Origin of the sequence: Staphylococcus sp. HMSC069D12, from assembly GCF_001810405.1 — a bacterium.
Lineage (GTDB): Bacteria > Bacillota > Bacilli > Staphylococcales > Staphylococcaceae > Staphylococcus > Staphylococcus haemolyticus.
Genome location: NZ_KV801102.1, coordinates 78,610 through 136,280 on the forward strand (window position 1 = coordinate 78,610; position 57,671 = coordinate 136,280).

Here is a 57,671-nt window from a genome sequence, read left to right on the forward strand (position 1 = left end):
TTAGATGCGATAAGAGATAGACTCGATAAAAAGATTCTAGGTTATACCAACATATTTGGCACAGATTATTATGAGGCTTTTGTGTCATGGACAGAACGACGATTTGGTTATACATTTCCACAAGATCACCTTGTATTTTCTCATGGGATTGTTGCAGGTTTAATTGAACTTGTAAGCTATATTTGTGACAACGACGATAAAGCGTTGATTTTAACACCGAGCTACGGTCCTTTTAAAATGGTTTGTGATAAAAATAATATTAAGACGGTATATTCTCCGATGATAAATCATAATGGATACTATGAAATCGACTTTGAAGATGTTCGTCAAAAAGTAGAAACAGAAAATATTAAATTATGTATTTTTGCTAATCCGCATAATCCAACAGGTCGTGTATGGTCAGAAGCGGAATTAAAGCAATTGGGACAAATTATGGTCGATAATGACGTATGGATCATATCAGATGAAATTCACTGCGACATTAAACGTGACGGTCAAACACATGTACCTTTTGCTAAAGCAGTGCCAGATTACGATAAGATTGTTACCGCAATGTCGCAAAGTAAGGCATTTAATATAGCAGGCTTAATGTTCTCAAACATCATTATTCCGAATAGAAGATTATTAAAGACATGGAAGTTACATCACTTTAGTTCTGAGAATCCATTAAGTACCGTTGCGACACAGGCAGCTTATGAAAAGGGCGAAGACTGGTTAGCTGCTATGAATGATTATCTAGACGATAACTTTAAATACCTAGCACAATTTTTAGAACAAGAACTGCCACATGCAGAATTTAAAATTCCAGAAGCAACCTACCTCGCATGGGTTGATCTAAGCTATTACATTAAAGCAAAACACATAGATGAACCAATCGCTAAATATTTCATCAAACACGCCGGCGTTATCATTGAAGGACAAGAACAATTCGTTCATAACGCAGAAGGACATATCAGAATAAACATCGCTGTTCCACGTGAAATCATGATAAAAGGACTGCAAAAGATTAAAGACGCATTAGTTTAAAAAGGAGATAACAAATGTCGATTATAGAGTCTTCGAACAATGGTAATACACCCTTTCAAAAATTATTAGGTCATCAAGAAGAATTAATGCAATTATGGACACAACTAAGTGATGTGTTAGAAAGTGACAGCGCACTTAGCAAAGAATTAAAAGAAGAGTTAAGAAGAATGTTAGCGCAAAAGAACGGTTGTCAGTACTGTAAAGCTAAAGGTCAACCTACCGGCAGTCTTAAAGATGAAAAATCGTCCGTTTGCATAGGATTCACAGAAGTTTTTATTAAGATGGGTGATCAAATTCCGACAATATTATAAAAGTACTTAAAGACAGTTTAGCAACAGAAGAAATTGTTGAACTCATTGCATTTATTACATTCACAAACGCACAACAAAACTTTGGTGCAATAATGAAATTGCAACCGTAATACAACCCTCTATCCAACGTGGTTAGAGGGTTTTTTATTTGAGTGAGTAGCAAGATAATCTTCCAAATCTTATAAAACTTATATGAAATGATAGAAATAAGTATATAAAAATTTAATTTTACAATTATTTGAAAATTCAGAATCATGAGTATAGAATGTAATTAAAGGAATGAGAAAACGTTTACATTAAGAATATGCTATATCTCATTTCTATGTTTTTACAGAATATTTTGGGATGCACAACGATACGATCTTACGGAAGTGGGTGATAGTGATGACGGACTCATATGATTTGATTGTGATTGGTGCAGGACCTGGTGGATATGTTGCCGCTATTCGCGCTGCACAATTAGGTCAAAAGGTTGCAATTGTAGAGAAAACAAACGCAGGGGGGACTTGTTTAAACGTAGGTTGCATACCTTCTAAAACACTACTCGAACATGGAACGAAAGCACATGATATACGTAAGGCCAATGATTGGGGAATTGAGACACAAGGGATGAAAGTAAACTTCTCTAAATTAGTACAACGGAAACAACACATTGTTAGCACGCTCACAGGTGGTGTGAAGCAATTATTAAAGAAAAACAAAGTTAATTTCATTAAAGGTGAAGCTACTGTAACGAAAGATTTAGAAGTTAAAGTTGGTAATCAATCATATCAAGCGAAAGATATTATTCTAGCAACTGGTAGTAAACCTTTTATTCCACCTATTGAAGGATTAAATGACATAAAGTATGAAACGACAGACACATTTTTTGATATAGAAACGTTGCCTAAACAACTCGCAATTATTGGTGGCGGTGTTATAGCTACTGAGTTAGCATCTTCAATGGCTGATTTAGGAGTCGAGGTTACGATGATTGAAGTTAATGAAGATATTCTTCTCACCGAGATTGAAGAAGTACGTGAACTGTTAAAGGACCATTTGAAGAATCAAAGTATAAGAATTTTAACAGGCGCAAAGATATCTAAAGTAACAACCTCTAAAGTGATTTTGGATAATCATGAAGATGTGTCATTTGATACTTTATTAGTGGCAACTGGTCGACAACCGAACATCAAGGTAGCTGAAGATCTAGATATCGATATGGATGGTAAATTTGTACAAGTCGATGAACACTATCAAACAACAATTAATCATGTATATGCTATTGGAGACCTTGTTAAGGGTTATCAACTTGCACATTCAGCGAGTTCACATGGATTACATGTTGTTGAAACTTTGGCTGGATTAAAACCACCGCCAGTATCTCCAAACAATATTACACGTTGTATTTATACTCGTCTTGAAGTAGCATCAGTTGGTTTATCTGAGTCTCAAGCTAAAGAAGCGGGTTATGACGTATCTGTTACACAATCTTCTTTTCAAGGAAATGCAAAGGCGCTCGTAAAAGGAGAAGTACAAGGCTTTATCAAAATTGTAAGTGATAAAGCATATGGAGAGGTCTTAGGTGCTTTTATTGTTGGTCCACATGCTACAGATTTAATCAGTGAAGTATTAGGTGTCAAAGCTTCAGAAGGTACAATGAATGAGTTATCTAACATCATTCAACCACATCCTTCTCTATCCGAAGCAATTGGCGAGAGCGCGGATGCATACTTTGGAAAAGCCATTCATATGTGATAACAGAACAAATCAATGAATGATAGGAGGAACTAACGATGGAAAAAGAACAAGCACGTTGGATTTATAAAACGATGAATGAAATTCGATATTTTGAAGAAAAGGTGCATAAAATCTTTAGTGACGGTAAGATTCCTGGTTTTGTTCACTTATACGTAGGCGAAGAAGCTGTAGCAACTGGTGTAATGTCACAACTTGAAGACGACGACTATATTACAAGTACACACCGAGGACACGGACATGCAATTGCCAAAGGATGTGACCTTAATGGCATGATGGCGGAGATAATGGGTAAACGTGATGGACTTGGTCATGGTAAAGGTGGTTCCATGCATGTTGCAGAAATAGATAAAGGAATGCTCGGTGCCAATGGTATCGTAAGTGGTGGCTTCGGACTTGCTACTGGTGCAGGTATTTCTATTCGAAATCAAGGTAAAAAGAATGTTGCTGTATGTTTCTTTGGTGATGGTGCAGCCAATGAAGGTAATTTCCATGAGGGCCTTAACTTTGCCTCAATCTTAAACCTTCCAGTTATTTTTGTTTGTGAAAACAACCAATTCGGTGAAGGTACAACACATGATTATGCCAGTGCTTCAGAAACAATTGCAGAGCGTGCTTCAGCTTATAACATGCCAGGTGTCAGAGTGGATGGCATGGATGTCGTTGAAGTTTATAAAGCAGCGCAAGAAGCTGTAGAACGAGCAAAAAATGGTGAAGGCCCTACGCTAATTGAGTGTGACACGTATCGTAAATATGGTCATTTTGAAGGGGACGAACAAAAAGTTAAATCACCAAATGATCGTAATGCGGACAAAAACGCAACAGAAGACTTTAAACGTCAAGCACTTGAAGAAGGTTGGTTAACAGAAGAAGAATTAAATGAAATTGAACGAGCAGCTGAACAAGCAGTAGAAGATGCAGTGAAATATGCAGAGGAAAGTGAATTACCAGATGTAGATTCATTACACGAAGATGTATTTGCCTAAAAGGAGGTCATAACTATGAGTGAAGAACGCAAGTTAACATTTATGGGTGCAATTAACGAAGCAATCGATCAATCAATGGAACAAGATGATAATGTTATTCTCATTGGTACGGACGTTTCAGGTGGTGCAGGTGTAGAACATATTAAAGATGACGATACATTTGGTGGCGTTTTTGGTGTAACTAAAGGGCTTGCGAAAAAATATAGTCGAGATCGTGTTATTGACACACCAATCGCAGAGCATATTACACTCAGCTCTGCTGTAGGTGCAGCAGCTACCGGTATGCGTCCTATTGCAGAATTAATGTTCAATGACTTTATTGGATTCGGTTTAGATCCTATTTTGAACCAAGGTGCAAAAATGCGTTACATGTTTGGTGGTAAAGCTAAAATTCCATTAGTTGTACGTACAGTTCATGGCGCTGGTGCAGGCGCAGCGGCACAACATTCTCAATCATTGTATAACATGTTTGCAACAATACCTGGTGTAAAAGTAGTCGTTCCTTCTAATCCTTATGATGCTAAAGGTTTATTAATGGCAGCAGTACAAGATGATAACTTAGTAGTCTTTTCAGAAGATAAAACATTATTAGGACAAAAAGGTGATGTGCCTGAAGAACCTTACACAATAGAAATTGGAAAAGCGAAAGTGACGCGTGAAGGTGATGATTTAACAATTGTTGCAATCGGTAAAATGGTGGCAGTAGCTGAACAAACAGCAGACAAATTAGAAGAAGATAACGTTTCAGTTGAAGTTATTGATTTACGTTCTGTGTCACCATGGGATAAAGAAACAGTTCTAGAATCAGTGAAGAAAACAGGTCGTTTAATTGTGATTGATGAATCAAATCCACAATGTAATGTAGCGGGAGATGTTGCATCTGTTATTGGTGATATTGGTTTTGATTATTTAGACGGACCAATCAAGAAAGTCACTGCACCGGATACACCAGTTCCATTCGCAGCAAACCTTGAACAAGCCTATATACCAAATGTAGATAAAGTATTAGATGTCGCATCTGAACTAATTGAAGACTTGAAAAAAGTTAATTCATAGGCAAGGAGGTGTTGAACGATGAGCGAAAATATTATTATGCCAAAACTCGGTATGACAATGAAAGAAGGAACAGTCGAAGAGTGGTTTAAAGCAGAGGGAGATGTGGTTGAACAAGGTGAAAGTGTATGTACGATTAGTTCTGAGAAATTGACTCAAGACGTTGAAGCGCCAGCTAGTGGTATATTACTCGAAATTAAAGTTCAAGCCGGAGAAGAAACTGAAGTTAAATCTGTACTTGGTATTATAGGTGATGAAGGGGAAAGTACTGAATCAAGTAGTACGACTGAATATGATAATGAAGAATCCAATAACTCACAATCAGACGATGAAGAGCAACAAACCAACGATACAACTTCTGATAATGAAGATGATAGTAATCATGATGAAGATACAAATAAGTCTAATAATGTTGAACCCCAAAATGGTAAACGTATCTTTATATCACCACTTGCACGCAAGATGGCAGAGGATAAAAACTTTGATATCACTAGAATTCAAGGTACAGGCGGTAATAATCGTATAACAAAATTAGATATTCAACGTGTAGAAGAGCAAGGATATGATATTGAAGCAAAAAATGAGGATATGCAATCTAAAGAGGATAAGAACACTAAATTTAACAGTGCTAATGTCGGTGAAGGACTAAATCCAATGCGTAAGCGTATAGCACAGAATATGCGTCAAAGCTTGGCCGAAACAGCACAACTTACGTTACATCGTAAAGTGGATGCTGACCGTTTGTTAGATTTCAAAAACAAACTATCAGCTAAACTTGAAAATGCAAATCAAGATACTAAATTGACTGTCACAGCATTGCTAGCTAAAGCCATCGTCTTAGCACTTAAAGATTATGGTGCAATGAATGCTCGATATGAAAATGGTCAACTTACAGAATATGATGATGTTCATTTAGGTGTAGCAACGTCACTCGACGAAGGGTTAATGGTACCAGTTATAAATAATGCAGACACTAAAAGTATTGGTGCTTTAGCTAAAGAGATTAAATCTTCAGCAGAAGCGGTACGTGATGGTAATACAAATGATGTTAAACTGGCAGGTGCTACTTTTACAATTACTAACATGGGTACTAGTGGCATCGAATATTTCACACCAATTCTTAACCTGGGTGAAACAGGAATTCTAGGTGTAGGTGCACTTTCTAAAGAAGTTGTACTTGAAGGAGATAGTGTTAAACAAGTATCACGTATTCCATTAAGTTTAACGTTTGATCATCAAATTCTTGATGGTGCGAGCGCTGCCGATTTCTTAAAAGTATTAGCTAAATATATTGAAAATCCATATCTCTTAATTCTTTAATAACAAATATATTTAATTTGATTAAGATCCTCAGTACACAAACAATGCTGGGGGTCTTTTCATGTCTCGAACCACACTTCCAATCCTTTCGCACAACACAAAGCCCTTTATTGAAAAAGTAAAAATTCTGTCACTTACGTTTATTTGAAATTATAAAAATATAACTCTAATATAAAATTGAAAGGATGTAAAAGCGCTTACATATTAGACAAGTGGTTATGTTCATAACTAAGGGTATTAAGGGACGAAAACAACTTCAAAGGTGAAAGGGGTACAAATGATGTCTAAATCGTATGATTTAATCGTTATTGGAGCAGGACCTGGAGGTTATGTTGCAGCAATTCGAGCAGCGCAACTAGGCAAAGATGTAGCGATTGTTGAGAAACAGCACGTTGGTGGTGTATGTCTCAATGTAGGTTGTATACCGTCGAAGATATTTTTAGAATATGGTGCTAAAGTGAGAGATATTCATTCTGCAAACAATTGGGGAATTAAAACGAATCACATAGACATTGATGTAACTAGTCTCGTACAACGTAAAGATCAAGTGGTTAAGACAGTGACTGATGATGTTCGAGACGCATTAAGACAACACAACGTTGATTTTATTGAAGGGGAAGCAGAAGTATTAGAAGGATTAAAAGTTCAAGTCGATCAAACTATTTATACCGCGAAAGATATTATCTTAGCGACAGGAACAAAGCCATTCGTACCACCAATCGAAGGGCTAGACCAAGTGCACTTTGAAACAGCTGATACATTTTTCGATATGGAACAGCTGCCGAAACAACTTGTGATTATTGGCGGCGGCGTTATTGCCTCGGAAATAGCCTCATCAATGGCTGATTTAGACGTAGATGTTACGATTTTGGAAAAGGGCGATAGCATCCTATCTAGTGAAATTAAAGAAATACGCGACCATCTATCAACCTATTTGAAACAACAAGGTGTTAACATCATCACCAATTCAGAAACTAAGAAAGTAAATGCCAAGACTTTGGAAATTGATGGAAAAGATGGCCCTAAAGAAATACCATATGAAACATTACTCTTTGCGACAGGGAGACAACCTAATGTTCAAGTTGCTAAGGCGCTTAATTTAGAACAAAATGGCAAATGTTTACAAGTTAATGAACATTATGAAACTAGTTACGAGCACGTCTATGCGATTGGTGATTTAGTGCCGGGCTATCAGTTAGCACATACTGCAAGTGCACATGGTAAATATGTGGCAGAATATATTGCAGGCAAACAACCAGAACCGATAAATCAAGAGGATATACCAAGATGTATTTATACAAGATTGGAATCTGCGTCAGTAGGTTTATCAGAATTACAAGCACAAGAAGCGGGTTATGAGGTTGAAGTGACGACTGCGCCTTTTCAGAAGAATCCTAAAGCAATCTTAAAAGGTGAAACACAAGGAATGGTTAAAATAGTAGCGAATAAGCAGGATGGTAAAATTTTAGGTGGATTTATCGTTGGACCTCATGCGACAGATTTAATTAGTGAAATCTTGGGAATTAAGGTTTCGGGCGGTACATTAAATGATATTTCTCGAATTATACAACCACATCCTTCACTATCGGAAGTGATTGGTGAAAGTGCAGATGTATCTTTTGCAAAAGCGATATATCATTAAGGAAGATCGATTATTATCTTTTCTTAGTAAAATACATTGGTAATCTATACTTTTTAACACATTAGCGATTTGATTATAAATTATACAAAAGAATTATATATACGTAACTAGCATTATTAGCATGAAAAATCCCCCAGGCTCGTCAAAGTTGCTGGGAGTTTTAATGTGTTATTTATGTAACTTATTAATTAGCGTAGCGATTAAACCATTAAAATAAATATATTAATAAAGGTATAAACCTCATTTGTTAAAAATACTAAGTATTGGCTGCGAGATGCTACTAGGAATAGCATTAGCACTGAGACAAAAACTAAATAAAAAAAGAGTTAAATCACAACCTACAAGACTTTGAAAAAGGTTTATAAAGTGATTTAACTCTTTTCAATTATAAACAACTTGTCTCAGGCTATACCTAGAGCAAGCGAGTAGCAACAATACGCAGTATTGTGTAAACTGCACACATTAAATTACTATCAAACATTTAAGTAACTTAATTTACCTGTTAAGGTAATTAAATTGTTAAAGTAATGAATTACAATTCTTCATAAACAGCTACAATTTCATTTGCTAAACGGTCATTGATTTTCGCATATTCTTGTAAGAATGCTTTTACACTGTGTGCATCAATGTATTCACGCATTTCAACTGTTTCTTTATCGTTCATATCATCATATTTTAATAATAACGCTGATGCTTTTAATAAGCCTTTGCGACGTAAATTATTTTCATATAAATAAGATAAAGGTTTGATAATACGATCTTTAGGACCGATTTTACGAATTGTTCCACGACCTACACGTGTTACTTCGTCAGAAAGGTATGGATTCTCGAAACGACCAATAATCTTCTCAACATAAGCCGCTTGTTCTTCTTTAGTGAAACTGAAGTTATCAACGATGTACTCGCTTGTTTCACCTAATACTTGACGTAAATCTGCAACGATAGCTTCATCTTTAACAGCATCTAATACAGTATCTCTACCATAGAAGCGACCAGCATATGCTAATAAAGCATGACCAGTGTTAACTGTTAATAATTTACGTTCGATGTAAGGTGTTAAATCATCAACATATTTAATATGTTCTAACTCTTCACCGTACCAAGCGTCTTTTTCAACAACCCATTCAAAGAAAGGTTCAACCATAACGTCTAAGATATTGTCATTCTTTTGAAGTGGGACAATACGGTCAACTGCAGAGTTCGCGAAGTGAATGTTATCACCTAATGGACCAGTGATGTCTAAGATTGCTTCTTTAAGCGTATCAGTCGCCATAATCGCATTTTCACACGCTACGATATTAACGTGATTTTCCTTCTCTTTTAAGACTGGTGCAAATGATTTCGCAATGATAGGAAGGATGTTCACACCAACTGCAGTTGTAATAATGTCAGCTTCAAGAATTGCTTGTTTCAATTCATCTGAAGGTTGACCACTGTTAATCGCACTAACGCCAGTAACGCGTGTTGTTGTTTTTTCTTCATTAGCAAGAATAACGTTATACGCGCCTTCATTATCTAATGCATTAATAATTTCCTCATTAACGTCTGCAAATGTTACATCAATGTTGTTATCTGAAAGAATATAGCCGATGAATCCACGGCCAATATTTCCAGCTCCGAAGTGTACAGCTTTCATTATGCGTCAGCCTCCTCGAAGACTTGTTTAATTTCTTCAGCAGATTTAGCGTTGACGATGCGATCAACATTTTCTTCTTCACTGAATGTAATTGCGATTTTAGATAACAAGTCTAAATGTTCGCCATCTTTACCAGCGATGCCAACAACAACTTTAACTGTTTCGCCGTTCCAATCTACGCCTTCAGGAATTTGTAGTAATGTTAAACCTGATGCTAATACATCACCTTTAGCTTCGTCAGTACCGTGAGGAATTGCTAAACCATTACCCATGAATGTTGAAACAAGTTGTTCACGTTCTTTCATTGCTTGGGTATACGCTTCGTTTACAGAACCGTTATCTACTAAAGCACGACCAGCTTTTTCAATTGCTTCGTCTTGGCTTCCTACAGATACGTTTAAAAAGATATTGTCATTACTAAATAATTCAGTCATTTTATACACTCCTAAGTTAATTGGTTGTGAATTCGTTTTAAAAAGCTATCTCTCAATATGTGTTTCATAGCGTCAGGGTCTTGCATGAAGTCATCAATTTGCTCGAGATGATGTCCTAATTCAGCAGATAATTCCCCAACAAGTTGTGCCATTTCATCATTATTTGGGATGAATAGGCTAACCATATATTTAATTTTGAAAAGGTCATTTTGAGTACTTTGCATGCCCAAACTTTCATTTAATATCGTGATTAAAATGAGGGGGCGTAATATTAAATCATTCTTCATATGTGGAATCGCAACGGGATAGGGTTGCAATATCCAACCAGGATTCTGATTTAATTTATCTTGCAACAGCTCAGCGAATGACGTCTGACTATTCGGCGCAATGACGCCATGTTCCTCAAGATAGTCAGCTAAATAATGATTCCAAATAGTTACATCTTTGTATTCAAATTGCATAGAGTTCAACAATGATAAGCCGTGTTCGATGTTCATGACCACTTGATCAGGGTCTTGAATCGAATGCTTCATTTCGTTCTCTTCATGTTGTTTCGCTATATGCTCGGTTGTCTTTAAGAATGATGCTACATACGCTACATCGGATTCTGGTAGCAATGGATTGACGGTAATAAATGGCGTTGTGATATCCAATTTAACCGTTGAAATAATGCCATCGTAATCCTCTAGATTTAACATTTTCAAATCACTGACGGACGCTTGTGTAATCTTCTCTATTTCATTAAAAGATTGTTGTAATCGTGTTGTCAACAATCGACTTGTTCCAATACCACTACTGCAGACAACTAAAACATGTAGTAGTTGGGTGGACTGACTTTTCAAGGAGCCACCAAAATGCAAAACGATGAAGGCAATCTCACTATCCGGGAAGACTAACTCTGGCCATGTCTGATCGATGGCCTTGTGTACAATATCGAAGAGACGAGGATACTTGTACTTAATCATCTCGGTGAGTGGATTGTACGTTTCAATGTTTGCTTCCAAACGATTAATCGCTGGATTAATGTGCAATGATAATCCATGAACAAGCGTTGCATAGTCTTCGAATGATTGGCCTGATAAGCGCTCTACACGATTTACAAATGCTTGTATTTTACGGTCGTCAAATTCATTATTCTCAAACATCTTGGAGGTTGTTCGACGGTTTGCACCACGTAAATGAATTGTTATAAAAGTGACTTCCGCTTGGTTAAAGTCGATGTCGTATAGTGTCTCTATACGTTTCGCAATTTCTGTGGCAATTTGATGTTCAAATGTGTCTTTTACAGAATTATGAATATCTTCATTAATCGATACATATTCACCATTTTGAATACGTGCAATACTTAACACGATATGGACGGTTAAGGTCAGATAACTCGATTCTGTTAAGGTATAAGGTAATTGGCCTAGGTAATCCATTAAAATACGTTCAATCTTAAATATGCTATCAAGGTCGACTAAAGCTTGTTGTGATTGATTAATCGATTGATAGACGAAGTGGTTCTCGATAACCGAGTAAACACTTGTACTATTCAAGTTGTTGACCATCAATTGACTTAAGAACTCACGTTTCTTTGATTCGGGGCCATCAAGATATACCCCTTCACCACGCTTGCGGTAAAGGATAAGTTGATAGCTAGCGAGATCATTCTCTAGGTCATCAAGCAATTTGGTTAATGACTGAACAGATACGCCAATTTCTTGAGCCAAGCTGTATTGCTTAACAGCATGTTTTGATTGAATGAGCGCATATAGAATAATTGCCTTTTGTTCTTCAACAGACAAGTCAATGGTATCGTGTTGTGCCATTTCTTGTTTTAACAGTCGGATCTGGTCATAATCACAAGATAACTTAATCCCTTTTTTATTTGCCCGTTCAAGTGTCATATTGAAGCCTTGGAGGTAGGTTTCAATCCCTTTTAATTCACGATGAATAGTACGAGAGGACACGCCAAGTTGTTGAGCAATTTCATAAATCGTGACGTATTGACCGTAATACTTAATTAGCAGTTCAATGATTTCCTTTTCACGTGTACTCATTAACATGGTGTGTCCCCCCTTGAAAGGAGTCTTAACATAAGTGATAGAAATAATATGTTCGACTCCCAAACTATTTAATTATGCTTTGTCTTGATCTTTCTTCAAGTTGTTTAATAACTCTTCATAACGTGGAGAATTTAAGAAGTTATCCACTGAGATATGAATTGCGTTTGGAACTTGTTTGATTGCACGGTCTGTTAATGTTTTTTGTGTAATAACAAGTTGTGCATTATTTGGTAATTGGTTAATAGCAGTATTTGTAACATTAACGTCTGAAATGCCTGCTTTTTTGAATTTATTACGTAACATACTTGCACCCATTGCACTAGAACCCATACCCGCATCACATGCGAAAATAACATGGTCTACGTTGCTATAGTCGTGAGCGTCTACGTCTTCAGTGTTGTAGTTATCAAGTAAGTCTTCTTCTTCATCCTCTGATGAAGTATCTTTTTTATCTTCATCATCAGCTTTGTTAGCAACTACGCCAGCTGCGCCAGTACCAGTTGTCGCACCAGTTAATTTAGAAGACACGCTAGATTTTTTACCTTTAGTAGATTCCATTTTAGCTGTTGCTGCTTCTAAATCTTGTTTAGGTTCTTTAGTAAATTTCATAATTAATGCTGCAACTACGAATGAAACAAGTGCTGCTAAGAATACGCCTAATACCATGTGTAAGAATTCACCTTTAGGTGCATTTAAACAATACACGATGAATGAACCTGGTGAAGCTGGACTCTTGAATCCGAAACCAGTTGCTTGGTAAGTTGCTACGCCAGTCATACCACCTAAAATAACAGCGATGAATAATAATGGACGCATTAATACATATGGGAAGTAAATTTCATGAATACCACCGAAGAAGTGGATGATACCTGCACCATATGAAGTTGCTTTCGCTGTGCCTTTACCGAAGATCATGTACGCTAATAAGATACCGATACCTGGTCCAGGGTTTGATTCGATTGCGAATAAAATTGATTGACCTGCACTTGCAGCTTGGTCAGTACCAAGAGGTGTGAATACACCGTGGTTAATCGCGTTGTTAAGGAATAAAATTTTAGCTGGTTCTACGATGATACTTACGATTGGTAATAAGTGTAAGTGTACTAAGAATTCAACTGCTACAGATAAGATGTGCATGATGAATTGCATAATTGGCGCCAATAATTTGAAGCCAAGGATTGTCATAATGAATGCTAGAATACCTGCTGAGAAGTTATTGAATAACATTTCAAAGCCTTGTGGTGTTCTAGGTTGTAAGAATTGGTCAACTTTCTTCATTAACCAACCAACAAGTGGTCCCATAATCATTGCACCAAGTAACATTGGTGTTTCTGGTAATGCAACAATAACACCCATAGTTGCTGTTGCTGCAACGATACCGCCACGTAAGTCGTGAATTAAACGACCACCACTAAATGCGATAAGTAATGGAATTAAGTATGTGATCATTGGTCCTGCTAATTGAGATAATTCTTTGTTAGGGAACCAACCATTATCAATGAAAATCGCAGCAATAAAGCCCCATGCGATAAACGCACCGATGTTTGGCATAATCATACTACTAAGGAATGAACCAAACGCTTGAACTTTACGGCCGAGACCTTTTTTCTCTTGTGTCTCTGTTTGAGCCATAACTACACCTCTTTTTTTTTCTGATTTGATAATTCAATTGTAATGGCACAGGAAAGCGTATACAACACAAAGAAAATGCGACTTTGTCACAGTAATTGTGACAAGGTCATGGTGAGAGTCTCACAACTATATTTAAGTCCAATGTAAGAAACTTCTACTTATGATAATTATGTGAGAAATTCCATTGAAAATGTTTGAATATGGCAATGAAAAAATGTCATTAATTACATTTTAAATGCGCAATAAGTTATTACTTATTTAAAGATTAAATGATAGGAAACAGGTTATATAACAAGTTAGAAACAATATAAGGAATGTTGTTTATGACTGGAAACACAGGGAACGGATGTGTGAAATGTCGACATACAGAAGTGGAAGAAGGAACATTATCAGCAACAGGATCTGGACTATCTAAGATGTTTGATGTGCAGCATAACAACTTTAAAACAATAACTTGTAAAAATTGTGGTTATACAGAATTTTATAAAACAAATAATAATAGAACGAGTGATATTGTCGATTTATTCTTTGGTGGATAATTGAATATCAATATTTATGTCAGAATCAGCAACTTTCTAGGCGCTGATTCTTTTTTGTTTGGCGAAAAGGTAGACTTCGGGTTGTGTGATGTTAGAGGTGCGGGTGTCTAAATTTAAATAAATTCAACCTAAATTACTAAGAATTTGAATAATTTGAGCAGTTTATATACGTAACTTTCTTAACTATTGGTACCATAGTTTTATTAATTAAAACATATTTCCAGGGTTATACCGTAAGGAGGGTTAGGATGAATTCCGATACTGAATTTAAAAAAGGGATTCTATATGCGTTAGGTGCTTATGTATTATGGGGTATCTTGCCAATTTATTGGAAATTAATTGGTGGCGTTAGTGCATTTGAAATCTTAGCTTGCCGCATTGTATTATCTATGATCTTTATGATACTAATGATCGTAGTTTTAAAGAAATCACAAACGTTCAAACGTGATTTAAAACATTTATTCTCACATCCAATTGAACTAATCGTCATTATTATTGCTGGTTATGTGATCACAATCAACTGGGGAACGTTCATCTGGGCTGTGTCAAATGGACACGTACTTCAATCTAGTTTAGGTTATTATATTAACCCATTAGTAAGTATATTATTGGCGTTCATTTTCCTAAAAGAGAGATTCAATAAATTTGAAACGCTAGCAATCATCTTTGCGACAATCGGAGTTCTGTATATGACGATTCGCGTTGGAGAATTCCCAGTCATCTCATTAATGTTAGCATTCTCATTCGGTATTTATGGCTTGTTGAAGAAGATTGTTAAAATTGAAGCCATTAGCAGTATTGCAATTGAATGTATCGTTACAGCGCCAGCCGGATTAATATATATGATTTATTTATGGAATAGTGGAACATCATCAGTAGGTTTGAATATGGACACATTCTGGTTAATGTTCTCAGGTGCAGTAACTGCCATTCCATTAATCTTATTCTCAGCGGGTGCCAAACGTATTCCGTTATCTCTAACAGGATTCATACAATACGTTGGTCCAACAATCATGTTCTTCTTAGGTATCTTCGCCTTTAAAGAACATTTTGATGCACAACAATTAGTTACGTTCGCACTCATTTGGTTCGGTATCGTATTGTACAGTATTTCTCAATACGTAAAAATGAAACGTAACCCTAGACCTGAATAAATTACAATAAGGCTTGGGAATAAAAAATATATTGGTGCTATTTTACAAATTCGCAGTAGCTGAATGGACTGAGAAGTCACTTAAATTAAACTTTTCTCAGTTCTAGTCATCCTTGCGGGGGTTGAACAACGAATTCAATATGAATTCTGTTCAACTCCCTTTTTTATTGGAATAAAAGTTAATAATCTTCAAAACTTAGTTATGTATAAGTGAGATTAATTAAACTGTTTGATTCATTCAATTGCCTCTTCTATTGGATAAATATTTCCATCTTTATCTTTATACATGCCCATTTCATTCAATTTATCATCTTCAGATTCAATGTTTGTTAAGTAAAAATGGTGATCTTTCTTAAGTTGTCTATATTTAATTAAAAACATTAAACATAAGACACTGTTGAAAATTAAAATTAACTTTTTCACTTTACTAACCCCTTTAAATTGTACTACATATAAAAAAATATATTTATAAAAACATTAAAAGCAATTACATGCATTGCAATATAATAAATAACGATTTATATATATTTTAGTTACTATTAAATATTACATTTATATTGTAAAGTATATTACCGTTCGAAAGTAGATGTATTTATAAATAATTAAAAAAATAATAAAAAAAAACACTGTAATATTATAGGAATTTGATTTTAGCTGAAAGAAGGGGTTTAATTGCAAACTATTAAACATGATGGATCAATACTACATATCTATTTTGAGAATCCTATTAATAAGATTGAAAAGCTCTACATAAAAAACGAATTTAATTCAATAGATGTGGAAGACACTAATGGGGATTTACATTTATCATTGGATGAGGTTGATTTAAAAAAATATTTTTCAAGAAGACATATTGATAATATTAAAATAAACAACACTGCAGCGTGTATAAAAGGTCAGTTTGCGATACTGAATTTCACATTAGAAACTGTGCAACTATCAATAAAAACGAGGCTGACTGACAGAGAAACATTCGTAAATATCAATCATGAAGAAATTGGAAAGACGAAAAATGCATCTACTTATAATTTTTCGATAGAAATCTATAAAGATTTGATAGAATTCATGAAGTATGAATACAAAAATGAGGATATTATAGATATTTACTTAAGTATTAAAGTACTAGAATCATCGGAGAATTTAAGAATAAAAATCGGAAATCCTAGAATAATGGCGGAAAAGCTATTAAAAGGTGAAATTATTACTGAGTTTAACGGTAATATAGTGTCACTTACACCTTATTTCACGATGAAAGGTTGTAATTTATCTTTTAGAATTAATACGTATGACATCGATAGTTACTTAACATATGTGGATGAGTTAAAAAGATCAAAATGTCCCAACTTCTTAAAAAAGGAAAATCAAAAAGTGTGGGTAATTGGTGAAAAATCATATAAAGCTCAACTAGGTATTGAAAGTAATAAAAAAATCATTTTATACACACCGACATTTAGAGATGATGAAATTAATAAAGCCAAAAAACACATCATCAATCTAAAACTTGACTTACAAAGATTGAAGGAAAGTATTGGGGATGAATATATTCTCATTTTACGCCCACATATTATTATTAGTAACGCGTTAAATTTAAGTGAATCACTAAATGATTTTGTCGTCGATGGTACCAAATATCCTGAAATCAGTGATCTATACTTAATTACAGATATATGCATCACAGACTATTCGTCAGTCATGTTTGATTTTGCAAATACAAAGAAACCATTATTATTCTTCACCTATGATTTAGAATTTTATAAGAACAGATTACGTGGCTTTTATTTTAATTTTGAAAAAGAAGCACTAGGTCCACAAATTAAAACAAATGATGGCTTAATCGAAGCAATAAAAAATATTGATGACATACAAGAAGAATATAGAGAGAAATATAAAGCCTTTTACAATCGTTTCTGTACCTTTGAAAAGGGCATAGCGTCTAAAACGATAGTAGAAAAATTCTTTAAATAAGACTGCTAAATATATTTTGACTCCTTTGCTAGAAATAGTTATAGGGGGAGTGGGACAGAATTCTTTTTAAATTCGTCGTCCCACCCCCCGCAAGGATGACTAAAACTGGAAAAAGCTTGATTTAAGCACCTTTTCAGTTTAGTCAGCTACTGCGAATTTGCAAAATAGCATCATCCTATTATTTATGTCCCAGGCTCATGTTATGTTTGTTAGTATAAGAGATAAAAGAGAGGTTGCTTATGCTAAAATCATTCGATTTGGAAATTATTAAACGTGCCGTGAAAATCTTTGTAGTTGCTACCATTTGTTTAATCATTACTACGATATTCTGTTATTTTGTTCATCCATCTTTCAATGACTTGAAAAATATGGGAAATGCGAGTGAAAAAATTGGCAACACTAAAGGACTTGAAAAAGTTTGGAAGTATATCGTTAATAATGGTTTCCGAGTTCCACTACAAATGTTTATCTTAGCCTTACTACCTATACCTTATCTTTATTTGATTAATCTAGTGGTTACCATTATTATGCCCGGAATTCTATTAGGCTTTCTTCTGAGCTTTGATTTACATAAAGGGTTGATAGGGAGTATAGCATTTATCCCACATTATACATTTGAAATCATGGGCTTTTGTATTTTAACAAGTGCGTTGTATATGCTAAACAAAGCCATCACACGTCGGTTTACCAATCTCTTTAGGAAAAGTAAAAAAGAAAACTACGCGATAAAAGTTAACTTAATCAATGTAATCAAATCCTATGTATTGATCGCATTACCATTAATCATTATTGCAGCTTTTCTAGAAACCTATGTATCAAACTTTTTATTTAATCTTATGAGTTGATCCTCATACATAAAGCTAAATGAAGCTCACGCTTTCAGTATAATTTAAAATATAATGTTAAGTTCATTAAACTTAATTGAATAGTAGTTGAGATTTTTACTTAGTGTAGAAATCTCTTTTTCTTTTGAATTTCGGTTTGTATATATAAAATTTGGTGAAAACTTGATAAAATTAGTCCGAAAATTGATAAAATGGGATTATCAGACGATATGCTATATAGGTGATGAGATGGGACAATTATTAAAAATTGAAAATATAAAATATTCAATAGACAAACTAAATGAATCAGTGCAAAAATGGGAAACATCTAAAGATGGAAAGTTTTTACTAAGATATCCAACAGTTTACATAATAAATGATAAAAAAGAGAAAAATGATTTTGAAGTTTATGTTGGTGAGACTGGAGATATTAAAAGTAGGACAAGACAGCATCTTAATGCGGATACAAAAGTCAAAGCATTTTGGGAAGAATTTTCAGAATCAGATAATTCTTCAATGTATGTCATTGGTCATGAATTATTTAATAAGTCATTAACGCTAGATATTGAAAATAGACTCATGCAATATTTGCTCAGTGTAGATAATATTTCAATGGTGCATAACAGTAGGACTAATCAACAAAATGAATATTATACTTCTGAAAAATTAGATGAAATTTTCTCAAATATTTGGCAATCACTACATAAAAAGAATGGGGCTTTATTCCCAATTGAAAGTATAATAAAAGATTCTGCTATATTTAAAGCTTCTCCATTTCACAAATTAACTCAAGAACAAATAAATGCAAAAGAGGAGATATTAAATAAAATTAAAGCAGCAATTTTATCAAATGAAGAGAGTCAATTGATAATTGTTGAAGGTGAAGCAGGGTCAGGTAAAACTGTACTAATGAGTACATTATTATACGAACTAGGTAAGTATAACTTAGATTTAAATCAGAATTTAGATATAAATCTTTTAGTAAATCACAATGAACATGTAACTATTTATGATCAAATAGCTAAAAAACTAGGGATTTCTAGTAAATTTAATAAAATAGTACGAAAACCAACTAGCTTTATCAATAGCCATAATCCAGAGAATAAAGTAGATGTAGTAATAGTTGATGAAGCACATTTGCTACTAACGCAAGGACAGCAGAGTTATCAAGGAAAAAATCATTTAGATGATTTATTACAAAGAGCTAAAGTCGTAGTTATTGTATTAGATTTAAAGCAAGTATTAACAACTGGACAAATATGGGAAGAAGAACAGTTAGAAAAATACTATAATCAATCGGAAAATATAAATAATCGAGTTATATTAAGAAATCAAATGCGTATCAATAGTGATGAAACTACTTTCAATTGGATAAGAAATTTAATTGATAATCAAACTATAAACAAACTTCCAAAAGACAGTAAAGGCTATGAAATTAAAGTATTTGATTCACCTAATGAGTTAGAGGTTGCGATAAAAAATAAAGCTCAAAATACAGATAGTGGTATATCAAGAATGCTTGCTACATTTGATTGGAAATATAATAGTAAACCGCCTAAAGATGAAGATTATTGGAGAGTAAAAGTTGATAATTGGTCAATGCCTTGGAACTATCAAATAAAACCTAAAAGAAAAGTTAAAGATTTACCTTGGGTTGAGCAGGAACAGACAATAGATGAAATAGGTTCAACTTTCTCTATTCAAGGATTGGATTTGAATTATGCAGGAGTTATTATTGGTCCTTCAGTTAAATATAGGGATGGACAAATTGTATTTGACAAATCTTGCAGTGCTAATAAGAAAGTAACTCAAAGAAGAACATTGCAAGACGGTTCGAAAGAATATTATTCAGATATGCTTTTGAGAAATGAATTAAACGTTCTATTAACTCGAGGGGTAAATGGACTATATATTTATGCTGTAGACGACCAATTGAGAGAGGCACTTAAAAAAGCTTCACGAGGTGAGAATGATGAATGAAATACATGAAGTATTAAAAGAAATAAATCAATTTAGAGATGAACGTAATTGGAGACAATTTCATAATGAAAAGGATTTATCTTTATCTATCAGTTTAGAAGCTGCTGAATTATTAGAATTATTTCAATGGAAAACACCAGAAGAAGTAGTAGAAAATAAACAAGGAAGACTAGCTGAGGAATTAGCAGATGTATTGATTTATAGTTATATGTTAGCAGACAACTTAGATTTTGATATTAATGACATTATTCGAAAAAAACTAGTGAAAAATGCTGAGAAATATCCTGTTGAAAAAAGTAAAAATAATAATAGTAAATACGATGAGTTATAAAAAGAGTTAATAATCAATATTGAAATTAATCCCCTTGTAAGATAAAAGTCGATAAACTTTTATCTTACAAGGGGATTTTATTACGTATGATTAGAAGCTCATTCCACAATTGAATAATTTATATAATGAACACTGAAGTTTAAGTATATTACTATTATCAAATCTGGAATATAAAATTATATTAAAATGATCAAGCACAAGGAGAATGTTAAGGAGGTGTGAGGATGATTGAAAGACATAAGAAGTTAATCAAATTATTTTTAAGCAATCCTTATACATATTTAAGCGCTAATGAAATTGTTGAGTATCTAAATGTGTCCAATAGAACAGTTAGAAACGATATAAAAATTTTGAATGACAAATTTGAAAATACAATAATCAAGAGTGCTAAATCTAAGGGATATGTATTAAACAATCAAGAATACGATATTAAATATATTCAGGCTATGCTAAATCCTATTATAGAAAAAGATAGTAAGGCTATTATTAATTTAGCTTACAAACTTCTAATGAATGATAAAGAGTTTACCTTTTAGCAGAACATATTTAAGAATCGTTAAAAAAGTGTATTTAAATAACCCATTAGCAGGCAATATTAAAAAGCTTTATCCTTTTATTTTTAATATTTTATTTGAAGTTATTGAAAGTCTTTCTGAAGAGTCAGGTATCATGATTCTAGAGACACAACAGTCCTCGGATACTACGTATAGAATTTATGATTATGATAGAAAAGATAAAGATGGAAATACGCGTGACCTACATTTAGAACAAAGTAAAGATGTTATTGATATTTCGAATCAAGACCCTAACACAGAACCTATTGAGAAACATAGAAACGGTCAGAAATTTACTCAATTTGTATCTAATGAATTCTTTACTGTGGAAAAATGGGATATACAAGGTGTTTTAGATTATGAGAAACCACATGACTATTGCTTAATAACAGTAATAGAAGGTAATGGTAAAATTAATATTGATGGTGAAAATTTTGAAATAGAAAAAGGTAAACATTTTATTTTGACAACTGAAGATAATGAAATTAAATTTGAAGGTGAGTTAAGTATTATAGTGAGTTATTCTAGTGTAGAATAATTGTATTAAATTGTTGTGAGTGTGATTATTTGCACTTTACCATTTCTTTACTCACTCCAAATAATCCATAAATATTCCTCTTGTAAGATGGTGGTGTATACACTTTTATCTTACAGGGGGATTTTTTATGGATAAGAAGCAGTTAGGGAATAAGCGTGAGTCGTTTTCAATTCGTAAATACTCTATCGGAGCGGCATCTATATTAGTTGGGAGTTTATTATTTTTAGGTGGGGGCCAAGCGTCTGCTACCGAAAGTAATGAGACTAACACTTCTGAAAAGGTATCAATGGAACAAGCGCAATCAACTGAAGATCAACCGAGTCATGAAGCCTCAACGCAACGTGTTGAACAACCACAAAACAAGACGATAGCTACACAAGAGACAAAGACTAACGAGGATTCTTCTACTGAGGAAACGCAGTCAAACGAATCGGATACTGAGTCAAACGAAGTTATACATAATGATACTCAAAGTAATGAAGCATCAGAACATTCTAAAGAAGAACAAAAAACACAACAAAATAAAGCATCTGATGATGTAATGAAACAAGAAAAAATTTCGACTGAACAACCTACACAGGAAAAGACACAACCCATCTCTAAACAAGAAGTAATGACACAAGAGACATCAACTACTGAAGTTCAATCTAAAAAAGAACAATCACAAACTGAAGTACAGCCTCAACATGAAACTAAAGAAACATCTTCACAAAGCAACACGCAAAAAGCAACTACACAAGAAACTAAAAATTCAACCCAATCAACTACTGAAAACAAACAATCAGAAAAAAGTAATACGACACAACAAACTGACCAAAAAGCAAATTCTGAGGTATCTCAATCCAACGTAACGTCATCTGAAGAAGTTTCAAATATTAATGCGACACGTACTAACGCTCAACCTTTTTCAAAAGAAGAAATGAATAAAGTAACTGCTGCAGAAGAGAGTGATGTAGCAGTTTCGGACTTACCTCAAACACAAATGAAGCACATGTCTCCAAAACAAAAACAAGTGCTCTTTAATGCGTTACAACGTGATGCGAACATGCAAGACCGACAACCAAAAGCGATTCTATCTACAACGCCTGAATGGACGTCAGCACAACGTACAAAGAATGCATCTCGAACTGGTCAAGATCAGTTAAATATTACGCATAAAGGTCGTTATACAAGTGGCGCGGATTTCGGGAATGGTGGCACAGAAATTGTGAAGTACAATCCGAAGAATGGCTATGCGTATTCGGTAAATGGCGATAAAGAAGCATTGGATATTATTGATGTGAAACATCCTGGAAAAGATGGCGCAATTAATTTAGTGAAGCGTATTTATCTACAAGATAATGGAATTGAAGCGGGTGATTTAACAAGTGTAACGGTACATCCGAGTGGAGACTATGTAGCCGTGTCTGCGCCAGCAGTGGATAAGACGAATCCAGGACATGTTGTATTCTATGGTTCAAATGGTGATTACATCAATAATGTGACGGTAGGCAGTCTTCCTGATATGGTCACTTTTTCTAAAGATGGTAAATATTTATTAGTAGCTAATGAAGGGGAACCGAGCGACGATTACACTGTTAACCCACCAGGATCTGTGTCAGTCATTGATGTGACAGGTGGCCCAGCTAATGTGACTGACAATAATGTGCGTACAGCAATGTTCACGAAAGAACATCAAGAAGGTATTCGTGCGTTAGGTCATAATTCGGAAGATGCTTACTTGAATATTGAACCAGAATATATTGCGGTAGATAGTCAAAGTAAATATGCCTATGTAACATTACAGGAAGTCAGTGCCATTGCAAAGGTTGATATCGCAAAAGGACAAATCGTTCAAGTGAAAGGGTTACCTTACAAAGATCATTCACTAGCACAAAATGCAATGGATGCATCAGATGAAGATGGTAAATCTGAGTTGCGCCGTGTGCCAGTATTAGGACTGTTACAACCAGATGGCATCGATACGTATGACTACAATGGCGAAACCTATTTATTGATTGCGAATGAAGGCGATTCTCAAGATTATGAGGGTTATTCTGAAGAAAAACGTGTGAAGAAATTGAAAGATGATATTCAATTGGATGCACGTTATTATCAAGGTTACACGCAAGCAGAACTAGATGATATGGTGGAGAATGGCTTGTTTGATGACGAACAATTGGGTCGTTTGAAAGTTACAACATCGCATGCGTTTAAAGATGCAAATGGTAAATACAATGCGCTTGTATCTTATGGTGGTCGTTCATTCTCTATTTTAAGAGCTTCTGATTTAGAAATGATTTATGACAGTGGCAGCGATATTGAGCAACGCGTTTTAGACGTGTTACCTGAACGCTTTAATGCTAATTATGAATCAGCCGATGACATTAAAGTAGATGACCGAAGTGATGATAAAGGTCCAGAAGCTGAAAATGTGGTCGTTGGTAAAGTAGGTAGTCATTCATATGCCTTTGTCGGTTTAGAACGTGTTGGTGGTATTATGATTTATGATATTACAAATCCTAATGAACCGTATTTTGTGAAATATTTATACGACCCAGATAATAAAGATATTTCACCTGAGGGCATTACTTTTGAAAGTGCTGAAGGGAGTCCTAACGGCAAACCAATGTTGATCGCGTCATTCGAATTGTCTGGCACAACATCTGCTTGGGAATTAGAAGATTTAACAGGTGGTCAGAATGAGGACGACGGTCAATCTAATGATAACCCGGGAAATACTAATGGGGAGTCTAATAATGACGATACAACTCCTAATCCACCTTCTGAAAATGATGGTTCAAATACAGATTATGATGTAGATAATGGAGAACAACCTGATAACGGTGACGATACTTCAAATAATGATGAAGACAACCATACTTCTGATGACACTATTGGAAATGATGAAGGCTTAGAACCACTTTATGAAATCGACGGAGACATTTTTGAAGATGGTAGCGACGAGGTTATCTCAGATCAAGAAGATAACAATGATACAAAAGCACAGTCACATGAAGATGTAGAGAGTAAAGATGCTTCACACAATATGAATCATGGTGCCCATGTAAATCATCAAGAAGAAAGCCATGATAAGCAAACAATAAATTCTAACACTCATAACTTGAGTGTGGTAAGCACAAAATCTTTAAGTCATCACGTAGGGGCAACTAACCATGGAAGTGTAGTATCTGAGAATGCAAACCATTCAAATACTTCGACTGATAACGTAAAAAAAGAACTGCCAAAATCAGGTCAAACTGAAACAAACACAACGCTATGGTCAGTGTTACTTGGCGGTTTAGGCTTAGCATTTATTAGAAAACGCAAAGCTTCGAAATCTGAGAAATAATATATAAATTAAGAGCACGCTAATCTGAAATCTAGTGTGCTCTTATCATTATTATTTAGAAGTTCTGTTAAATAATAAATGGTTATTAAAGTATTCGCTAGCATCTATAGTTGTTTCAATTTTGCCATTTTCCTTAAGCCATAATTGTAAGTCATCATAAAATTCTGGGCTCATAGATAAATCATTAGTAAAACATTTGGTAGTTGCAATGATTGTGTCTTTATTTAATTGATTACTTATATCCGTTTGAATAAATGTAGCATAAACATCGACTACCTCTTCGAGATGAGTATTAATGTATTGAATTGCTTTTTTTATGACTTTAAGGAATTTATTGATTTTTTCTTTATCCGCTTTTAATTTATTAGGACTTGTAATAAAAATTAATTGGCAAAAGTCTGGCACGTTATAATCTTTTAATGCAAAATAATCTACATTTAAGCCTTTACTTTTTGCTTCAAGAATCTCAAAGTTTTCAAATATAAGTGTGGCAGCATCTGCTTTATCATTTAATAGTGCGTCAGTATGATAAAAACTATTATTAACTGGTGTTATATCTCCTTCTTTGTATGTTACACTATCAGCTTCAATCATTGTTTTAGCAATAGCAATACCTCCTAGGCCAGGGGCTCCAGGATATTGAAGACGTTTACCAACTAAATCTTTAGGTGTCTTTATTCCTTTATCTTTGTTATACATAACACCGCCATTAGTGTGTAGATATCTAGCGAAACCTATTGGTCAACTGATAAGTGGAATTATATTTACCGTTGGGACATTGATAACATTAAAGTACATTCACTCAAAGAACCCAGACATTTTAAAAGAAATTAAATTAAAAGGGTATAGTAATAAGCGAGATTTAATCATAGCATTGGCACTACCATTTTTAATTACATTTATCGTATTAGTAATAGGTATTAGTACAGGTCTAATGCAAAATGTGAGCGTAAGTACGGATATACATATTTGGGTAATGTTTTTATTTAATTGTCTTTTCGCAGTATTATATGAGGCTTTTCCAGAAGAAGTGTTGATTCGTGGATTGATATTAAATGAGTTACGAAAAAAGTTTAAATTTATTCCATCATTATTTATCCAACCGGTATTATTTGCGATTATTGGCGGTTCAGTACATATTATTTCAAACTTAATACATTTAGGTAATCCAGAACTATTGTCAGTTGTAGGTTTAATGATTCAGTTTTTTATATTTGGCATCACGTTACAACTATATAGAGAATTTGCAGGTTCCTTATGGGCGAATATGCTGTTTCATTTAGTTTGTCTAGAAACGACTAGATTTATCTTTATGAGTTCAAGCCAATCTATCATTAAATTTCATGAAACACAACAAGGCGTTTTTGGCACATTAGGATTATTGATTGGATTATACATAGGAAGTGCGATTATTTTAGCTATTCTACTTTGGTTCAGAAAAAGAAAGTACCAAAAACTAAATCAACAATAAGGAGGTACCAAATCAACGATGCGTCGTTCATTACTTACATATATTATTTTAGTGTTCGTTTTAACCTATAGTATTGAAGGTCTTGTTTATTTAATCGGCGGACTTCAAGCTTTCTCAATAATTGCGAGTTTAACGATGTTGTTTCCTGCTATTACGGCAATCATTGTATGGGCAATTTATTATCGTGACAAAAAATTTTGGAAGTTCTTCGGACTTAGATTAGGTAAAATTAAAAATTGGTTTATACATCCATTGATGATGCTATTGGCTTTGATAATTATATACTTAGTTTCTTATATGTTGAATCCCAATCAATTTCTAAATAGCACAGAACAACAAGATAGAATGAAAGATATTTTTATTTTCCTACCAGATGTACCACTATTTATCAACTTATTGATTCCAATAATACTTAATCTATCAATAGGTATACTATTTAGTATGATTGCTTATCTAGGTGAAGAGTTAGGTTGGCGAGCTTTCATGTACCCTAAATTGACCAATATTGGAGTAACAAAAGGATTAATTTTAGGCGGCTTTATATGGGGATTATGGCATCTCCCTCTTATCTTAATGGGACATAATTATCCTAATCATCCAATTCTAGGAAATATAATGATGATATTAGTGTGTATTCCGTTTGGCATTATTCTATTTTATTCATATATCAAATCTGGAAATATCTTTGTCCCAGCGATAATGCACGGAATTTTAAATCAATTTTCAAGTACTGTAACTACTTTCTCTATAAAAGAATCACAATTCAATCCATTACTTTATGGTTCAACTGGACTTGTTGGAATAGTGATTTTTAGTTTAATTGCTTTATTTTTAATTAAAACTATCAAGAAATCAAACCATATTTATAATTTTTAATTTTAGACTGACCCTCTATTCCGGAAGGTCTTAAATTACAAAATTAATTGCATATCGCAAAATTTCTACAAAAATAACGTATTTGTTCACAATTTTCGCTAGAATAAACAAGATTTTAACCATATGATGGCAACGTAAAGGAGCGGATCAATTTGAAAACCAAGAGTGTAGGAGAACGTATTAGAAACTTAAGGAAGTCTAAAAAGATGTCTCAAGAGAGGTTGGCAGAAAAATTAAATGTTTCTCGACATTCTATTTCAAATTGGGAAAGGGATGTCAGTTCTCCAGACATACATTCATTATTGGAGATGACAGAACTTTTTGGCGTTTCTTTAAATCATTTGGTTAAAGGAGATGAACTTATAGTGAATAAATATGTTTATGCAGCGTTAGCATTTTTCTTAGGTGGCTTGGGGGCACATAGATTTTATAGAAAACAATATGGTAAAGCACTATTATATATATTATTTTGTTGGACAGGTATTCCTGGTGTAATTGGAATAATAGAGGGAGTTATAGCATTTATAAAAACTGCAGATGCCCAAGGTAATATTTAAGACATAATATGGGGTAGGGAGTGGGACAGAATTTAACTTGAATTCAGTTTCATTCCCTTGTTTTATACATAGCAAAAGCACTTATAGCATTGGGGGAACTATAAGTGCTTTAACGGCCATATTGACGTTTTGGGAAAATACAATTATTGGCTTTTAATAAAATGTATAGTAAGGATACATTTTATCGGCATGGGATCATTAGTGATTCATAAATGTACTCTATAATTTAAGGAAGTGTGAGTAATTCAATCTAAATTGAAAAGAAAAGAGCATGTAATTCAACACGTAAGAAATTACTAATGCAATGATTACCCCAAAACAAATACATCAATTATGTATCTACTTTTAATAAATACCCAGTCAAATTAAAATAAAATTCTTTTTACAAACAAAAGAATAAAAATATTAACTTTATTTAAATCAAAAGTAATCTACTTTAAATTGTGCTACGCTAATAATGAATAAAAAGTCATTCCAATTAACAAATAATAATATTAAATGCGAAATTCGTATATATTCTTTTGCATAGTATTAATTTTGCTTTTTACATAAAAAATAATAAATTCCGTGGAATATAATTTGTTTTTTTAGTAAAATAGTCACCAAACGAGGATGAAAGATAACTTTAAACGTCTAAAACAGTTAACTTATATTCTCATTTTTTTATTATCTACAAGGGGATGGAAAAATTTTATGGATTTACTAATTGGTACTTTATTCTTAATTTTAGTTCTTATTATTTTTACATTATTTACGTATAAAGCGCCTAACGGAATGCGTGCGATGGGAGCACTGGCAAATGCGGCTATTGCGACATTCTTAGTCGAAGCATTCAACAAGTATGTTGGTGGAGAAGTATTCGGAATCAAATTTCTGGAAGAGTTAGGGGATGCTGCGGGAGGTCTTGGCGGTGTTGCTGCAGCTGGATTAACTGCGCTTGCGATTGGTGTATCTCCAGTCTATGCACTAGTTATTGGTGCTGCCTGTGGTGGTATGGATCTCTTACCAGGTTTCTTCGCAGGTTACCTTATCGGTTACGTTATGAAGTATACAGAGAAATATGTTCCAGATGGCGTTGATTTGATTGGTTCAGTAGTTCTACTTGCGCCACTTGCAAGATTGATTGCAGCAGGTTTAACGCCAGTCGTTAATAATACACTTTTAAAAATTGGTGACATTATTCAAAGTAGTACAGATACGAATCCAATATTTATGGGTATCGTTCTTGGCGGTATTATTACAGTTGTTGGTACTGCGCCATTAAGTTCAATGGCATTAACAGCTTTATTAGGACTAACAGGTATACCTATGGCAATCGGGGCAATGGCAGCATTTAGTTCGGCATTTATAAACGGTACATTATTCCATCGTTTAAAATTAGGTGATCGCAAGTCAACGATTTCAGTAAGCATAGAACCTTTGTCACAAGCAGATATAGTGTCAGCTAACCCAATTCCAATTTACATAACGAATTTCTTTGGTGGAGCAGCTGCAGGTTTAATAATCGCATTATCTGGCATGATCAATGATGCGACAGGTACAGCAACACCGATTGCTGGATTCCTTGTAATGTTTGGTTTTAACAATCCAATGACAGTCGTTATTTATGGCGTTGTCATGGCTATCGTTGGTGGACTTGCAGGTTGGATTGGTTCACTCGTATTTAAGAAATATCCAATTGTTACTAAACAAGATATGATTGATCGAGGTGCTAAAGACGCATAGTATTAAAAATAAACCTTCTTTGTATTGTCATTACAAAGAAGGTTTTTGGTATATAAATCCCTAAAAGAAAGTATTTACTAAATAAGTTTAATAATACTGTTTTATGTGTAATAATAAAATCGTAAAAATCATAGTAATCACTTTCATTATAGCGCTAAAAATTGTAAATATATCAAAAAACATGTTATTGTAAACATTTTGTCAATTATACATAAATAATTTATAAAGTTATTTAAAAAGTGTTGTATTATATTTTGCAATCGCTTACAATACATGTGAAAGATATCACAAAGGAGTTGTACAAGATGCAAAATTTAAGAAACAGAAGTTTTTTAACACTATTAGACTTTTCACAAAAAGAGGTTGAGTTTTTACTAAATCTATCAGAGGATTTAAAACGTGCGAAATACGCCGGTATAGAACAGCAAAAACTTAAAGGTAAAAACATCGCATTAATTTTTGAAAAAGATTCTACTCGTACACGTTGTGCGTTTGAAACTGCAGCATATGATCAAGGCGCTCACGTGACATATCTTGGACCAACTGGAAGCCAAATGGGTAAAAAAGAATCTGCGAAAGATACTGCTCGTGTATTAGGTGGTATGTATGATGGAATCGAATACCGCGGCTTCTCACAACGTACTGTTGAAGAATTAGCGAAATATTCAGGTGTGCCTGTGTGGAACGGCTTAACAGATGAAGATCATCCAACTCAAGTACTTGCTGACTTCTTAACAGCAAAAGAAGTATTGAAAAAACCTTACCATGAAATCAACTTCACATATGTTGGAGATGGACGTAACAATGTAGCAAATGCATTAATGCAAGGTGCAGCTATCATGGGAATGACTTTCCACTTAGTTTGCCCTAAAGAATTAAATCCAACTGATGAGTTATTAAAACGTTGTAAAGAAATCGCAGCTAAAAATGGTGGCGAAATCTTAGTAACTGATGACATCGATGAAGGTGTTAAAGGATCAGACGTTATCTACACAGACGTTTGGGTATCAATGGGTGAACCTGACGAAGTTTGGGAAAAACGTATCAAGTTATTAGAACCATATCGTGTAACTAAAGAAATGATGGAAAAAACTGGTAACCCACGTGCCATCTTTGAACACTGCTTACCATCATTCCACGATACTGAAACTAAAATTGGTAAAGAAATCCAAGAAAAATATGGCTTAACTGAAATGGAAGTTGCTGACGAAGTTTTTGAAAGTGAACAATCTGTTGTCTTCCAAGAAGCTGAAAACAGAGCACACACTATTAAAGCTGTAATGGTTGCAACTTTAGGAGAATAATTGAAGGGAGACCTACCTATGTCTAAAATCGTAGTGGCTTTAGGTGGTAACGCTTTAGGACAATCACCTGAAGAGCAATTAGAATTAGTTAAAGGAACAGCTAAATCATTAGTTAGCTTAATCCAAAAAGGTTATGAAGTTGTAATCAGCCATGGTAATGGACCACAAGTCGGCAGTATTAATTTAGGATTAAATTATGCAGCTGAAAATGGTCAAGGACCAGCGTTTCCATTCCCAGAATGTGGCGCAATGAGTCAAGCTTATATTGGTTATCAATTACAAGAAAGTTTATTAAATGAACTTCATGCTTTAAATATTGATAAACAAGTGGTTACATTAGTGACTCAAGTTGAAGTAGATGGTGATGACCAAGCATTCAATAATCCTACGAAACCAATTGGCTTATTCTATACAAAAGAACAAGCGGAACAAACAATGGAAGAAAAAGGTTACAAATTCGTAGAAGACTCTGGACGAGGTTATCGTCGTGTTGTACCTTCTCCAATGCCAATCAACATTGTAGAACTAGATAGCATTGAAACATTAATTAAACACGGTACATTAGTTATTGCAGCTGGTGGTGGCGGTATCCCAGTTGTTAAAAAAGAAGGTAACTATAAAGGCGTCGATGCTGTTATCGATAAAGATAAAACAAGCGCTTTACTTGCGGCACACTTAAAATCAAATCAATTAATTATCTTAACAGCAGTAGATTATGTTTATATTAATTACGGTAAAGATAATCAAGAAGCTTTAGGTGAAGTAACAGTGGATGAAATGAATCAACATATTGCTGACGGTCAATTCGCAAAAGGTAGTATGTTACCTAAAGTAGAAGCGGCATTACAATTTATCGAGAAAAATCCGGAAGGTAGTGTATTAATTACATCTCTTGAAGATTTAGGAGATGCCCTAGACGGTAAAATTGGTACATTAATTAAAAAATAATAAACGCGATTAACTTTTGACATGGTTATACAATAACACTCAATACATTTTAATAAATAAGTTGAACCTGGGCTTAATGTGTGTGATTTACATACGTAAGCTCAGGTTTTTTAGTGGTCTTTTGGGTATTAAAAATCCTCTCACTAGTTGGCGTAGTGAGGGGATTGATGTTTACTAAATGTATTATGAAACTTGTTAAAATATTTCAATATCAGAAAGTGTAAAATGCGACTTCAAATTACTTTATTGTAATTAACTCAATATAAATGCCACAAATTCTTCTACGCTAAGATTGTCAAAGTAGAACTTTAAATCAATGTCATTCAAACGTTCAATCAAGTCAGCTTTGACCATACGCGTACCAATTAAATGTTCTTCAACATCGTGAATGTTACCTTGACCAAAGAAATCGCCATAAATACGACAAGCGGCAATACGGTTATGTTCAATTGATAGGGAAATATCAATTGTGCCACAACTAAAGCGCTCATTTCGATTGTATTCATATCGTGGTGAACGGCCATAGTTCCATTCCCAATTATCATACTTTTCAGCGACTAATTGATCGATGCCAGCCCAATCTTCGTCTGTTAATTCATAGCGTTTGGCATCTTTAATGTCATCTATTCCCATAATTTGCTTAATCATGAGATCTTTGAATTCATGAATGGTGATGTCTTGATATTTAGGGTCTAACGCATCGCGGATTTGACCGACGCGGGCACGTACTGATTTGATGCCTTTAGATTCAATCTTCTTACGGTTTGGTTTTAATACGTTGACCATGGCGTCGTAATCGACATCTAATAGTAATGAATAACCACCATAAATACGGTTATTCAATAATGTCATCGCAGCACCTGAAATTTTCTTGTCATTTAAAGCGAGATCATTACGACCACTTTGAATGACGTCAGTTGCGCCTAAATTATGTAACGCTTGAATAGCAGGGCGATAGAAGCGTTGGAAATCACCATAAATGGATGTATCCTGTTCTAAAATACAACATACGTTGACGGCACCATCGTCGACGTAAACTGCGCCACCGCCTGTATCACGACGTACGACTTTAATGTTGTTCTCATCGACGTAGTCTTGATTGATTTCAACCGCTGTATTCTGGAAACGACCGATTTCTACTTTAGGTTGGCAATAATAAGGAAGTAAAATATCTTCGTCTAGAAAGATATTGTTATTAATATATACTTGCATCGCCAAGTTTACGGCGCCATCATCGATATATTTACCATTACGAATAGGTTCTATTAAATACATGTTTTCGTCTCCTAAGTTGTTAATTGTCTTTGTGCGTTAATGATTAATGATGCTATATCTTCAGTGAGATGAATGGTTCTATCTTGAATTGATTTAGGGATGCGATACGCTTTCTTGTTTAACGTCATAAACACGGCATTGGGATTGTGACGCGTCATACGTTGGAAAGGATGTTTCACAAATTGTGGTGTCGTATAACCAATACCAATTTCAAGATATAACACTTTGCCATTCTTATGAGTATCTAGAAAATGATTGTAGCGATCTAATTGTGCATGGAAATCTGCATCTTCAACCATGCCAACTTGTGCTTTACGTTTGTTAATCTCCATAGGGGCATCACATTTTGGACAATGTGGAATCAACTCATATGGGATTTTCATGTCTTCTTGTTTAGCTACCATTTCGCGAATGGCATTATCATCACGATATGTTTGTGCATGACAGTGTTGGCTACATTGCCAAAGAATGTATTCTCCTTGAATATGGAATACTTTATTTAAATCATAATCTGCCACTAAAAAGGCATTATCTGCATTGGTCGTAATAATATGATAATCCTTGTGTTCAAGTATCTTTTTAAGTGCAACGTAAGAAGGGCCGACAGGTTGGTCTAAGTAGTTCAACTTCACGAAACGACTTTCAAATGCCCAATATTCTTGCCAACTATCAAACGGGTGCAAACTCGCTTGCAACATATCGAAGAAATTATATTTCTCAATAAAGTCGGGAAAGTTCTGCGTAAAACGTTCACCAATGTAAGTGAAACCGTCTGAAGCAGACATACCAGCGCCTATGCCAACAACAATGGCATCAGCTTCATCAATGGCTTGTGCCAAGATATCCGTTTGAGTGGCGTCTTGTTGTTGCGCCTTATCAAGCGCTATCCAATTCTCGTTATGCGTTGGGTTATCTGTTGTTGTCATTGAAAGCCTCCTTATATAGTTCTAAATCTCTATCTGTAAATACATTAAAGAGTACTTTCAACTCTGAGCCAGTTTCATGTAAATATTGACGTGTCGTTTCAATCGCTATACGACTTGCCTCATCTTGTGGGAATCCAAAGACACCTGTTGAAATACAACAGAATGCTAAGTGTCTTAACCCCTTTTCATCGGCAAGCGCTAGACAGCTATGATAACAACGTGCAAGTAAATCTTTATTCATCTGAGATACAGGTTGTTTACGAATTTGCGGGCCAACTGTATGAATGACATACTTGGCTGGTAAATTATAAGCAGAGGTAATCTTTGCTTTACCAACACCTTCTTTACGTCCTTGTTGCTCAATTATATGAGCGCAATCGAAACGTAACTGTACACCAGCCTTGATATGAATAATGTTATCTATGCAGTCGTGATTCGCTTGCATACATCCTAAGAATCGGCTATTCGCTGCGTTGACGATACCGTCAATATCAAGTGTTGTGATGTCACCTTGCCATAAATATAATGGCTCATCTGAAACAGGCGTTAAATCATCAATATGTTTAATGTCTTGTTGGTTGTTTAATGTAGATAAATAGGCATCTTGAATATCTAAGTACTCAGAACTGACAGGCTTTGGAGGGCGCACATTGGCTAAACCTCGATAAAGTTCCCATTGTTCTGTGTCAGTGTGAGGGAAGTCTAAAGGCTTGTCGCCATATTGTTCCTTCCACATCGTTTCAATAAGATAAGCTAAACGTTCTTGTTGGTTCACTGGCATTTAGTCCTCATCTGGATCTGGTAATGCGTCGTATGCTGCTTCATCTACATTTTCTAATTTAACTAACCAATTTTCTTCTGGTTTTTCAGAATTTAAAATCGCTGGTTCATCTTCAGCTTTCGTATTACGTTCGACGATTTTACCTGCAAGTGGAGATTGCACATCTAATACAGTTTTCGATGCTTCGATACTTACAATTTCATCATTGACGTTAACGTCGTCTGGTCCCATAAATTCTACATAACCTACTGTACCTACGTCATCTTGTAATTCAGGTGTCATGCGATAAATATATTGGTTTCCTACCTTTTCGACATATAAATAATTAGCTAATTTAGCCATTTCATTTCATCCTTTCTCTATTTATAAATACGCTTGTGCTATGTGTTCAATCGTTCGACATCGTTGATCGATGTCTGGTAATAGCGGTACGACTAAGACCTCATCCGCCTTAAATTCTTGGATCATTGCGTCCAAGCGGGGTTTCACTTGCTCGATTGTGCCAGCTAAGATACGTGCACGGTGCTGAGTTATGACACGTTTATCACGTTCACTTAAGTTGTATTGTCTTGCTGTTTCGATAGATGGGAAGCGGTCGAACTCGGCAAATTGACGTTTCCCTAATAACCATACGTCAAGAGCGTGTAGTAGGTCTTGCGCTTCTTCTTCAGTGTCCGTTACAATCGCAAACGTTGTTAACATGACTGTGGGTGACATGTTTAACGCAGTTTGTTGAAAGTGTTCACGATACGTTTCTACTGACGCTTTAGCTGCATCAATCTTATCTTGGCTAGGTAATAAGAATGTTCCTAAGGTGTAGCCCATGCCTTGTGTAGCAGCTAATTTAGCTGAGCGTTGACTCGCACTTAAGAGCCACATTTCTGGATGACGTGATAGGTGAGGTTGACTAATGACTTGTCCTACACGTTGTTCCTCTGGTGCTCGCGTCAAATAATGACGAATATCTTCAATGCTTTGTGAATAATCAAGATAGTCACGTTTGTCCTCATCCATTGCACGTTTGACCACCGCTGTACCTGGATTATTGCCGATACCCAAGTCAACCCGACCAGGATGGAGTGCCTCTAGCATTTTAAAATTTTCGGCCACTTTAAACGGGCTATAGTGAGGCAACATGACGCCACCAGAGCCTAACTTAATACGCTTCGTTTCCCCTAACAAATGCATCATTAAGAGTTCAGGACTACCACTCGCAAACGCTGGAACATCATGATGTTCTGTTAACCAGAAACGCTTGTAGCCTAAATCATCAGCGAGTTTCGCAAGTCTTGTGGTATCTTGTAAAGCTTGTGTCGCATTCTTGCCTTCATCAATCATGGCGTAATCTAATATATTGAAATCCACTTGGCGCTCATCTCCAAAGTTAATTGTTTAGTCCCTTAATTATAATACCCACCACCATTTTAACGTGTTTAGTGAAATTTTGTAGGAATTTAGTTTATACGTCACACAAATGTTCTAATGCTTTTCTTCTTTTCCTGAAAAGGGGTGTCCAAACAGTTCACAAACAAGTCGATTGAGTAATGTCATAAAGCATGATACTTTGAAAATAATACATAAAGAACGAAAGAGGATGTCATAAATGTCGAAATTCGCACCATTGCTAGAACCTATTACATTACCTAATGGCATTACATTAGCTAATCGATTTGTCCTTTCGCCCATGACGACGAATTCTTCTACTAAAGAAGGCCATATTACAGAGGAAGACATACGTTATGCGAAACGTCGTGCTGATTCAGCAGGATTGCAAGTGACTGGCGCAGCATATATTGAGCCATATGGTCAGTTGTTTGAATATGGATTTAATATTTCTGATGATGCCTGCATTCCCGGTTTAAGAAAAGTGGCTCAAGCTATGAAACAAGATGGCCATAAAGCGATAATTCAACTTGCACATGCTGGAAGATTCTCAAATACTGCGATTATGAATTATGGGGAAGTCTATGGCCCAAGTCCAATGACGTTACACTCTCCAATTAAACATGACGTTTTAGAAATGTCGGTGGAGAAAATTCATGACGTCATACAACAATATGCCGATGCAACATCTCGAGCAATTCAAGCGGGATTTGATGGCGTTGAAATCTCCGTTGCACAACGTTTACTCATTCAAACTTTCTTCTCTAAATTCTCCAATCAACGACATGATCAATATGGTGTAGATTCGTTAGAGAACCGAGCACGCTTTGGCTTAGAAGTCATGCAGGCAGTACAAAAAGTCATCGATGAAGAGGCACCAAGTGATTTCATATTCGGTTACAGAGCGACACCTGAAGAGACAAGAGGTAGTGATTTAGGCTATACAGTTGATGAATTTAATCAACATTTAGATTGGGTCATGGAAGTCGCAAATATTCATTATTTGGCTATCGCAAGTTGGGGACGCAATATTTATCAGAATAAGACGCGTACACCAGGCGATAATTATGGACGTCGCGTCAATCAGGTCGTATATGAGTATTTAAATGGACGTGTGCCGTTGATTGCGAGTGGTGGTATTAATACACCTGAAACAGCACTAGATGCTTTAAATAACGCTGATATGGTTGGCATGTCATCACCATTTGTCACAGAACCTGACTTCGTTCATAAATTGGCAGAAGGACGTGAAGATGACATTGATTTACATGTACATCCAGATGAATTAGATGAACTTGCCATTCCACATGCGGCGTTTAAAGACATCGTTCAAATGATGGATTACGGAGAAGGACTGCAGAAGAAAACACGCGATGAATTGCGTAAATTAGAGAAAAATTACGATGAAGAGTAGGGCGCAAGGCATAAATCGAATGTGTTAAAAAGATTTGGTTGCCTTGCAATGATGACTAGTACGGAGAATATGTTGATACAGGTTGGGATGTTTTAATACATTCCAGCCTTTTGTTTTGGTTAATTTCTAGCTAAATATTTAATTTTTCACGTTGTTAATGTAAACTTACTTATATATAAAGTTTACATTTAGGTTTTTACGGGATTTTTTAAAGTAAGGAGTTTAACAACATGAGATTAAATTTAGCAGAACGTATCTTAAATCAAGACGTACTAAGTAAAGAAGAAGCTTTAGCATTATTTGAAGATGAAACGATTGATACATTTGAATTATTAAATGAGGCATATATCATTCGAAAACACTTTTTCGGAAAAAAAGTGAAACTCAATATGATATTAAATGCGAAGAGTGGAATTTGTCCAGAAGACTGTGGCTATTGCGGTCAATCGGTGAAAATGAAAGAAAAACAACGCTATGCGTTAGTAGAACCTGACAAAATTAAAGCTGGTGCACAGGTAGCGACAGACAATCACATTGGCACATATTGTATTGTCATGAGTGGACGTGGGCCTACAAATAGAGAGGTTGATCATATCTGTGAGACGGTTCATGATATTAAGGCGTTGCATCCTCAACTTAAAATTTGTGCATGTCTAGGGTTAACGAATGAAGCACAAGCTGAGAAGTTAAAAGAAGCGGGTGTAGATCGTTATAATCATAATTTAAATACGAGTGAACGTTACCATAGCGAAGTCGTGACGACACATACATATGAAGATCGTGTACGTACGGTTGAAATCATGAAAGCGAATCACATCTCACCATGTTCTGGTGTGATATGTGGGATGGGGGAAACGAATGAGGATATTATTGATATGGCATTTGCGTTGAAGGAAATTGACGCTGATAGTATTCCAATTAATTTCTTACATCCAATCAAAGGGACAAAATTTGGCGGACTCGATTTGTTATCACCGATGAAATGTTTGAGAATTATCACGATGTTTCGACTCATCAATCCATCTAAAGAAATACGTATTGCAGGTGGGCGTGAAGTCCATTTACGTTCTTTACAAGCCATCTCATTAAAAGCAGCCAATTCCATCTTTGTAGGTGATTATCTGATTACAGGGGGACAACCGAATGAACTCGATTATCAAATGATTGAAGATCTAGGATTTGAGATTGATGGGTAATTTAGGAAGACTTTGATATTTGATAAGATAAAAGAGAATAATATTTAGAAAAGGATAAAAATAACATGTCATCTAAACAATCATAATTTGGAGATAAACGTTGGCATAACATTTTATTAATAGTAGTGGGTATATGGGTATTCTGTATATTTTATTTTGTAATGGGTGTTAATGTGGCATATGCATTAATGTTTTTATATGCGCCACTTACTATAGGCATAGTTAATTTAGGCAAACTTAGAGAAAAAGACGACAGAAATCACTGAATTACGAATTAATAATATAACCCCATATATTGTCCTTGTTAAATGATTAAATGTAAGTGATGAGACGACTATCACGAAACATAAACGTTATCGTAGAAGTCTCACTTATTAGGAATGGGGCGAGGACAAATGGAAGAGAAATTTGAAAAGATCTTATTAGATAATACAATATTTAATAAAAAAGAATTTATGGAAAAATACAATCCATGGGAACAAGAGAGAGCTACACATCTTATTAATAATTATTTAAAGCTAATGGATAAAGAGAATGAATCTAGTTATTTTACTGGTGATTTCAATTACAACAGTGAAAACTTTTCTTGGCTAGCGATTGAAGAGAATTTAGAAAATAAGTATTTAAAAACAGATAATAGAAATCAATTTCCTAAAAATATACATTATGGTTTACCAAACCAAATACATGGAGATATTGATAAATCAACAATTTTTCAATGCTTACTTAATCCTAATATTGCTATTTTGGATAATAAAAGTGAACCTGAAAATCTAGAAGATTTTTTTGATGAATTTGAAATCACAGATACTGGGGATTTAAGTGCAAAATTCTCAAACTATTCAAATGAAGAAAGAATTAAAGAGCATATTGTGGATACTGAAAGCTCAATGTTAAGTAAAGAGCTATTGAACTTAATAAAATTAGATGAATCCAACTTCAAAGAATTAATGAGTGGTGTAAAAAAATTAACGAATAGGTTTTATTATTTAGGAGAGTATTTTTATCCTCTGTTAACAAGTGATAACGAGAATACTAAAGTTTTTCGAAAGCTAAAAAAAGAGTTAGGAAAAGAAGAGAATTATTATACAGTAAAAGAGAATGCTGAAAAATTAAAGACGTGTAATCTTGAAATTTTTCCATTTCGTTCGAAAGAACCCAAATTAGGTTTTGGAAAAAATAACTTCGGTAGAGAGCTAGTTGAAACAGAAGTAAATACGGTACTATTAGGTGCTCGTATTATTTTAAGAAGAATAGCATTATATCTTCAAGGTGATTTAAGCAATAAAGTCCAACCTATATTCATCTTTAGAAGATATGATTTAGTATGGAAAAATCTTATTGAGACGGTATTAAAAAATGATTATAGAGTTAATGATGAAGATACTAAAGAAATGTTAAAAGAAATTGAAGATGAATATTTTTATTTCTTTAAAAGTAGACATAATAATCAGGTTTCAAGTGGAAAAATATCAAAAGGTAATTTGAAAAAAAGCGATAATAGCGTAAGTATATGTCAGAGAAATTTGACAGAAGAAGAATTTTTAAATTTAAAAAGTAACCATGACACGCTTATTTTGGAAAATAATGAAGAATAAAACAAAACTACTTAACTATCAATGTAACTAGATAAGTGGCTTCTATTATTTTATAAACGTTCTATGTTTTCACGTACTTTGTGAGCATCAGATGCTGCATAACGTACTTTACGATTTGCTTCAGAGACCTCTCTGACTTTCAAAAGAACGGTATGTGATTGGGAAAAAAGAAAATGAAGAGTGCGCAAAAAACCGCCATTACCGATTAAGGTAATGACGGCGCTAACAATTGTAAGGTGCATATTTGCACACCACACAATTGTATTTTTATTATTTTTTTAATAAATTTAAGAACGAGTTTAAACTTGCATTTGAAGCACTGATTTTGGCTTTTCTAGATTCACGTGTAGCAAGTTCAGCAGCGTATCTAGAAGCTAAAACATCTCAATTTGTATTTGGTCATTTTGCTTTATAATATAGTCTTGTTTGGCTTCTAATCTTGATTGATGTTCTTCAAGCTCAAACAGGTTAATTGCCTCTTTTATGTTGTCAGCACGATATGTAAGAAAATAATCATACATTTTAGATGCAGCATAAGCATTACAATATTTCTCTGGAATACGTTTATATATATCTATTTCATTTAAAACAGTTGCTACTTCATTTTTAACTTTATTGGCTTCATTAATTCTATTAATTGAAGAAGTAAAATGATTTTTATGAATTAATCTATTACGTGTAAACGAGTATTTCATAGAGTTGAGAAAAGCAGGATTATTTTTAGAATATTTTTTAATTCTGATGAAATATATTATATGCACTATTAAACCAAGTAGTACATATCTGAATTTTAAATATATAGATGATAATAATAAGAAAAATAATATAAAAATAACTAATCGATATATTAATGCATTTCTACGTATAATTTTAATTACTTTATCTCTAATATAGATATTTTCTTCATCAATTATATTATTTTGCTCGTTTACCATTTGACTAGCCTTAATACATAACGCTAAGTCTTTTAGAGTGCTTTCTTGAGGTTCATTCATAGTTGTCACTTTTATTCTGTAATAAGTATTTAGATAAATTCATTATACCGTTAATATTTATAAACTAAATAGAAAATTCTGAAAAAATCACAAAGAGAAACTCTTACTTGTACAAGTTTCTCTCCCTTAATATAGTTACATCAATCCTATCAGTTTCATCCATAATGAACCTAAACCGAGCCAGATTACAAAGTACACAACGCCTAAGACTAGGTTCATGAGCCACCAACGTTTCTGAGTGACGTAACCAGCTGCATAAAGAATAGGCGTAGGGCCACTACTGTAGTGTGTTGTAGAGGCCATTAAGTTACCAAAGAAACCAAGCATTAATGCGCTAAATAACGGTGGTGCACCTGCAGCAACGGCTACACCAAGTAATGCTGCGTACATTGCACTGACGTGAGCGGTTGAGCTGGCAAATAAATAATGTGAATAGAAATAGAAGATTATTAGAATAACAAGGACGACTGGCCAACTTAGACCGCCTAAACTGTTTGCGATAGTATGGCTTAACCATGGAATAAAGCCTAATTGATTCAGTTGATCTGCCATCATCACTAACACTGAGAACCACACTAATGTATTCCAAGCACCAGTTTCATTTAAAATATCTTTCCAATCTAATACGCCTGTGATAAGTAATAAAGATAATGCGATAAACGCAGTTAATGTTGCGTCTACACCAATAAAGCTACCTACTACCCAAAGTAGTAATGCGATAATAAATACACCAATCATGAATTTTTCGGCTTTAGCAATTGACCCCATATCAGCTAATTCATTTTCGACCCAATCTTTCGCATCAGGTGTTTCTTTGACTGTTGGCGGATACATTTTATAAATAATAAATGGTATGACGATAAGTGACACAATGCCAGGAACGATGGCTGCTAAGAACCAGTTCATCCAAGTAACGTGAACATGTGCAGTCTTCTCAGCTAAGTTCTGAGCAAGTGGGTTACCGGCCATTGCAGTTAAGAACATCGCGGCAGTAATAAGGTTGCCAAGAAATTCAGTGAATATTAAAAATGACCCCACCTTACGCTCAGTACCTTGTTTCGGGTCAGAATCAAACGATTTAGAAAGCGACTAAATAATTGGAAACATAATCCCACCTGCGCGAGCAGTATTACTAGGTGTTGCTGGTGCTAAAATCAAATCCACACCGACAAGTGAGTATGCTAGACCGAGTGTCTTCTTTCCAAATAATCTTACAAACTGAAGTGCGATACGACGGCCGAGTCCAGTTTTAACGAATCCTCTAGAGATAAAGAATGCCATTGCAATCAACCAAATACTTGGATTACCGAAACCTTGAACGGCAGTCTTTGTATCGATAACACCAACTAAAACGGTTAGCGTGAACCCTATGATCGATACGGCACCAATAGGCATAGGTTGTGTGATACAGCAGATAATGGTACCTACGAATATAGCAAACATTAGCCATGCATCCAGACTTAATGATTCAGGTCTGAAAGGGGCAAGCACAGCTATAAGTATGCCTATGACTAGAGGTAATATAAATTTTTTTATTTAACAGAGTTATTCATATAGAAACCTTCTTTCCAAATTTCGAACATTTTCATACATAGAATAGTCCTATTTTTTAGCAATGTACAGAGCATTTTTACGTTTCATTGAGAATTATTATCAGTAGATTATAACGTTATAAAAATGGCATAGAATATCGAAATTAAATTATTAATAGTATAAAATGTTACTAAAGAAGGGGGATGGGATGATGTTTACAATAGGGACATTAATAGCAAAAGATGATACGTGGATATTATGGGCCATAATTATAGTTTGGGCGACAATCAGTATCTTCTTAGAACAGAAATATCAATGGGCAAGCACCATTTCAGGTGCCATCATTGCTTTAGTAGGGGCTATGTTATTATCCAATTTTAAGATTATCCCGACTGAATCGCCGGTTTATGATACGGTATGGGATTACGCGGTACCAATATCAATTCCTTTATTATTGTTCAGTTCTAATATTTTAAAGATTTGGAAGGAAAGTCGTCGATTATTATATATCTTCTTAATTGCATCAGTTGGAACATTGATAGGGACAACGGTAGGATTTATTTTACTTCATCAATGGATTCCATATTTATCAAAAATTGGCGCGATGATGACAGGAAGTTATATAGGAGGTGGCGTGAACTTTGCAGCTTTAAGCACGAAGTTTAAAACACCGAGTGACATGATTTCATCAACAGTCGTTGCAGATAATAGTGTCATGGCATTGTACTTTATGTTGTTGATTGCAATACCGTCTTTACCTATTATAAAAAGATGGTTTAAGACAGATTATCAAACTGAGTCAACACCAGAAACGCAACAATCTTATTGGCAACCGAAGCAAATTCAATTATTAGATATTGCACTTTCGATAGCGATTGCAGTGGCATTAGTAGCAATCAGTTTTAAATTATCTGAGGTCATTCAACATGTGATACCGCAGTCTAATGTCCTACTTACGATACTGGTTTCTTTCTTTGGCGATCAATACCTGTTACTTACAACACTTACATTATTGGCAGTGGCTATTTGGGGAGATTTCTTTGATAAATTAGCCGGTTCTTCAGAAATTGGAACATTTATTATTTACATATTCTTTGTAGTGATAGGAACACCTGCTTCATTTATGACGATTATAAAAACAGCACCACTATTATTTGTCTTTGTGATGATTATATTAATTTTCAATCTAGGTTTAAGTTTAATACTAGGAAAGTTATTTAACTTTAAGATTGAAGAAATACTGTTGGCAAGTAATGCTACTGCTGGTGGTCCTACAACGGCAGCAGCTTTAGCTATCAGTAAAGGATGGCAAGGTCTTGTTGGACCGATACTAATTATAGGTACATTGGGTTATGTCATAGGGAACTATGCGGGCACACTTATTTATCAACTTTTAATACACATTGGATAATATAAATACATAAAGGGAGATATCTCAGCATAATTTTTAGCTGCGTATCTCCCTTTTTAAAAAATTAATCATTTAATTCGCTATCTTTAATATCTGTAATAAACATGTGTCCGGGTGAGTGTGTAATCATTAACTTAGGTTTGGCATCAAGTGCAACAGATTGCGGTGTCACGCCACATCCCCAAAAGACTGGAACTTCGTTAGGTTTGATTGTGACAGCTTCTCCATAATCAGGCTTATCGATATCAGTGATTCCTAGTTCTTCTGGTGTGCCGATATGGATTGGCGTGCCATGAACATTCTTAAAATGTGAAGTGATTTCTGTTGCCTTAATCGCTTGAGTCATAGTCATAGGACGCATACTAACTGTGATATTACCTTTAAAGTATCCGCTTGAATGTGCTGGTATATTTGTACGATACATCGGTACATTATGACCCTCTTCAATATGACGTACAGGTAAGCCAGCTTCCAACATGGCATGCTCAAAAGTGAAACTACAACCAATTAGAAAGCTAACCATATCTTCTGTATAAAGGTCAGTGATATCATCAACTTCTTTAATCAATTGACCATGTTCATAAATACGATATTTCGGAACTTCAGTGCGTATATCTGCATTAGGCCCATAATATGGAAAGGAATGTGCGCCAATTTCTGACACATCTAAGAGTGGGCAAGTCTTTGGATTTCTAAAACAAAACTTTAAGAAATCATAAGCATATTTCGATGGCAATATAACCACATTAGCTTGTATATAACCCTCTGCCATACCGCTTGTGTGACCGACAAGTTCTCCATCTCGAATTAATTGACGTAAGACTTCAGGTGATGCCTGTTTGTAATTCATTATAATCCCCCTTGTTTCCCCTTAATGATAGAAAGTGCTTATTACTACAATATTTTAAAATTACACATATTACAAGAGCAGTCTATGCGCTATTTATTAAAAAGTTTGTATGCTAAAGTGATAGAACTATTCACAAATATTGGTAATAAACAATATAAACTTACAATAATTCAAATATCATCTACACGATAAATGACAAAATATAGTATGAATAAAAATGTACTTATGATTAGTCCTATTAAAGGCAGTAAATTAAAGTACAGATCCATATTGTTATTTTTCTTCATTGTTTTGTTCCTTGTCTTGTTCCTTTACATTAGATTTATTATGATCTTCTCGTTGTTCTAATGGAATAGAATAATCTTTGTCATCATCAATATAAGACATTTGGAAGTGCTTCGTATGTTCTCTGCGAAGCGCACGCATAATAGAAAGTGTCATTAGTAATAGAATGATAGAGAATGGTAATCCTGTTACAACGGATGCAGTTTGTAAACTCGTCAAACCACCTGCAATCGTCATTGCAACTGAAATAGCGCCGATGAGCAATCCCCAAATCACTTTATGTTTCACCTTTGGATTCTCGCTACCTCCTGTTGCCATGCCAGCAACAATATGTGTTGTTGAGTCTGCACTTGTCACTATGAGTAAGAATATTAAGACGACTGCTATTATGCTCGTAATATCAGCTAATGGAAATTTTGATAGTAATTCAAATAAAGCAACTGTGTAATCTTTATCTACTAATTTAGCGATGTTATCGCCACCCATAGCAAACTTAACGGCCATACCACCAAATCCTGCAATCCATACGAATGAAATGAGTGGAGGTACGATTAAAACACACATGATAAATTCACGAATTGTACGTCCACGAGATACACGAGCGACGAATCCTCCTATGAATGGTGACCATGAGATTACCCATGCCCAGTAAAAGACAGTCCATTGTTGTATCCAAGCATTATTGCCAGAATATGGATTGATACGTAAGCTATATTCAACAAAGTGTCTGATATAGTCTCCGATTGCTAGAGTATAAGATTCAAAGATGAATTTTAAGTCTCCAAAGATAAGCATGAATAGTAGTAAAACAGCGCCTAAAATAATATTGATGTTACTTAGCCATTTAACGCCTCGATTTAATCCAGTTATCGCAGAACCTAAGAAAATACAAACCATGAGTACCGTAATAGCAATTTTTGTAACGTTATTATTTGGTACATGGAAGACATGATTCAATCCACCACTAATTTGCATGATACCAAGACCTATAGAAGTGGCAATCCCCATAACTGTAGCTATAATTGCTAAAATATCAATCACATTTCGAAATGGACGTTTGTAAGCTTGACCAAAGACAGGTTCCATTGCTGTAGAAATTAAACCATCTCGCTTCTTTCTAAATTGAAAATATGCCACGATAAGTCCAGCCATGGCGAAGATAGACCATTGTGAAATACCCCAATGGAAGAAGGTATACCCCATAGCTACACGCGCTGACTCTGCTGATTGATTCGGAACATCTTTTGGAAACGGTGAGTGAAGATAATGTGTGAGTGGTTCAGCAACACCCCAGAATACAATACCGACACCAAGTCCCGCAGAAAATAACATACCTAACCATGATAAAAATGAAAATTCAGGTTCTTCATCATCACTGCCTAATTTGAAACGACCGTAACGAGAAATTGCTAACAAGATTAAAAAGATATCTAAAATAAAAATAATAAGTAAGAACAGCCAACCAAATGAATTAGAAATAAAATTATAAATATGCTGTGCATAGACGCCAAATGCTTTAGGAAAGAATCCGGCCATAGCAGTAATAAGTACAATGATGGTTACGGATATCACATATACTAAATAATTGTTTTTCTTTTGCTTGTCATTCATTGTTCAATTAAGTCATCCTTTATATTTTATTTAGTTTGAGTATACCTATAATATAAAATATTTTCAAAATTCAATTTTTTTGAAATATCTTGATTTCTAAGTCATAGTGTTCTGTTTTGAAAACTTTTTCCAAAAGAGAAAATTGGCTAAATACGACCTAATGAAATGCTATAATTGAGATGAAAATTTGAAGAATTAAATAGAAAAGAAGGTATATCATGTCAACAAACTATGTCATTACAAATGGTAAAATTTATACGGAAAAGCAAGTTATTGAAAATGGATATCTTGTAGTAGAAGATGGCAAAATAAGTGATATTCAACAAGGAACGTATACTGGAGAATTAGAACAAGTCGACGTGAAAGGTCAAAATGTATTACCAGGTTTCATAGATATTCATATTCATGGTGGTTATGGCGAGGATGCAATGGATGCTTCTTATGAAGGTTTGAAACATTTGGCTGAACAGTTATTATCAGAGGGAACGACAACATTTTTAGCAACGACGATGACACAATCTGATGTTAATATTGAAAAGGCATTGAAAAATATTGTGGCATATCAAGCTGATCAACAACGAGGAGAAGCTGCTGAAGTAGGTGGTGTTCATTTAGAAGGTCCATTTATTTCAGAGCATAAAGTTGGCGCACAAAATCCTAAATATGTGCAACGTCCGTCAGCGTCTAAGATTCAACATTTCCAAGAAATTGCGAATCAGCAAATCAAAATTATTACCTTTGCGCCTGAAGTTGAAGGTGCACATGATACACTCAATCAATTACATGAAGATATTATTTTTTCAATGGGGCATACTGTGGCAACGTTTGATCAAGCGAATGAAGCGGTCGACCATGGTGCTAAACACGTAACACATCTATATAATGCTGCTACACCATTTGAACATCGCGATCCAGGTGTCTTCGGTGCGGCGTGGACTAATGAACAATTAAATACAGAAATTATAGTTGATGGTATTCATTCACATCCTGCTTCTGTACATATTGCTTATAAGCAAAAGGGAAATGAACACATGTATCTCATCACAGATGCAATGCGTGCGAAAGGGATGGAAGACGGTGAATATGATTTAGGCGGACAGAATGTCATCGTTAAAGGAAAAGAGGCTCGCTTAGCAAGTGGCGCTTTAGCAGGTAGCATCTTGAAAATGAATGACGGTTTGTATAATTTAATTGAATATACACATGATTCATTAGAGAATTTATGGCGAGTAACGAGTTTGAATCAAGCCATTGCATTGAAAATTGATGACCATAAAGGTAGTTTAGCAATCGGTAAAGATGCTGATATCGTTGTGGTAAATGATACGATTCGTATTGATAAAACAATTAAATCAGGAGTTGTACATCAATATTAAAAAAATTGGTTGATGTAGTTATTATAAATTCTCTCTAACCTCTATTCGCGTTTAAAGATATACATTCTAGTGTATATATGTAGTAAATGTTTGATACGAAACTCGAGCGACGGAAGAGAGGTGTCCATTCATGAATAATGATTTCAGATTCCCTAACGCTAAGCATTTCTTTAGTTGGTTAGCATGGTTATCTATTATTGCTTTAATCGCATTAATCCTACTTAATTTAATCGTTTATAGCACATTCAAAAGTTTTAATAATTTTACTTTAGCATTTGAATTTCACCAAACAGAATTAATATTCTTAATTACTTTCTCAGTAATTGCGGTTATTAGTATTATTATGTATTTAATTTTAAAATTATTTAAACATTCATAAAATGAAAAAACAGAAAGTGGATTGGCTATCAATCCACTTTCTGTTTTCTATTTTATTTGGGTAGTCAACTATAAATGTTTGAAAATAGTGTCATCAACAATGATTTCTACATTAGGATGTTGATGCAAGATAGATGCAGGTAATGACTCAGTTGTTTCACCATTCAAGAGTTGATGAATTGCATCACGTTTACGTTCTCCAAATGCTAATAAGATGATTCGTTTCGCACGCATAATAGAATTCAATCCCATAGAAACGGCTTGTTTAGGCACATCATCAATATGATCAAAATGAACACTGTTAGCATTAATCGTTGAATCAGTTAAATCAACCACACGTGTTTCACTTTCAAAAGATGTGCCAGGCTCATTGAAGCCGATATGTCCATTTTCACCAATACCTAATAACTGAATGTCCGGTTGACCAATTTGTTTCAATTGATTCTCATAACGACCTGCCTCACGCTCTAAATCATCAACATGGCCTTGAGGAATATGAATGTTATCGGCATTCCAACTAGCATTGTGATCAAATAATAATTGATGCATATACGTATGATAACTTTGAGCATGTTCAGGTGCTAACCCTACATATTCATCTAAATTAAATGTTTGAACCTTTGCTAAATTTACTCGATTAGCCAATGCTAATTCTGAGAAGCGTGGGTAAACATCTGTCATCGTGCCACCAGTAGCAAGCCCTAATATAGCATCAGGCTTATCTTTAATTAAGTTCAATAGTTCAATTGCAACATAATCACTCGCTAATTTTTTATCTACTAAGTTCGTTATTTTCATGATTTACGCCTCCAAATTAAGCAATTATTTTTGTTGGACAGCTTCTATAAAACGTTCAGTGATTTGTTTAGGACGTGTAATTGCCCCACCGACAACCGTACAATGTACGCCTAAGTCAATTACCTTTTTATACATTTCAGGTGTAATGACATTACCTTCTGCAATAACTTTCGCGTTGACCTTTTCTAATACTTCTTTTAAAAATTCAAAATCATTTTCAAAGAGAATGTGTCCCTTTGTATAAGACGTATACCCACGTAATGTTGTGCCAATGTAATCAAAGTTTAAATGATCTGCATTGATGGCTTCTTCAACAGTTGAAATATCCGCCATAATTTCAACATGGGGTGCTTTCTCTAGAATGTAATGAACTAATTCTTCAAGGGACTCCTTAGGACGTGTTTGCGTTGTCGCGTCTAAAGCAATTACTTCACATCCACTTTCAATTAGTTCATCCACCTCTTTAGAAGTTGCTGTAATAAATACATTAGAACCTTCATAATCTCGTTTTACAATTCCGATAACCGGTAGTGATACTTCTTCTCGAATCGCTAAAATATCTTCTTTAGTATTCGCACGTATACCAACCGCTCCACCTTGAAAAGCTGCTAGAGCCATCTTTGACATAATAAATGATGAGTGTAATGGTTCGTCAGGTAACGCCTGACATGACACGATTAATCCATTTGGTAACATTTTTAAACACGCTCCGTCTTTTTCAAAATTGTAAATAGAAATAGTATTTATAATTGATTCGTTTATTCATTCATATCATAACATTAAGAAAATATTTATCAATTTATAATTGAGAATTGAAAAATATTTTCAAATATAATACAGTTTAACTAACTTAATTACGAGGTGTTGTCATGAAATTTGAAAATCGTATTCAACGAAGTCGTCATTTATTAACGAAAATGGATAAAAAAATTATTGAATATATACAAACACATGAACTTGATGAAAATTTCTCTACAATTAATTCCTTAGCTTATGCTATCGGGACATCACCAGCTACCATTACAAGATTTAGTGGCAAATTAAATTATGCCAACTTTCAAGATATGAAGTTTAATTTGCAACACGAAAAATCAGAAAAGGTAGTAGAAAATGCACCGCTTGTTCAGCTTATTCATCGTTATCATCAAAACATTATCCAACAAACGGGTGAATTTATTTCCGAGGAAAAGATTAAGCGTCTAGCACACAATTTAAAAACGTGTAGACAAGTCAATTTCGCAGGATTAGGAAGTTCGGGATTAACGGCAAGTGAATTTTACTATCGCACAATGCGTATGGGTATCAAAGGTTCTGTATCAACAGATGCGCACCAAATGAAGATATCGGCGTCGCTACTTTCATCACGAGATATGTTTGTCGCTATTTCAAATAGTGGGGAAACCTTAGAATTAATTGAAGCTGCGAAGATTGCTCGCAATCAAGGGGCGTATGTCGTAGTCATAACAAATTTCGAAGGTAGTGCGCTTACTAAGAATGCAGATTTAGTATTAATCACGACGGCTCAATCAAGTAACAATGATTCAAAATTCATCAACTCACAAATCGCAACACTATTTTTATTAGATATCGTGAGTTATTTATTATTGAATGACACACATATGCACCAAGTATATCAACAAACACGAGACGTCATTTTAGGAAATGAGAAAGAATGAGTGAGGAGTGGGACAGAATTCGTTATGAATTCAGTGTCCCACGCCTATCTATATCCAGCTGTTATTTAGTGATTGCGCCGAATAAAGCAGCATGATTCTCTGTTTGAGTTGTTTGTATCTTAGCAATGCCATAGTCAGAGGGTAAATAATGATGAATTTTAGGTTCTATATATTTGAGAAGTGTTTCACCTTGAGATGAAATACCGCCTCCAATAAGAATCAAGCTTGGATCATAAATAATTTGAATTTGAGCAATACCTTCTGCAACATAATTACTCCATTCATTGAGAATATTAAGTGCTTCTTCATTACCATCTTCTGCTAGATTAAATAATCTAGGTACATCCGTACCATGTTCAAATTGATGTTTAGTCATTAAATCTTTAAGAGCTGATGTTGAGGCACGTTGTTCAAATGTTTTACCATCTTCTTCACGATAAAGTAAGTAACCAATTTCATTGGCACGGTGACGCGAACCTTGATAAATGCCAGAAGCTTCACTGTAAAATGCACCACCAATACCTGTCCCCAAAGTTAAACAGAATATATTATCTTCTTCATAATGATGGAGTTTAAGTTCCCCTAACAATGCCGCATCCACATCATTATAAACAGCGATATCAGACGATAAATCTTTGAAGACTTCGAAGAATTGTGTACCGTCATAATTAGGAATGGTTGGCCCCGTATAAATAATTTGACCTAAATCTGAATCGACGACACCAGCACTTGAAATACCAATAAATGGATTTTTAAGTTGATATTGTTTCATAAATGCTGCTACTAATTGATATGTTTCATCTACAATTTGCACATTAATATTATCTGGCGTTTTAATCTTTTTATAATCAATCATTTCTAAGTCATCATTAATGACTGCCACTTTAATATTTGTTCCACCTATATCTATAGCTATTTTATACATTGAGGTACCTCCTTAGTCGTCTTTATTATAACGACACTTCAAATTAAAGTAATCGTCATCATTCTTTTTGAAAAATATTTTCATCAAATTCGTAAAATTTTGTTAAATCTTTTCAAAAATAGTTGTTTAAGAAAATGATAGCGTTTACAATTCGAGGTGTAAATAGAAATTTATTGTAATTGAATTTATCTCAAAGTTTATAAAAATGAATTTGAATAAAAATTGATTTGGAGGAACATGACATGGAAGATAAATTAAAAGGATTATACGCCGCATTACTTGTACCGTTTGATGAACATGGACAAATAAAAGAAGAAGGATTAAAGCAAATTGCTAAAAATGCGATTGAGACTGAGAAACTTGATGGCTTATATGTGAATGGTAGTTCTGGGGAGAACTTCTTAATTAGTAAAGAACAAAAGAAACAAATTTTTAGAGTAGTGAAAGAAACTGTTGGAGACGATGTGAACTTAATTGCGCAAATTGGATCATTAGATTTAAATGAAGCGATTGAACTTGGGAAATACGCAACAGAACTAGGTTATGATGCATTATCAGCAGTGACACCATTCTATTATCCATTCTCTTTTGAAGAAATTAAGCAATATTATTTCGACATTATCGAAGCAACACAAAACAATATGATTATTTATGCGATTCCTGACTTAACAGGTGTCAATATTAGCATCGAACAATTTGGCGAGTTATTTAATCATGAAAAAGTTGTAGGCGTGAAATACACTGCACCTAACTTCTTCTTATTAGAACGTATCCGTAAGGCATTTCCTAATAAACTCATATTATCTGGATTTGATGAAATGTTAGTGCAAGCGACAATTTCAGGTGTCGATGGGGCAATTGGTTCAACATACAATGTGAATGGTCGCCGTGCACGACAAATATTTGATTTAGCACGAGAAGGCAAAATTGCTGAAGCATATCAAATACAACATGATACGAATGACATCATCGAAACGGTATTAAGTATGGGCATTTACCCAACATTAAAAGAAATATTAAAAACGCGTGGTATCGATGGAGGATTGCCTAAACGTCCATTCCGACCATTTGATGAAAGACATCGCGATGCATTGGACACATTAATTAAGAAATACGATTTATAGACAAACTGAGAATATTTAACAACAGAATATGTAACACAAGGGGTGTTGATTATGCATCAAGTCGGTTTTGGGGCATGGAATTGGGTAGCTGTTATTGGTTATCTTGTCATTATGTTATTAATTGGAGCGTACTTTACTAAAAGGGCTGGTAAAGATACGGATAGTTTCTTCACGGCAAGTGGTCGTTTGCCTTCGTGGGCCATTGGGTTCTCGATTTATGCGACGACTTTAAGTGCCATTACCTTTATGTCTACACCGGAAAAGGCATTTTTAACAGATTGGGCATACATCGCTGGTAATATTGCGATTGTCGCAATTATTCCAATTTTAATCGCATTTTATGTACCATTCTTTAAAAAGTTACGCGTAACATCAGCGTACGAATATTTAGAAGCGCGTTTTGGACCAAGTATACGTGTCATCGGTTCATTATTATTTGTCATTTTCCATTTAGGACGCATAGCGATTGTTATTTATTTACCAACATTAGCAATCACAGCTGTATCTGATATGAATCCATTCATCGTAGCTAGTTTAGTGGGTATTTTATGTATTCTTTATACTTTCTTAGGTGGATTCGAAGGCGTTGTATGGAGCGATTTTATCCAGGGTGTTATTTTACTTGGTGGCGCATTAATGATAATTATCATCGGTGCTTTTGAAATCAAAGGTGGTTTCGGCACAATTGTCAGTGATGCAATTGCCAATAAGAAGATTATTAGTGTAGATAACTGGAAATTAAATAGCGCAGCAGCAGCGATTCCGATTATCTTCCTTGGAAATATCTTTAACAATTTACACCAATATACTGCGAGTCAAGATGTTGTTCAACGTTATCAAGCATCTGACTCTATGGATGAAACGAAGAAATCGTTATGGACAAATGGTGTTTTAGCGTTAATCTCTGCACCTATTTTCTATGGAATGGGAACTATGATGTATTCTTTCTATCAACATGAACAGGTATTGCCTAAAGGATTCAATACATCATCTATCGTGCCTTACTTCATTCTAACTGAAATGCCACCATTCGTGGGCGGATTACTGATTGCAGCTATATTTGCGGCTGCACAGTCGACGATTTCATCAAGCTTGAACTCTATCTCTGCTTGTATTTCTGAAGATATTAAACATCGCTTCTTTGGAAAAGGGGCAGATAAATCAGAAGTTAACTTTGCACGATTAGTCATTGTTGTGGCAGGCTTATTAAGCTATGGTATTTCAATTTACTTAATTGCTGCTGATTCAAACAATTTATGGGATTTATTCTTATTGATCACTGGATTATTTGGTGTACCACTAGCTGGTATCTTTGCAGTAGGTATCTTTACAAAACGTGCGAATACATTTGGTGTCTTAGTAGGATTAATTGCAGGTGTAATCATTGCATACCTACTAAATGGCGTTGGTGGAGGTAACTCACCATTCTACGTATCAATCATTTCATTCGTCGTTGCTTTCGTCTTCGGATATTTAGTAAGTCTTGTCGTACCATCTAAAAATGCAAAAGATATTACTGGGCTAACAATATTTGATAAAGATAAACCATCAACATATATTTCTAAAGTAATAGAGAAAAAATAATATTTAGTATACGAGTTGGACATCATTGATTGTTCGACTCGTATTTTATATCTTTAACATTGTGCTAATATAATAATGATTATAAAAAGATAGGGGTATTATCATGAAAATATTGAAAATTGCAGGTATATTCTTATTAGCACTACTTATCATGGTCGTTACACAAGGCATTGCATCCATCTTTAGTGATTTAATTCCATTTCTAGGTATAGCCGCTATTTTACAAGGGATTTTATATATCATTTTTGCTTTTTTAGTCGTTCGATTATTCATTAAACGTGTATTAAAAGATCGCTTGAGCGCATATCGTATAACAACACCTAAGTTTAATAAACTCTATGTGATATTAGGCTTAAGCTTACCAATAGTAGTTTATGGCATTTATTTCATTTTTGTTCCAGGTGATTTTACTGTGCACCACTTTGGTAATTTAAATGATATGTTGCATTCATTTTTCTGGTCTATCTTCGTAACAGCCTTAGGTGGCGCGGTCGTTGAAGAAATGGTATGCAGAGGTTTATTGATGGGGTACATTGAGAAGAAGACGAACATCAAGATTGCCATTATTTCCATGGCAATATTTTTTGGGGCAATCCATTTATTAAATGGTGGGTTAAATGTAAGTAGTTTCTTTTTATTATTAATTAGCGGTTCACTAGTAGGCATCATGTTCGGTTTGGCAACCTATAAATTTAATACCATTTGGGCAAGTATTACACTACATTTTTTTTGGAATTTATCCCAACTTTTACTTATCACGGAAAAGGAAAGTCAGTATAGTATTTGGCAATATGTCGTACATACGAACAACATAGCCATCACAGGCAATCAATTTGGTTATGAAGCATCCATTATATCTATCACAGGATACATAGGCGTTATTTTTATTTTACTAATGATTAAACATAGAGGTATTCAATAGAAGGGTTCAGATTTCTAAAGAGTGATATTCTCTCATGAAATTAGGCATAGTAAACAAGTTACTTTAAAAGTAGTTGTTATTTTACATGGTTTATTTAAATTATTTATGTAGTTGCTTATACTAAAAAAAGGAAAGAATTACTTACATTGTAAAGGAGCATTAATATGAAGAAATACTTATTAGTTATTCCTGTAATTATTCTTACTTTTACATTAGTTGGCTGTTCGTCATCGTCAGAAGAAAATGATTCTAAAGATACATCAAATGATAACAAGCAGTCACAAAATAGTGCTAATCATAATTATAAAATACCGAAATATATTTTTGATAAAACAACTAAAGATCAGAAAATTTCTGAAAACACGATTAAAAAAGATATTAAAATCTATTTAGATACCGATAGAAAATTAACAGATGCTAGAGAGCCATACGAGGACAAGTTAGATTCTGACGAAAAGTTATCTAAGAAAAAAGAACAAAAATTCAATCATATTGTAGACTTACAAGAACAAAATTTAAATAACTTTGCCAAGTACATAAAAAATAATCAGATGCCTAACAAAGAATATGAACAATACACTAAAAAGATAAGTAATTATATGATAGCAACATATCAAACAAATCAACGTGTATTAAATTTAGATGAAGATGCATCATTAAAAGATATTCTCGATATCAATAAAGATAAAAATATTGCGAATGGTCGAGAACAAGCCAAAATTGAGAAATTCTTGAAAGAGAAAAATATAAAGACCATTGCATTTGATAAATAAAAATAAGCGGGACTTCGACGTAATGAAGTCCTGCTTTTATAGTGTTAATAAGTGCTAAATTCTAAATTAAGAAATATTTAAGATTAAATTACGACAATATTTGTTATGTTAGAACTAGTTTAAGAGTTCAATGTTTAACTAAAAAATACCATAAAGTAACTTACTAGAACCATGATGCCACTCACACCATTATGAATCATATGAACCATCATGCTGTCACGAACATTTCTACGACGATGGTAAGCAAGGTAGAATATCATTCCCATCATGGTATACATTAGAATTGCTACCCAATTTGAAATACCATGCTGAGAAGCAAAGATAAGTGATGATAGGATGAACGGTAACCAGAATCGTGTACGTTTAAATAATGTTTCTTTAAAAATGCCACGATAAACAAGTTCTTCTAAATAAGGTGCTACAAATGTAATCGTCAGTACGAAGACAATTAGCGGGAAGACTTGGCCCAATTGATCAGGCGTTGGTTTGGCAGCGTTCATATCACCTAATAACATTTTGTCGTTTTGTGTTTGCATTGAACCTGTCGCAAATAGCATTAAATATGACATACCAATAACGATTAATCTAAGAAGTAAGGCCCAACCAACATTAACTGCAATATCCTTACCTGTAAATTTTTTAGACTTTTCATAGGTATGACGTTTGTAATAACCTCTAACTAGCCATATTACTACAGCAGCTAGTATGAAATAAATGATGGTCACTAATGTGCAAGTTAATGTATCCATATAAATAGAAAAACTATAGATAAACATACTACTCACAATAGGAATTTGAATTAGTAGCATCCAGCCAATGAAAATAAGGGCACGAACAAACTTATTACCAGTTGGACGACGTTCTTCGGTATGTATGTGGTCTTTAGTTGAATTATCTTCATTTGAAGAAGATGTAGTATTAGAAATTGTATCCATA

Annotated in this window: 49 protein-coding genes and 5 pseudogenes (1 of these 54 running past the window's edge); 34 read left to right on the plus strand and 20 right to left on the minus strand. The window is 34.4% G+C overall.

The window, feature by feature from the left end; genetic code table 11:
- The 7 genes and pseudogenes from HMPREF2737_RS04325 to lpdA (HMPREF2737_RS04355) form a co-directional block, all read left to right on the plus strand.
- Window positions 1-1,026: MalY/PatB family protein (locus HMPREF2737_RS04325; RefSeq protein ID WP_070650046.1), on the plus strand; the 1,026-nt coding region annotated here is incomplete at its 5' end.
- Window positions 1,027-1,040: 14 nt separating this feature from the next.
- A pseudogene (locus HMPREF2737_RS04330) lies at window positions 1,041-1,447 on the plus strand (carboxymuconolactone decarboxylase family protein).
- A gap of 274 nt (window positions 1,448-1,721) precedes the next feature.
- The gene (gene lpdA / locus HMPREF2737_RS04335; RefSeq protein ID WP_037550829.1) at window positions 1,722-3,074 is read left to right on the plus strand and encodes a dihydrolipoyl dehydrogenase; all 1,353 of its coding nucleotides are present in this window, start codon (window positions 1,722-1,724) and stop codon (window positions 3,072-3,074) included.
- 38 nt (window positions 3,075-3,112) lie between these two features.
- A complete protein-coding gene (locus tag HMPREF2737_RS04340) occupies window positions 3,113-4,060 on the plus strand; it encodes a thiamine pyrophosphate-dependent dehydrogenase E1 component subunit alpha (protein ID WP_037550828.1) in 948 nt (315 codons plus the stop codon).
- A gap of 15 nt (window positions 4,061-4,075) precedes the next feature.
- A complete protein-coding gene (locus HMPREF2737_RS04345) occupies window positions 4,076-5,116 on the plus strand; it encodes an alpha-ketoacid dehydrogenase subunit beta (protein WP_037550826.1) in 1,041 nt (346 codons plus the stop codon).
- A gap of 18 nt (window positions 5,117-5,134) precedes the next feature.
- Window positions 5,135-6,433 carry a dihydrolipoamide acetyltransferase family protein gene (locus tag HMPREF2737_RS04350; protein ID WP_037550824.1) on the plus strand — a complete coding sequence of 433 codons (1,299 nt, stop codon included), beginning with the start codon at window positions 5,135-5,137 and terminating at the stop codon, window positions 6,431-6,433.
- Window positions 6,434-6,713: 280 nt separating this feature from the next.
- A complete protein-coding gene (lpdA, locus tag HMPREF2737_RS04355; RefSeq protein WP_037550822.1) occupies window positions 6,714-8,075 on the plus strand; it encodes a dihydrolipoyl dehydrogenase in 1,362 nt (453 codons plus the stop codon).
- A 532-nt stretch (window positions 8,076-8,607) separates the two neighbouring features.
- On the opposite strand, the gene HMPREF2737_RS04360 is transcribed toward lpdA (HMPREF2737_RS04355), so the two are convergent.
- From HMPREF2737_RS04360 to HMPREF2737_RS04375, 4 genes are all read right to left on the minus strand, one after another.
- Window positions 8,608-9,711 (minus strand): mannitol-1-phosphate 5-dehydrogenase, encoded by a 1,104-nt coding sequence (locus tag HMPREF2737_RS04360; RefSeq protein ID WP_037550820.1) that lies wholly within the window; start codon window positions 9,709-9,711, stop codon window positions 8,608-8,610.
- Complete coding sequence (locus HMPREF2737_RS04365; RefSeq protein WP_037550818.1) at window positions 9,711-10,145, minus strand: PTS mannitol transporter subunit IIA; 435 nt, start codon at window positions 10,143-10,145, stop codon at window positions 9,711-9,713. Before HMPREF2737_RS04365 ends, HMPREF2737_RS04360 begins: the two co-directional genes overlap by 1 nt.
- Before the next feature lie 11 nt (window positions 10,146-10,156).
- Entirely contained in the window at window positions 10,157-12,193 is a 2,037-nt protein-coding gene (locus HMPREF2737_RS04370) for a BglG family transcription antiterminator (protein WP_037550816.1), read from the minus strand.
- Window positions 12,194-12,265: 72 nt separating this feature from the next.
- Window positions 12,266-13,825, minus strand: coding sequence for a PTS mannitol transporter subunit IIBC (locus HMPREF2737_RS04375; protein ID WP_037550814.1), 1,560 nt, complete (start codon window positions 13,823-13,825; stop codon window positions 12,266-12,268).
- Window positions 13,826-14,148: 323 nt separating this feature from the next.
- On the opposite strand from HMPREF2737_RS04375, the gene HMPREF2737_RS04380 reads away from it, so the two are divergent.
- Both HMPREF2737_RS04380 and rarD read left to right on the plus strand, forming a co-directional pair.
- Window positions 14,149-14,364 carry a zinc ribbon domain-containing protein gene (locus HMPREF2737_RS04380; RefSeq protein WP_037550812.1) on the plus strand — a complete coding sequence of 72 codons (216 nt, stop codon included), beginning with the start codon at window positions 14,149-14,151 and terminating at the stop codon, window positions 14,362-14,364.
- Window positions 14,365-14,612: 248 nt separating this feature from the next.
- Complete coding sequence (gene rarD, locus HMPREF2737_RS04385; protein ID WP_037550810.1) at window positions 14,613-15,518, plus strand: EamA family transporter RarD; 906 nt, start codon at window positions 14,613-14,615, stop codon at window positions 15,516-15,518.
- A 233-nt stretch (window positions 15,519-15,751) separates the two neighbouring features.
- Here rarD and HMPREF2737_RS04390 read toward each other — a convergent pair whose 3' ends face one another.
- Window positions 15,752-15,940: a hypothetical protein gene (locus HMPREF2737_RS04390; RefSeq protein ID WP_037550807.1), complete on the minus strand. Its 189-nt coding sequence runs from the start codon at window positions 15,938-15,940 to the stop codon at window positions 15,752-15,754.
- A gap of 429 nt (window positions 15,941-16,369) precedes the next feature.
- Between HMPREF2737_RS04390 and HMPREF2737_RS04395 the strand changes: the two genes are divergently transcribed.
- The 8 genes and pseudogenes from HMPREF2737_RS04395 to HMPREF2737_RS04425 all read left to right on the plus strand — a co-directional run bounded on the left by HMPREF2737_RS04395 (window position 16,370) and on the right by HMPREF2737_RS04425 (window position 25,040).
- Window positions 16,370-17,482 (plus strand): CDP-glycerol glycerophosphotransferase family protein, encoded by a 1,113-nt coding sequence (locus HMPREF2737_RS04395; RefSeq protein WP_371090180.1) that lies wholly within the window; start codon window positions 16,370-16,372, stop codon window positions 17,480-17,482.
- Between the two features lie 239 nt (window positions 17,483-17,721).
- Entirely contained in the window at window positions 17,722-18,327 is a 606-nt protein-coding gene (locus HMPREF2737_RS04400; protein ID WP_037550803.1) for a stage II sporulation protein M, read from the plus strand.
- A 228-nt stretch (window positions 18,328-18,555) separates the two neighbouring features.
- Window positions 18,556-20,286, plus strand: coding sequence for a DUF2075 domain-containing protein (locus HMPREF2737_RS04405; RefSeq protein ID WP_037550801.1), 1,731 nt, complete (start codon window positions 18,556-18,558; stop codon window positions 20,284-20,286).
- Complete coding sequence (locus HMPREF2737_RS04410) at window positions 20,279-20,617, plus strand: nucleotide pyrophosphohydrolase (RefSeq protein WP_037550799.1); 339 nt, start codon at window positions 20,279-20,281, stop codon at window positions 20,615-20,617. The genes HMPREF2737_RS04405 and HMPREF2737_RS04410 overlap by 8 nt, the downstream gene beginning before the upstream one ends.
- 224 nt (window positions 20,618-20,841) lie before the next feature.
- Entirely contained in the window at window positions 20,842-21,153 is a 312-nt protein-coding gene (locus HMPREF2737_RS04415) for a helix-turn-helix domain-containing protein (protein ID WP_037550797.1), read from the plus strand.
- Window positions 21,131-21,232, plus strand: a pseudogene (locus HMPREF2737_RS11980) (hypothetical protein); the annotation flags it as partial. The gene HMPREF2737_RS04415 and the pseudogene HMPREF2737_RS11980, both read left to right, overlap by 23 nt.
- Before the next feature lie 45 nt (window positions 21,233-21,277).
- Window positions 21,278-21,709: pseudogene (locus tag HMPREF2737_RS04420) on the plus strand (class I mannose-6-phosphate isomerase); the annotation flags it as partial.
- Window positions 21,710-21,836: 127 nt separating this feature from the next.
- Window positions 21,837-25,040 carry a choice-of-anchor I family protein gene (locus HMPREF2737_RS04425; protein WP_037550796.1) on the plus strand — a complete coding sequence of 1,068 codons (3,204 nt, stop codon included), beginning with the start codon at window positions 21,837-21,839 and terminating at the stop codon, window positions 25,038-25,040.
- Between the two features lie 51 nt (window positions 25,041-25,091).
- On the opposite strand, the pseudogene HMPREF2737_RS04430 reads toward HMPREF2737_RS04425, so the two are convergent.
- Window positions 25,092-25,778 (minus strand): annotated as a pseudogene (locus HMPREF2737_RS04430) (ABC transporter substrate-binding protein); the annotation flags it as partial.
- 40 nt (window positions 25,779-25,818) lie between these two features.
- On the opposite strand from HMPREF2737_RS04430, the gene HMPREF2737_RS11230 reads away from it, so the two are divergent.
- From HMPREF2737_RS11230 to HMPREF2737_RS11235, 3 genes are all read left to right on the plus strand, one after another.
- Entirely contained in the window at window positions 25,819-26,511 is a 693-nt protein-coding gene (locus tag HMPREF2737_RS11230) for a CPBP family intramembrane glutamic endopeptidase (protein WP_141745576.1), read from the plus strand.
- A gap of 18 nt (window positions 26,512-26,529) precedes the next feature.
- Window positions 26,530-27,387, plus strand: a complete 858-nt coding sequence (locus HMPREF2737_RS04440; protein ID WP_037550794.1) for a CPBP family intramembrane glutamic endopeptidase — start codon at window positions 26,530-26,532, stop codon at window positions 27,385-27,387.
- A 152-nt stretch (window positions 27,388-27,539) separates the two neighbouring features.
- Entirely contained in the window at window positions 27,540-27,944 is a 405-nt protein-coding gene (locus HMPREF2737_RS11235; protein ID WP_080287549.1) for an NINE protein, read from the plus strand.
- 647 nt (window positions 27,945-28,591) lie between these two features.
- Here the strand turns inward: HMPREF2737_RS11235 and HMPREF2737_RS11985 are convergent.
- Window positions 28,592-28,729 (minus strand): hypothetical protein, encoded by a 138-nt coding sequence (locus HMPREF2737_RS11985; RefSeq protein ID WP_370591667.1) that lies wholly within the window; start codon window positions 28,727-28,729, stop codon window positions 28,592-28,594.
- Between HMPREF2737_RS11985 and HMPREF2737_RS04450 the strand changes: the two genes are divergently transcribed.
- The 3 genes from HMPREF2737_RS04450 to arcC all read left to right on the plus strand — a co-directional run bounded on the left by HMPREF2737_RS04450 (window position 28,683) and on the right by arcC (window position 31,921).
- Window positions 28,683-29,669, plus strand: a complete 987-nt coding sequence (locus HMPREF2737_RS04450) for a PTS sugar transporter subunit IIC (RefSeq protein WP_240558777.1) — start codon at window positions 28,683-28,685, stop codon at window positions 29,667-29,669. The two genes, HMPREF2737_RS11985 and HMPREF2737_RS04450, sit on opposite strands and share 47 nt — an antisense overlap.
- 305 nt (window positions 29,670-29,974) lie before the next feature.
- On the plus strand, window positions 29,975-30,973 hold the full coding sequence (gene argF, locus HMPREF2737_RS04455) for an ornithine carbamoyltransferase (protein WP_037550791.1): 999 nt from the start codon (window positions 29,975-29,977) through the stop codon (window positions 30,971-30,973).
- An 18-nt stretch (window positions 30,974-30,991) separates the two neighbouring features.
- The gene (gene arcC, locus HMPREF2737_RS04460; protein ID WP_037550789.1) at window positions 30,992-31,921 is read left to right on the plus strand and encodes a carbamate kinase; all 930 of its coding nucleotides are present in this window, start codon (window positions 30,992-30,994) and stop codon (window positions 31,919-31,921) included.
- A gap of 252 nt (window positions 31,922-32,173) precedes the next feature.
- On the opposite strand, the gene HMPREF2737_RS04465 is transcribed toward arcC, so the two are convergent.
- Genes HMPREF2737_RS04465 through HMPREF2737_RS04485 form a run of 5 tightly spaced genes read right to left on the minus strand, consistent with a single transcriptional unit; the run spans window position 32,174 to window position 36,268 of the window.
- A complete protein-coding gene (locus HMPREF2737_RS04465) occupies window positions 32,174-33,196 on the minus strand; it encodes a lipoate--protein ligase (protein WP_037550787.1) in 1,023 nt (340 codons plus the stop codon).
- A gap of 11 nt (window positions 33,197-33,207) precedes the next feature.
- Window positions 33,208-34,122, minus strand: a complete 915-nt coding sequence (locus HMPREF2737_RS04470; protein ID WP_037550785.1) for an SIR2 family NAD-dependent protein deacylase — start codon at window positions 34,120-34,122, stop codon at window positions 33,208-33,210.
- On the minus strand, window positions 34,106-34,903 hold the full coding sequence (locus tag HMPREF2737_RS04475; RefSeq protein ID WP_037550783.1) for a protein-ADP-ribose hydrolase: 798 nt from the start codon (window positions 34,901-34,903) through the stop codon (window positions 34,106-34,108). The genes HMPREF2737_RS04470 and HMPREF2737_RS04475 overlap by 17 nt, the downstream gene beginning before the upstream one ends.
- On the minus strand, window positions 34,904-35,245 hold the full coding sequence (locus HMPREF2737_RS04480) for a glycine cleavage system H family protein (RefSeq protein ID WP_011274595.1): 342 nt from the start codon (window positions 35,243-35,245) through the stop codon (window positions 34,904-34,906). It lies immediately after the preceding gene.
- Window positions 35,246-35,266: 21 nt separating this feature from the next.
- The gene (locus tag HMPREF2737_RS04485; RefSeq protein WP_080287548.1) at window positions 35,267-36,268 is read right to left on the minus strand and encodes an LLM class flavin-dependent oxidoreductase; all 1,002 of its coding nucleotides are present in this window, start codon (window positions 36,266-36,268) and stop codon (window positions 35,267-35,269) included.
- 238 nt (window positions 36,269-36,506) lie between these two features.
- Here HMPREF2737_RS04485 and HMPREF2737_RS04490 point away from each other — a divergent pair, with 238 nt between their 5' ends.
- The 3 genes from HMPREF2737_RS04490 (at window position 36,507) to HMPREF2737_RS04500 (ending at window position 40,494) form a co-directional block, all read left to right on the plus strand.
- Window positions 36,507-37,700 carry an NADH-dependent flavin oxidoreductase gene (locus HMPREF2737_RS04490; RefSeq protein ID WP_037550781.1) on the plus strand — a complete coding sequence of 398 codons (1,194 nt, stop codon included), beginning with the start codon at window positions 36,507-36,509 and terminating at the stop codon, window positions 37,698-37,700.
- Window positions 37,701-37,930: 230 nt separating this feature from the next.
- On the plus strand, window positions 37,931-38,896 hold the full coding sequence (gene bioB, locus HMPREF2737_RS04495) for a biotin synthase BioB (RefSeq protein WP_037550778.1): 966 nt from the start codon (window positions 37,931-37,933) through the stop codon (window positions 38,894-38,896).
- A gap of 395 nt (window positions 38,897-39,291) precedes the next feature.
- The gene (locus HMPREF2737_RS04500) at window positions 39,292-40,494 is read left to right on the plus strand and encodes a hypothetical protein (protein ID WP_037550776.1); all 1,203 of its coding nucleotides are present in this window, start codon (window positions 39,292-39,294) and stop codon (window positions 40,492-40,494) included.
- Between the two features lie 374 nt (window positions 40,495-40,868).
- On the opposite strand, the gene HMPREF2737_RS04510 is transcribed toward HMPREF2737_RS04500, so the two are convergent.
- Together HMPREF2737_RS04510 and HMPREF2737_RS04515 are read right to left on the minus strand one after the other, a co-directional pair.
- The gene (locus HMPREF2737_RS04510; RefSeq protein ID WP_037550772.1) at window positions 40,869-41,489 is read right to left on the minus strand and encodes a hypothetical protein; all 621 of its coding nucleotides are present in this window, start codon (window positions 41,487-41,489) and stop codon (window positions 40,869-40,871) included.
- Between the two features lie 135 nt (window positions 41,490-41,624).
- A pseudogene (locus HMPREF2737_RS04515) lies at window positions 41,625-43,042 on the minus strand (anion permease).
- 191 nt (window positions 43,043-43,233) lie between these two features.
- Between HMPREF2737_RS04515 and HMPREF2737_RS04520 the strand changes: the two are divergent.
- Window positions 43,234-44,433, plus strand: coding sequence for a DUF819 family protein (locus HMPREF2737_RS04520; RefSeq protein ID WP_037550770.1), 1,200 nt, complete (start codon window positions 43,234-43,236; stop codon window positions 44,431-44,433).
- 64 nt (window positions 44,434-44,497) lie between these two features.
- Here HMPREF2737_RS04520 and HMPREF2737_RS04525 read toward each other — a convergent pair whose 3' ends face one another.
- Together HMPREF2737_RS04525 and HMPREF2737_RS04530 are read right to left on the minus strand one after the other, a co-directional pair.
- Complete coding sequence (locus tag HMPREF2737_RS04525; RefSeq protein ID WP_037550768.1) at window positions 44,498-45,283, minus strand: putative hydro-lyase; 786 nt, start codon at window positions 45,281-45,283, stop codon at window positions 44,498-44,500.
- A gap of 273 nt (window positions 45,284-45,556) precedes the next feature.
- Window positions 45,557-47,179 carry a BCCT family transporter gene (locus HMPREF2737_RS04530; RefSeq protein WP_037550765.1) on the minus strand — a complete coding sequence of 541 codons (1,623 nt, stop codon included), beginning with the start codon at window positions 47,177-47,179 and terminating at the stop codon, window positions 45,557-45,559.
- A gap of 218 nt (window positions 47,180-47,397) precedes the next feature.
- Between HMPREF2737_RS04530 and nagA the strand changes: the two genes are divergently transcribed.
- Both nagA and HMPREF2737_RS04540 read left to right on the plus strand, forming a co-directional pair.
- Complete coding sequence (nagA, locus tag HMPREF2737_RS04535; protein ID WP_037550763.1) at window positions 47,398-48,555, plus strand: N-acetylglucosamine-6-phosphate deacetylase; 1,158 nt, start codon at window positions 47,398-47,400, stop codon at window positions 48,553-48,555.
- 130 nt (window positions 48,556-48,685) lie between these two features.
- Entirely contained in the window at window positions 48,686-48,934 is a 249-nt protein-coding gene (locus HMPREF2737_RS04540; RefSeq protein WP_037550762.1) for a hypothetical protein, read from the plus strand.
- A gap of 68 nt (window positions 48,935-49,002) precedes the next feature.
- On the opposite strand, the gene nagB is transcribed toward HMPREF2737_RS04540, so the two are convergent.
- Together nagB and HMPREF2737_RS04550 are read right to left on the minus strand one after the other, a co-directional pair.
- Entirely contained in the window at window positions 49,003-49,731 is a 729-nt protein-coding gene (gene nagB / locus HMPREF2737_RS04545; RefSeq protein ID WP_037550760.1) for a glucosamine-6-phosphate deaminase, read from the minus strand.
- A gap of 24 nt (window positions 49,732-49,755) precedes the next feature.
- Entirely contained in the window at window positions 49,756-50,427 is a 672-nt protein-coding gene (locus tag HMPREF2737_RS04550) for an N-acetylmannosamine-6-phosphate 2-epimerase (RefSeq protein ID WP_037550758.1), read from the minus strand.
- 173 nt (window positions 50,428-50,600) lie between these two features.
- On the opposite strand from HMPREF2737_RS04550, the gene HMPREF2737_RS04555 reads away from it, so the two are divergent.
- Window positions 50,601-51,407, plus strand: a complete 807-nt coding sequence (locus HMPREF2737_RS04555; RefSeq protein WP_037550756.1) for a MurR/RpiR family transcriptional regulator — start codon at window positions 50,601-50,603, stop codon at window positions 51,405-51,407.
- A 61-nt stretch (window positions 51,408-51,468) separates the two neighbouring features.
- Here HMPREF2737_RS04555 and HMPREF2737_RS04560 read toward each other — a convergent pair whose 3' ends face one another.
- The gene (locus HMPREF2737_RS04560; RefSeq protein ID WP_037550754.1) at window positions 51,469-52,332 is read right to left on the minus strand and encodes an ROK family protein; all 864 of its coding nucleotides are present in this window, start codon (window positions 52,330-52,332) and stop codon (window positions 51,469-51,471) included.
- A 242-nt stretch (window positions 52,333-52,574) separates the two neighbouring features.
- Between HMPREF2737_RS04560 and HMPREF2737_RS04565 the strand changes: the two genes are divergently transcribed.
- The 4 genes from HMPREF2737_RS04565 to HMPREF2737_RS04580 all read left to right on the plus strand — a co-directional run bounded on the left by HMPREF2737_RS04565 (window position 52,575) and on the right by HMPREF2737_RS04580 (window position 56,735).
- A complete protein-coding gene (locus HMPREF2737_RS04565; RefSeq protein ID WP_037550753.1) occupies window positions 52,575-53,456 on the plus strand; it encodes an N-acetylneuraminate lyase in 882 nt (293 codons plus the stop codon).
- Between the two features lie 51 nt (window positions 53,457-53,507).
- Window positions 53,508-55,040 (plus strand): sodium:solute symporter family protein, encoded by a 1,533-nt coding sequence (locus tag HMPREF2737_RS04570; protein WP_037550751.1) that lies wholly within the window; start codon window positions 53,508-53,510, stop codon window positions 55,038-55,040.
- Window positions 55,041-55,143: 103 nt separating this feature from the next.
- Window positions 55,144-55,962: a CPBP family intramembrane glutamic endopeptidase gene (locus HMPREF2737_RS04575; RefSeq protein ID WP_037550749.1), complete on the plus strand. Its 819-nt coding sequence runs from the start codon at window positions 55,144-55,146 to the stop codon at window positions 55,960-55,962.
- 164 nt (window positions 55,963-56,126) lie between these two features.
- Entirely contained in the window at window positions 56,127-56,735 is a 609-nt protein-coding gene (locus HMPREF2737_RS04580; RefSeq protein ID WP_016930587.1) for an NDxxF motif lipoprotein, read from the plus strand.
- Between the two features lie 134 nt (window positions 56,736-56,869).
- Here HMPREF2737_RS04580 and HMPREF2737_RS04585 read toward each other — a convergent pair whose 3' ends face one another.
- A protein-coding gene (locus HMPREF2737_RS04585; protein WP_016930588.1) for a CPBP family intramembrane glutamic endopeptidase crosses the window boundary here: on the minus strand, window positions 56,870-57,671 show its 3' portion. 17 nt of this gene lie beyond the right edge of the window; the window shows 802 of its 819 coding nt (coding positions 18-819); its start codon lies off the right edge, out of view — the gene reads right to left on this strand; the stop codon is at window positions 56,870-56,872.

What these genes read in the sequence shown, in the direction of transcription:
- HMPREF2737_RS04365 (WP_037550818.1), bottom strand. Translation starts at nt 10,145, where the DNA reads ATGACTGAATTATTTAGTAATGACAATATCTTTTTAAACGTATCTGTA.
- HMPREF2737_RS04565 (WP_037550753.1), top strand. Translation starts at nt 52,575, where the DNA reads ATGGAAGATAAATTAAAAGGATTATACGCCGCATTACTTGTACCGTTT.
- lpdA (WP_037550829.1), top strand. Translation starts at nt 1,722, where the DNA reads ATGACGGACTCATATGATTTGATTGTGATTGGTGCAGGACCTGGTGGA.
- HMPREF2737_RS04550 (WP_037550758.1), bottom strand. Translation starts at nt 50,427, where the DNA reads ATGTTACCAAATGGATTAATCGTGTCATGTCAGGCGTTACCTGACGAA.
- HMPREF2737_RS04340 (WP_037550828.1), top strand. Translation starts at nt 3,113, where the DNA reads ATGGAAAAAGAACAAGCACGTTGGATTTATAAAACGATGAATGAAATT.
- HMPREF2737_RS04555 (WP_037550756.1), top strand. Translation starts at nt 50,601, where the DNA reads ATGAAATTTGAAAATCGTATTCAACGAAGTCGTCATTTATTAACGAAA.
- HMPREF2737_RS04400 (WP_037550803.1), top strand. Translation starts at nt 17,722, where the DNA reads ATGCTAAAATCATTCGATTTGGAAATTATTAAACGTGCCGTGAAAATC.
- HMPREF2737_RS04425 (WP_037550796.1), top strand. Translation starts at nt 21,837, where the DNA reads ATGGATAAGAAGCAGTTAGGGAATAAGCGTGAGTCGTTTTCAATTCGT.
- HMPREF2737_RS04570 (WP_037550751.1), top strand. Translation starts at nt 53,508, where the DNA reads ATGCATCAAGTCGGTTTTGGGGCATGGAATTGGGTAGCTGTTATTGGT.
- HMPREF2737_RS04580 (WP_016930587.1), top strand. Translation starts at nt 56,127, where the DNA reads ATGAAGAAATACTTATTAGTTATTCCTGTAATTATTCTTACTTTTACA.
- HMPREF2737_RS04380 (WP_037550812.1), top strand. Translation starts at nt 14,149, where the DNA reads ATGACTGGAAACACAGGGAACGGATGTGTGAAATGTCGACATACAGAA.
- HMPREF2737_RS04465 (WP_037550787.1), bottom strand. Translation starts at nt 33,196, where the DNA reads ATGTATTTAATAGAACCTATTCGTAATGGTAAATATATCGATGATGGC.
- HMPREF2737_RS04345 (WP_037550826.1), top strand. Translation starts at nt 4,076, where the DNA reads ATGAGTGAAGAACGCAAGTTAACATTTATGGGTGCAATTAACGAAGCA.
- HMPREF2737_RS04440 (WP_037550794.1), top strand. Translation starts at nt 26,530, where the DNA reads ATGCGTCGTTCATTACTTACATATATTATTTTAGTGTTCGTTTTAACC.
- HMPREF2737_RS04530 (WP_037550765.1), bottom strand. Translation starts at nt 47,179, where the DNA reads ATGAATGACAAGCAAAAGAAAAACAATTATTTAGTATATGTGATATCC.
- HMPREF2737_RS04480 (WP_011274595.1), bottom strand. Translation starts at nt 35,245, where the DNA reads ATGGCTAAATTAGCTAATTATTTATATGTCGAAAAGGTAGGAAACCAA.
- HMPREF2737_RS04360 (WP_037550820.1), bottom strand. Translation starts at nt 9,711, where the DNA reads ATGAAAGCTGTACACTTCGGAGCTGGAAATATTGGCCGTGGATTCATC.
- HMPREF2737_RS04475 (WP_037550783.1), bottom strand. Translation starts at nt 34,903, where the DNA reads ATGCCAGTGAACCAACAAGAACGTTTAGCTTATCTTATTGAAACGATG.
- HMPREF2737_RS04410 (WP_037550799.1), top strand. Translation starts at nt 20,279, where the DNA reads ATGAATGAAATACATGAAGTATTAAAAGAAATAAATCAATTTAGAGAT.
- HMPREF2737_RS04490 (WP_037550781.1), top strand. Translation starts at nt 36,507, where the DNA reads ATGTCGAAATTCGCACCATTGCTAGAACCTATTACATTACCTAATGGC.
- HMPREF2737_RS04470 (WP_037550785.1), bottom strand. Translation starts at nt 34,122, where the DNA reads ATGACAACAACAGATAACCCAACGCATAACGAGAATTGGATAGCGCTT.
- HMPREF2737_RS04350 (WP_037550824.1), top strand. Translation starts at nt 5,135, where the DNA reads ATGAGCGAAAATATTATTATGCCAAAACTCGGTATGACAATGAAAGAA.
- HMPREF2737_RS04560 (WP_037550754.1), bottom strand. Translation starts at nt 52,332, where the DNA reads ATGTATAAAATAGCTATAGATATAGGTGGAACAAATATTAAAGTGGCA.
- HMPREF2737_RS04525 (WP_037550768.1), bottom strand. Translation starts at nt 45,283, where the DNA reads ATGAATTACAAACAGGCATCACCTGAAGTCTTACGTCAATTAATTCGA.
- argF (WP_037550791.1), top strand. Translation starts at nt 29,975, where the DNA reads ATGCAAAATTTAAGAAACAGAAGTTTTTTAACACTATTAGACTTTTCA.
- HMPREF2737_RS04405 (WP_037550801.1), top strand. Translation starts at nt 18,556, where the DNA reads ATGGGACAATTATTAAAAATTGAAAATATAAAATATTCAATAGACAAA.
- bioB (WP_037550778.1), top strand. Translation starts at nt 37,931, where the DNA reads ATGAGATTAAATTTAGCAGAACGTATCTTAAATCAAGACGTACTAAGT.
- HMPREF2737_RS04540 (WP_037550762.1), top strand. Translation starts at nt 48,686, where the DNA reads ATGAATAATGATTTCAGATTCCCTAACGCTAAGCATTTCTTTAGTTGG.
- HMPREF2737_RS04575 (WP_037550749.1), top strand. Translation starts at nt 55,144, where the DNA reads ATGAAAATATTGAAAATTGCAGGTATATTCTTATTAGCACTACTTATC.
- nagB (WP_037550760.1), bottom strand. Translation starts at nt 49,731, where the DNA reads ATGAAAATAACGAACTTAGTAGATAAAAAATTAGCGAGTGATTATGTT.
- rarD (WP_037550810.1), top strand. Translation starts at nt 14,613, where the DNA reads ATGAATTCCGATACTGAATTTAAAAAAGGGATTCTATATGCGTTAGGT.
- arcC (WP_037550789.1), top strand. Translation starts at nt 30,992, where the DNA reads ATGTCTAAAATCGTAGTGGCTTTAGGTGGTAACGCTTTAGGACAATCA.
- HMPREF2737_RS04370 (WP_037550816.1), bottom strand. Translation starts at nt 12,193, where the DNA reads ATGTTAATGAGTACACGTGAAAAGGAAATCATTGAACTGCTAATTAAG.
- lpdA (WP_037550822.1), top strand. Translation starts at nt 6,714, where the DNA reads ATGTCTAAATCGTATGATTTAATCGTTATTGGAGCAGGACCTGGAGGT.
- nagA (WP_037550763.1), top strand. Translation starts at nt 47,398, where the DNA reads ATGTCAACAAACTATGTCATTACAAATGGTAAAATTTATACGGAAAAG.
- HMPREF2737_RS04415 (WP_037550797.1), top strand. Translation starts at nt 20,842, where the DNA reads ATGATTGAAAGACATAAGAAGTTAATCAAATTATTTTTAAGCAATCCT.
- HMPREF2737_RS04375 (WP_037550814.1), bottom strand. Translation starts at nt 13,825, where the DNA reads ATGGCTCAAACAGAGACACAAGAGAAAAAAGGTCTCGGCCGTAAAGTT.
- HMPREF2737_RS04500 (WP_037550776.1), top strand. Translation starts at nt 39,292, where the DNA reads ATGGAAGAGAAATTTGAAAAGATCTTATTAGATAATACAATATTTAAT.
- HMPREF2737_RS04520 (WP_037550770.1), top strand. Translation starts at nt 43,234, where the DNA reads ATGTTTACAATAGGGACATTAATAGCAAAAGATGATACGTGGATATTA.
- HMPREF2737_RS04510 (WP_037550772.1), bottom strand. Translation starts at nt 41,489, where the DNA reads ATGAATGAACCTCAAGAAAGCACTCTAAAAGACTTAGCGTTATGTATT.